Genomic DNA, 57,671 nt, shown 5'->3' on the forward strand with positions numbered 1-57,671 from the left:
GCCCGCCACCGCCCCGCTCCCCGCTCCCGCGAGTGCGCGAAAGTTGTCGCACTCGAGCTCGAGTGCGACAACTCCTGCACACTCGCGGGAGCGCCGAGTGCCGAGTGCCAAGCACTCAAGAGTCGTCGTAGTCGAGCGCGAGCACGATGACTTCTGCGCACTCGAGGGTCGCTCGAGTGGACGAGTGTCGAGTCTCCAAGAGTCGTCGCAGTCGAGGGCGAGTGCGACAACTCCTGCGTGCTTGCGAGTGCGACGACTCCTGCACACTCGCGGGAGCCGGCGAGGACCGCGCGCACCCGCGAGTGGCCGCGCGCCCGCGAAGGCCCGCACACGGGAGCCGCGGCAGAATGTGGACATGCGCAGCCTCGAAGTCCTCCTCGATCCGGAGTCGGAGGCTCGCGTCCGCAGCCAGTGGGAGGCGCTCGAGGCGGCCGACGTCCCGAGCCTCGCGCTGCACACGTCCGCCAGCAACCGCCCGCACCTCACCCTGGTCGCCGGGCCCGAGCTGACCGCCCCGGAGCCGGGCGCGCTCGGTCCGCTTCCGGCGACGGCCGACCTCGGTGCCGTCCTCCTCTTCCCGCACGCCGGGCGCTTCGTCCTCGCCTGGGGAGTGGTCCGCTCGCCCGCCCTCGACGCTCTGCACGACCGGGCCACGCGCCTCGTGCCGGGCGGCGTCGACACCTCGCTCCCGGACGCCTGGACGCCGCACATCAGCGTCTCTCGCCGCCTCCGCGCCGAGCAGCTCGGCGACGCCGTCCCCCTCCTCGGCGAGCCGTTCACCGTCGGCCTCGCGGGCGTCCGCTTCTGGGACGGCGACACCCGCACCCTCACCGACCTCTGATCCGGGCGCCGCAGAAGACCCCCGACCTCCCCGCAGCCGCCTCCCCAGCTCGCTCCCTGCGGCCCTTCTCCACAGTTCCCCGCACCCCCGGGGCGGCGTCGGAGGCGGCGGGTAGAGTTCCCCGGGTGACAGAGCCCACCTCGACAGCCCTCCCCGCCCCGCCGCTCGCCGACCCCCCGGCGGAGTCCCGCGGCGGCGTCCGGAGCGACGCGGCGAGCGGCGCTGCGGGCTCCGGATCCTCCGAGGCGCAGGCGATCCTCGAGAAGGTCTTCGGCTACGGCTCCTTCCGCGGCGAGCAGCAGGCCATCGTCGAGCAGGTCATCGGAGGCGGCGACGCCGTCGTCCTCATGCCCACCGGCGGCGGCAAGTCGCTCTGCTACCAGATCCCCGCCATCGTGCGCCCCGGCACCGGCGTGGTCGTGTCCCCGCTCATCGCGCTGATGCAGGACCAGGTCGACGCCCTCCGCGCGAACGGCGTCCGCGCCGAGTTCCTCAACTCCACCCAGGACGCGGGCGAGCGCAGCCGCGTCGAGCGCGCCTACCTCGACGGCGAGCTCGACCTGCTCTACGTCGCTCCGGAGCGCCTGGGCAACGAGGGCATGAAGCAGTTCCTCGCCCGCGGCCGGATCGCCCTCTTCGCGATCGACGAGGCCCACTGCGTCAGCCAGTGGGGCCACGACTTCCGCCCCGACTACCTCGCACTGGGCGAGCTCGCCGAGCGCTGGCCCGACGTCCCGCGCATCGCCCTCACCGCGACCGCCACCGAGGCGACGCACCGCGAGATCACGTCGCGCCTGCACCTCGGCGCCGCCCGCCACTTCGTCTCGAGCTTCGACCGCCCGAACATCCAGTACCGGATCGTCAACAAGGTCGAGCCGCGCAAGCAGCTGATCGACTTCCTGCGGCGCGAGCACGCGCACGACGCGGGCATCGTCTACGCCCTCTCCCGCAAGAGCGTCGAGGCGACGGCCGAGGCGCTGCGCTCGGCGGGCTTCGACGCCGTCGCGTACCACGCGGGCCTCGACTCGCGGGTGCGCGCCGCCGCCCAGTCGCGGTTCCTCCGCGAGGAGGGCGTCATCGTCTGCGCGACCATCGCCTTCGGCATGGGGATCGACAAGCCGGACGTGCGGTTCGTCGCGCACATCGACCTGCCCAAGTCGGTCGAGGGCTACTACCAGGAGACGGGTCGCGCCGGCCGCGACGGACTGCCGTCCACCGCCTGGCTCGCCTACGGCCTGCAGGACGTGGTGCAGCAGCGCCGGATGATCGACGAGTCGCCGGGAGACCTGGCGCACCGTCGGCGGATGTCCGCGCACCTGGACGCGATGCTCGCGCTCTCCGAGACGGTCCAGTGCCGCCGGGTGAACCTGCTCGCCTACTTCGGCCAGGAGAGCACCGCCTGCGGCAACTGCGACACCTGCCTCGAGCCGCCCGCCTCCTGGGACGGCACGGTCGCGGCGCAGAAGTTCCTGTCGACGGTCGTCCGCCTCAAGCGCGAGCGCAATCAGCAGTTCGGCGCCGGACACATCATCGACGTCCTCCGCGGCAAGACCACGCCGCGCACCACCCAGCACCAGCACGACGGCCTCGCCACCTGGGGCATCGGCGCCGAGCTCAGCGACACCCAGTGGCGCGGAGTCGCCCGCCAGCTCCTCGCGCAGGGCCTTCTCGGCGTGAACGACGACGGCTTCGGCACGCTCGTGCTCACGCCCGCGTCCGGCTCCGTCCTCGGCGGCGAGCGGAAGGTCGAGCTGCGACAGGAGCCGGAGAAGCCGGCCCGCTCCAGCGGATCCTCCCGCTCCGGGCGGTCCACGGTCGCCGAGTTGTCGGGCGAGGCTCAGCCGCTGTTCGAGCGGCTCCGGGAGTGGCGCGCCGCGCAGGCCCGCGCGCAGGCGGTCCCGGCCTACATCGTCTTCAACGACGCGACCCTCCGCGAGATCGCGACCGCCGAGCCGGCGACGATGGACGCGCTCAGCATCATCGGCGGCGTCGGCCAGAAGAAGCTGCTCACCTACGGCGACGCCGTGCTCGCCGTCGTCGCGGGGGAGAGCCCCGAGATCGCCGTCCCGGAACCCGGTGAGGAGGCCCCCGCTCCCCGCCGCGCGCCGGCCGCCCGTGGCGGGTCGTCCCGCTCGCAAGGGGCGAAGCCCTCGTTCGGCCGCGAGTCGTCCGGTCCGCCGGTGTCCGCCGCGCAGCCGCCGGAGGACGACTGGGTGCCGCCGGACGAGCCCGACTGGGAGCCCGGCTGGGACAGCTACTGATCCGTCGCTGAGGCGCGCGGTTCACCGCCCGCGACGGAGGCGGGCGCCGGCGCGGGCGACCGCGTTCCGGGATCCACGTCGACGATCGTGCCCACCTCGTCACCGACGCGAGCGTCCTCGGTCCGAGGCGTCGGCGAGCGCCCTCAGCCGCCCGCGCCCGTCGACGCCATCCACCCGCCGAGCAGCGTGCAGCAGAACGACACCGCGAGGCCCGCCACCGGCACCCAGAACGCGATGCGCCGCCGCACCAGCAGCACGATCGAGACGGCCAGCGCCGCGAGGAACGGCACCCACACTCCTCCTGCGGCGAGGACCACCCCGCCCTCGATCAGGCCGATGTCGCAGGCGTTCGATCCGCCGCACGAGTCGCTGGCCATCGCGAAGAACAGCCCGAAGAACGACAGCAGCAGCGTCACCGCGGAGGCCACGAGGATCAGCACGATCGTCAGCACCAGGTCCCAGACGCGGACCGGGCGCCCATGCGGAACCCCGGATCCCGGCGCGACCGGAGGCGCGGGAGGCGCGGCCGCGACGTCCACGGGCGGCGCACCCGGAGTCCGGGGAGGCGCTGCCGCGACGTCCGCGGGCGGCCCGGCCGCCGGGTGTCGGGCGGGCGGAGGGGGAGGCAGCGGCGGCTCGCTCATGCCGAGAGACTAGCGAGGCGGCCTCCGGTGCGGCGTCCCTCCTCCGCAGAAGCAGCCCGTAGGGACAGCCCGTTCAGCACACGGACGAGCCGCCCCCTCCTCCGCTCCCGTCGGCAGGGACAGCCCCAGCGCACAGACGAGGCGCCCCGCCCCGCCTGGTCGGTTCCGACAACCCGCTTCCTCCTCCGCCCGGCGCCGTTTGTGCCCGGGCGACGGAACGTTTCCGCCGCGCCGCCGCGCGACCTACCGTGCGAGGACCGCCTCCGCTGCCGCGCCCGTCGGCGCACGACGCACCGGGAGCGGCCCGAACCGCAGACGGTCGAAGGGACACGAACACCATGGTCAGCACCGCTCCCCACCCCCGCTCCGCCGCCGACGCCGCCGACCGGGCGGCCACCGGGCGCACGCGGGCCCGGCGCTCCCGCTCGGGCTCCATCGCGCCCACGCCGCCGGTGGACTCCCTCGGCTCCGAGGTCGACGCGCGCCTGGACGAGGACGGCGCCCCCTCCGTCGACGTCGCCGCCCTCGGCGAGACCCTGCTCGGCGCCTGGCGCGAGCAGCGCCTCGCCAGCCGCGCCCTGACCGCCCGCCCCGAGCTGCACCGCACCGACGGCCTCCCGATGAAGGAGCACCGCCTCCGCGTCTCGGAGCAGATGCGCGTGCTCGCGGCCGAGGGCGGCGTGCACCGCGCCTTCCCGGTCGACCTCGGCGGCGAGGCCGACCACGGTGGCAACATCGCCGGCTTCGAGGAGCTGGTCACCGCCGACCCGTCGCTGCAGATCAAGTCCGGCGTGCAGTGGGGGCTCTTCGGCGCCGCGGTCCTGCACCTGGGCACGCGCCCGCACCACGAGAAGTGGCTGCCGGGGATCATGAGCCTCGAGATCCCGGGCGCCTTCGCGATGACCGAGACCGGGCACGGCTCCGACGTCGCGTCGATCGCCACGACCGCCACCTACGAGGACGGCGTGTTCGTGCTGCGGACGCCGTTCCGCGCGGCCTGGAAGGACTACCTCGGCAACGCGGCGGTGGACGGGCGCGCGGCGGTCGTCTTCGCGCAGCTGGTCACCCAAGGGGTGAACCACGGCGTCCACGCCTTCTTCGTCCCGATCCGCGACGAGCAGGGCGCGTTCCTGCCCGGCGTCGGCGGGGAGGACGACGGCCTCAAGGGCGGTCTGAACGGGATCGACAACGGCCGCCTCCACTTCGACGGGGTCCGCGTCCCGCGCGAGAACCTGCTGAACCGCTACGGCGACGTCGCCGCCGACGGCACCTACTCCTCGCCGATCGCGAGCCCGGGCCGCCGCTTCTTCACCATGCTCGGCACGCTCGTGCAGGGCCGTGTCTCGCTCGACGGAGCCTCGGTCGCCGCGGCGAAGATCGCGCTGACGGTCGCCGTCACCTACGGCGATCAGCGCCGCCAGTTCACCGGCGGCGGCGAGCGGGAGGAGGTGCTGCTCGACTACCAGCGGCACCAGCGCCGCCTCCTGCCGCGCCTGGCCACCACCTACGCCGCCGCCTTCGCGCACGAGAAGCTGCTGACGGCGTTCGACGAGGTGTTCTCCGGCGCGAACGACACCGAGCAGTCGCGGCAGGACCTCGAGACCCTCGCCGCGGGACTCAAGGCGCTCTCGACCTGGCACGCTCTCGACACGCTGCAGGAGGCGCGCGAGGCCTGCGGAGGCGCGGGCTTCCTCGCGGAGAACCGGCTCACGCAGCTGCGCGCCGACCTCGACGTGTACGCGACCTTCGAGGGCGACAACACCGTGCTCCTCCAGCTGGTCGCCAAGCGCCTGCTGACCGACGTCGGACGCCGCTTCAAGGGCGCCCAGCCCGCGGAGCTGGCGCGCTACGCCGCCTCGCAGGTCGCGGGGGCGACCGTCGACAACTCCGGTCTGCGCCGTCTGGCCCAGGTCGTCGCCGATCGCGGATCGACGGCCCGCTCGGTCGGCCAGCTGCGGGAGGACCAGCGCGAGCTGCTCACCGGCCGCGTCGAGAGCATGGTCGCGGGGATCGCCTCACGGCTGCGCCCGGCGTCGAAGCTGCCCTCCGACGAGGCGGCACGCCTGTTCAACGCGCACCAGAGCGAGCTCATCGAGGCGGCGCGCGCGCACGCCGAGCTGCTGCAGTGGGAGGCGTTCACGGAGGCGCTCGCCGGCGTCGAGGACGCGGGCACGCGCACCGTCCTCACCTGGCTCCGCGACCTGTTCGGCCTGGGCCTGATCGAGAAGCACCTCGACTGGTACCTCATCCACGGGCGCCTGTCGTCGCAGCGAGCGGTCGCGGTGACGTCCTACATCGACCGCCTGCTCGCGCGCATCCGCCCGCACGCCGCCGACCTGGTCGCGTCGTTCGGCTACGGGCCCGAGCACGTGCGCGCGGCGATCGCGACCGGCGCCGAGGCGGAGCGCCAGGAGGAGGCGCACGCCTGGTACGAGGCCGCCCGCGCCTCCGGCACCCTCCCCACTCCGGAGAAGCGCCGCTGAGCCCCTCCGCGGGATGCCGTTCCGGTACGCGACACGTCGCGCGAGGCGCACCGGAGTGGAATCCCGCGGAGACAGGACGGGGAGGGGCGCGTCAGGACGCGAGGAACGCCAGCGCCTGGTCGCGCTCGGCGCGCAGCTCGAGCACGGACTCGTCGATCCGCGCGCGGGAGTGCGCGTCGATCTCGAGCCCCTCGATGATCCGCCACTCGCCGTCGACGGAGCGGACCGGGAACGAGGAGATCAGCCCCTCCTCCACCCCGTAGGAGCCGTCCGACTCGACGGCGGCCGAGGTCCACGACGTGCCGTCGACCCAGTCGCGCACGTGGTCGATCGCGGCGGAGGCGGCGGACGCGGCCGAGGAGGCTCCGCGGACCTCGATGATCTCGGCGCCGCGCTTGGCGACCCGCGGCTCGAACTCCGTGTGCAGCCACTCGGCGTCGACCAGCTCGGGCACCGGACGTCCGCCGACGGTGGCGTGCGTCGCGTCCGGGTACTGCGAGGCGGAGTGGTTGCCCCAGATCGCGACGCCCTCGATCGCGTCGACGGGGGCGTCGAGCTTCGCGGCGAGCTGCGCGACCGCCCGGTTGTGGTCGAGGCGCGTCATCGCGGTGAAGCGGCCGGCAGGGATGTCCGGGGCGCTGCGCCGCGCGATCCAGGCGTTGGTGTTGGCCGGGTTGCCGACGACCAGCACGCGGATGTCGGAGGCGGCGTGCGCGTTCAGCGCGGCACCCTGAGGTCCGAAGATGCCCGCGTTCGCGGCGAGCAGGTCGGCGCGCTCCATGCCCGCGCTGCGCGGCCGGGCGCCCACGAGGAGGGCGACGCTCGCGCCGTCGAACGCGGCGGCCGGGTCGTCCGTCGCCTCGATCCCGCGGAGGAGGGGGAAGGCGCCGTCCTGCAGCTCGAGCGCCGTGCCCGCGGCCGCGCGGAGGCCGGAGGGGATCTCGAGCAGGTTCAGGCGGACGGGGACGTCCGGCCCGAGGAGCTGACCCGAGGCGATGCGGAAAAGGAGCGCGTAGCCGATGGCGCCTCCGGCTCCCGTGACCGTGACCGTGACCGGAGTGCGCTGCTGGTTCATGCGCCGAGCGTATTCCCGCCGGCTGGGGGAGGGGGAGGAGTCAGCCGGACGGCGGGCCCTCGGCGGGAGGCGCCGTCGACCCGCGGAGCACGAGCTTGTTGCGCAGCCGCACGTGCTGCTCGGCCACGCTCCCGCCGTCGATCAGCGTCAGGAGCGCCCGGGCGGCCGCGCGCCCCACGCGGTGCAGCGGCTGCCTCACCGTCGTGAGCGCGGGGACCACCCGGGAGGCGTCGGGCACGTCGTCGTAGCCCACGACCGAAAGCTGCCCCGGCACCGAGAGGCCCAGCGCCCGGGCCGCCTCGATCACGGCGATGGCGGAGGCGTCGTTCGCGGCGAGGACCGCCGTCGGGCGGTCGGGCAGCAGCAGCAGCTCGTGGGCGGCGGCGAGGGAGGGGTCGTGCCGGTAGTAGCCGACCCGTACGAGCGCGGGGTCGTAGGGGAGGCCGGCGTCCGCGAGCGCCCGCTGGTAGCCGGCGCCGCGCCGGTGCGACGACTCCAGGTCGGGGCGGCCCGCGACGAAGCCGATGCGGCGGTGGCCGAGCCCGATCAGGTGGCTGGTCGCCAGCTGCGCTCCGCCGAAGTCGTCGGTCGCCACCGAGTGCAGCTCGGTCTGCGCGGTCAGCGGATCCACGACGACGAGCGGCAGGTCCGACGGGGGGATCACGCCGGAGGGAGTCACCAGGATCGCTCCCGCTACGTGCGCCTCGGTGAGGCGCCGCAGGGACTCCTGCTCCCATCCCGCCCGGCCCCGGCGGCTCGCCCCGCTGCCGGCGAGGAGGTCGAACCGGGTCCCCCGGAGCGCCGTCGCCACTCCCTGCAGCACCTCCGTGCCGAACGGCTCGAAGTCGCCCAGGAGCACGCCGATGACGCCTGAGCGCTCCGCGCACTCCGTCGTCACGACCTCCTGCTCGGCCTCCGCCGTCGCCGCCCCTGCGGACATCCTCGTCCCCTCCCGCCGTCCCCGCCCGGCCGCGGCGGAACGCGGTGATCGCCTCGCTGCGCTGCTCCGGACGGTTGAGAACACGTCCTTGCAATCGGGAATGTTCCCGGTAACATTGCCCGCAAGACTAGCTGAGGGAAAGCTCAGCAGTCGAGAGAGACGAGTATCGGGCAGCCTTTCTCCCCTCAGTGCTGAGGGGGTCGAGAGCTGGAGCTCGCGTGGCCACGCTGTGGAAGCCGCCGCGCACGAGCCGTCCGCCGCTCTCCGCGCGTCCTGCGCTCCAGGCGCGGCCGAACGCCCCTCGGGCTGCGCCGCGCTCCGTCCTCTCGCGGCCTCGGGCCGCGCCACCACTCCGCGCCGTCCGGCGCTCGACCTGATCGGCGACGATGCCGATCGAGTGAGGAACACCATGTCCACGCGACGCACCCCCCGACCCCTCTGGCTCGTCCGCTCGGGCGCCGCTCTCGCCGGCTGCCTGCTCCTGTCCGGCGTCGCCGCCGCGGCCGCGGCCGCCGACACCGAGTACGGCTCCGACGACGTCGACGTGAACGTCAGCATCGAGGAGCTGGAGCAGCCCGGCGCCCTCTCGATGTCGATCGACGGCACCTCCGCCACGCTCGCCGAGGAGGGCTCCACCCCGACCGTGCGCGCCTTCACGGGGCAGCTGCCCGACGTGACCGTGACGGACACCCGGACCGTCGACGAGATCCCGGCCGGAGCCGGCTGGTACGTCCTCGGCTCGGCGAGCGCCTTCACCGGCGACGCGGACCAGGAGGACATCTCCTCCGACCACCTCGGCTGGACGCCGGTCCTCGTGGACGGCGGCGAGTCGGGCCTCGTGTCCGAGGGCGACCCGGTCGACACGATCCTCGACGAGGGCGCCGACGCCGTGGGCCTGTTCGACCAGGAGCTGCTCGCGCTGTCGCTCGACTCGCAGGAGACCGCGACGGACGGGTCCTGGACCGTGTCCGCGGGCCTCACCCTGAAGACCGAGGCCGACGTCGCCCCCGGCGACTACTCCTCCGTCCTGACGCTGTCGCTGTTCGAATGACCCCGATGCGCGCAGTCGCCTCCACGGCGATCGGCGCCCTCCTCGCGGCGGGCCTGCTCGCCTCCGGCGCGGCTCCGGCGACCGCGGCCGGCGCGTGGTCGCCGAAGGCCTCCTACACGTCGACGGACCGCGGCGACGGCACCTACTCCGTGCCGCTGCTGAACGCCGACGTGCCCGACGTCAGCGTCGAGCGCGTGCCCGCGTCCGAGAACGACGAGGGCCGCGACATCTACTACATGATCAGCACCACGATGCACCTCAGCCCGGGCGCCCCGATCATGAAGTCCTACGACCTCGTCAACTGGGAGATCGTCAACTACGTCTTCGACCGGCTCGAGATCGGCGACCGCTTCTCGCTCCGCAACGGGCAGAACTCCTACGGCAACGGCCAGTGGGCCTCGTCGCTGCGGTACCACGACGGCCGCTACTACGCGGTCTTAAACACCAACAACCTCGGCGGCTCCTACCTCTACTCGACCGACGACATCGAGGACGGAGCCTGGACCCGCACAGCCCTCGGCCGCGCCTTCCACGACCCGTCGCTCTTCTTCGACGACGCGGACGGCGGCACGCCGTACATCTTCTACGGCTCCGGATCCACCAGCGCCGTGAAGCTGAGCGAGGACCTGACGACCGTCGTCGCCGAGTACCCGAACATCCTCCGCACCTCGGACTACCCGGGAGCCGGCTACCTCGGCGGCCTGTTCGAGGGCGCGCAGGTGCAGTACATCGACGGGCAGTACTACATCGTCATCATCACCTGGCCCTCGGGCCAGGGCCGCCAGGTGGCGCTGTTCCGCTCGTCCGAGCTGCTGGGCCGCTACGCGACCGCCGACGGCAGCAACCCCTACGAGGGCAGGGGCGTGCTGAACTCCAGCGGGTTCGCCCAGGGGAGCCTCGTGCCGATCGCGAAGGAGGACGGCTCGACCGCCTGGCACGGCATGTTCTTCCGCGACAGCTTCCCGACCGGCCGCATCCCCGGGCTCATCCCGGCGACGTGGAAGGACGGCTGGCCGACGTTCGGGACGAACGGCTCGGTGCCGGTGGGCGGGAGCTTCCCGAAGCCGATCCGCCTCAGCCCCGAGGAGGAGCTGTTCGAGCGGCAGAAGAGCATCGTCGTCTCGGACGACTTCGACAACGACGCCCCGGCGAAGGCCTACCAGGACGAGTCGTGGACGATCCCGCCCGCGCCCGCCTACGACGCGTCGCTGCTCGGCGTGCAGCTGCTCCAGAACCCGGGAGCGGAGTCGGGGACGGCGCCGTGGGCAGGCCAGTTCGGCGCGACGCTGTCGGCCGACACGACCGACCCGGCGTCCGGCACCGCCGCGCTCCGCGTGGGCACCCGCACGCTCAACGGCTCCGGCCCGAGCCAGGTGCTGGCGAACAAGCTGCAGCGCGGCGTGACCTACACCGTGTCCGCGAAGGTGAAGTACACGACCGGCCCCGCGTCGGTCCGCTTCAACCTCTGCGCCGACTTCGGCGCGGGACCCGTGACGATGGCCTCCGCCGCCGTCACGCAGGGGCAGTGGACGACGATCACGGGGACCTACACGGTGCCCGAGACCGCGAACGTCGGCAGCGTGAAGTTCGCCGTCGAGACGCCGTGGGGCAACCCGCAGCCGGCGTCCTCGAGCACCGAGTACCTGCTCGACGACGTCTCGCTCGTCGGCGCCGCCCCCACCCTCGAGCGCCCGACGGCCGCCGAGATCCAGCCGAACGGCTCGACCCTCGCCCTCCCCTGGCAGTGGAACCACGCCCCCGACAACCGCTACTGGTCGCTGACCGAGCGCGAGGGCTGGCTCCGCCTCACCAACGGGAAGGTGCTCAGCGGAACGGCCGCGCACACGCGTCTCTCGGGCTCGCCCGAGATGACGTACCTGGAGGAGGCGCGCAACACGCTCTCCCAGCGCATCGTGGCTCCGAAGCAGTCGGCGGAGGCGGCGTTCGACGTCTCCGGGATGAAGGACGGCGACGTCGCCGGGCTCGCGGCCTACAACCGCGGCTTCTCCTACGTCGCGGTCAAGCGCGTGGACGGCGTCACCACCGTCGGCGTCGTGAACCGCAGTCAGCCGTTCGCGACCACGTTCGACCAGGCGGCCGTGGAGTCCTTCCTCCCCGGCACCACCGCCGCCCTCGGCGACGCCTCGCAGGTGCGCCTGAAGGCCGATCTCGAGCTCTCGGCTCCGGCCGGACAGCTCTGGACGACCTTCTCGTACAGCCTCGACGGGACGAGCTGGACGAAGCTCGGCAGTCGCGTCGGCCCGCAGACCCTCGACGGTCAGCTCACGCACTTCATGGGCCACCGCCTCGGGCTGTTCAGCTACGCGACGAAGACCGCCGGCGGCCACGTCGACGTCGACGAGTTCCTCCTGAGCGACACCCTCTCCTCGGAGGGGAAGGCGCTCGACCGCTCGCAGCTCGACGCGGCCGTCGCCCACGCGGCGACGCTCCGCTCCGACGACTACCCGGCCGACGCCTGGTCCGACCTCCAGTCGGTCCTCGCGAAGGCGCAGTCGGTCGGCACCGCGGGAACGCAGAACCAGATCGACGCCCCGGAGCGCGCGCTCAGCTACCAGCTGGCGCGCCTCGGGACGCTGAAGGAGGCGTCGCTCGACGTGACCGCCGCCGCCGCGACCCGCTGCATCGCGGGGAAGGTCGTCGTGACCGTGCGGGCGACCAACGCCGACGACGTGCCCGTCGCCCTCCGGATGGAGAGCGCGTCCGGCACGAAGACGGTCGCCGCGCTCGCACCCGGCGCCACGACGAGTCACGCCTTCACCACGCGGGCGGCCTCGGTCCCCGCCGCCGAGGTGGTCGTGACCGCGACCGCCACCGTCGACGGCGAGCCGGTGACGACCACGGTGAGAGCGCCCCATCCGGCCGCGTCCTGCGGCTGAGCACTCCGGGGGCGGCCCGCGCGGCCGCCCCCGCCCCCGAACGCGTCAGCGGCACCCGTCGCCGACGATCTCCTGCACGACACGATCAAGGAGGATCCGTGAGATCACCACAACGAGAAGCCGCTCCGAAGGGGCGGTTGCGGCTGAGGCTGCTGGCCACGGCCGCGCTGACCGCGCTCCTGGTGGCACCCTTCGCCGCCCAGACCTCGTCCGCCGCTGAGGCGGAGCTCATCGTCAACGGCGGCTTCGAGAGCGGCATCGGCAGCTGGTTCGTCAACAACGGCAACGCCGCCGACGCCGGCACCATCGCGACGACCACGGACGCGCGCACCGGCACCGCCGCAGCGCTCGTCACCGGCCGCACGACCACCGGCGCGGGAGCCATGCAGGACCTCAGCGGCAAGGTCGTCGCCGGCCAGACCTACCAGGTCAAGGCGCAGATCAAGTACGAGAACGCCGCGAGCCCCGCGACCAAGCAGTTCTTCGCCACCATGCACTACGGCGGAGGCACCTACACGAACCTCGCGAGCGTCACCGCCACGAAGGGGCAGTGGGCGACGATCAACGGATCGTTCACCATCCCCGCCGGGCAGAGCGTCGCCACCGCGCGCCTCTTCTTCGAGACGCCGTGGACCGCGACTCCGTCGGCCGCGCCCGAGACGCACCTCATGGACTACAAGCTCGACGACGTCTCGCTGGTCGGAGCGGCGCCGCCCGCGCCCGCCTCGCGCACCATCGAGGTCGTGGGCAAGATCCCGGGCGACCACAACCCGCTCATGGGCTGGAAGTTCGGCGCCGACGGCTTCGGCTTCGTCGAGAACGGCCGCGTGTACATGTACATGACGAACGACACCCAGGGCTACGCTCCGAACCCCGCCACGGGCGTCTCGGCGGGCATCGACTACGGCAAGATCAACCAGATCACCGTGATCTCCTCGGACGACCTCGTCAACTGGACCGACCACGGCGAGATCCAGGTCGCCGGCTCCACCGGAGTCGCGCCCTACACCGGCAACTCGTGGGCTCCCGGCATGGCGAAGAAGACCGTGAACGGCGTCGACAAGTACTTCCTCTACTACGCCAACGGCGGCGGCTCCAGCAACGTGATCACCGGCGACTCGCCGGTGGGTCCGTGGACCAGCCAGCGCACCTCCACGCTCATCAACGCGTCCACCCCGGGCGCCGAGGCGGTCGCGTGGAAGTTCGACCCGGCACCGCTCGTCGACGACGACGGCCAGGGCTACCTGTTCTTCGGAGGCGGACCCGCCTCGACCGCGCTCCCCGCGGCCGAGCGCTTCAACAATCCGAAGAACATCCGCGTGATCGAGCTCGGCGACGACATGATCTCGACCCAGGGCACTTCCGCCGTCGTGGACGCGCCCGTCGCGTTCGAGGCGGCCCAGGTGTTCAAGCGCCAGGACAAGTACTACCTCTCGTACTCGTCCCACTTCGGCGGCAACGACTTCGGCGGCAACCAGACCCGCGAGCCCGGCTACCCGGGCGGCGGCGAGATCGGCTACATGATCTCGGACGACCCGATGTCCTGGCCCAAGGAGAACTACGCCGGCGTGATGTTCCCGAACCAGAGCCGCTTCTTCGGAGCCGGCACCGGCGGCAACAACCACCAGTCGGTCTTCGAGCTGGGCGGCAAGTACTACTTCACCTACCACGCGCCGACGCTCAACAAGCGGATCAACGGCGACACCACCCAGGGGTACCGCAGCCCGCACATCCAGGAGCTGCAGTTCAACGCCGACGGCACGGTGCAGCAGGTGGTCGGCGACTACAAGGGCGTCGACCAGGTGAAGGACTTCGATCCGTACCGCACCTTCCCGGCCGAGACCATCGGCTGGAGCAAGGGCATCGCGACGGCGCCGCTCGGCACCCCCGCCGCGGGCGCGACCCAGAACCTCGTGCTGAAGGACCTCGACAACGGCGACTGGACCGCGCTGTCGGCCGTCGACTTCGGGGACACCGGAGCCGCGACGTTCACCGCGAAGGCCAAGGCGCTGCAGGCCGGCGGCACCGTCACCGTCCGCCTCGACTCCGAGACCGGGCCCGTCGCGGGCACCGTCGCGGTGAACGGGACGACCGGCGAGTGGACCGACGTCAGCGCCGCGCTGACCGGAGCGACCGGAGTGCACGACGTGTTCTTCAGCTACTCCGGACCCTCCGGCGACCTGTTCGAGCTCGACACCTTCGCCTTCACCGAGGGCGAGGCTGCTCCGGCGCTCGACATCACGGCGAGCGCGGCGACCCGCTGCATCGCGGGCAAGGCGATCGTCACCGTCCAGGCGAGCAACGGCTCCGACGTCCCCGTCGGCGTGACCTTCACGTCGACGTCCGGCACGAAGTCGTTCACCTCGGTGGCGCCCGGCAAGACCGTGTCGCACGCCTTCACCACCCGTCAGGCGAACCTGCCCGCCGGTGCGGTGACCGTCGAGGCCACGGCCACGATGAACGGCGCCCCCGTCGAGACGGAGGTGAGCGCTCCGTACGCGGCGCGCCCGTGCTCGTAGCGCACGGCTGAACCACCGGGGAGCGCCCCCGGCCCTGCGGGGCCGGGGGCGCTCCTGCGCGTGCGGGGGAGATCTCGATACGCCTCCGGGGCTGCTCGATCAGCATGTTCGCCGTACTGCTGGTCGAGCAGCGGCGCCTCGAGACCCCAACTCGGTCAGCGGGCGTCGGCCAGGCGCATCGTTCCGCCGGCCTGGGCGGCGAAGGCGCGGGCGGTCGCCGCGATGGTGCGCTGCATGACCCGCGCCGCGGCGGTCGGCGCGAGGTCCGCCGGGCGCGCGAGGCTGATCGTCCGGGTCAGCGTGGGCTTCTCGAGCGTCGGCTCCTCGATGCGGATCGAGCGCAGCCCCGGGCGCCCCTGCAGCACCATCGCCGGGACGACCGCGACGCCCAGGCCCCGCTCGGCGAAGCGCAGCACCGCGTCCATCTCGGCGCCCTCCAGCACCACGTCCGGCTCCAGGCCCGCGGCGGCGAACGCGGCGTCGGTCGTGCGGCGCAGGTCGTAGCTGGAGTTGAAGACGATCTGCGGGAGGCGGGCGACCGCGGCCAGGTCGAGCGCGCCGGTCGCGGCGAGGGGAGGCTCTGCGGCGGAGGAGACCACGACGAGCTCCTCGACGAGCAGCGGGGTCACCGTGAAGGCGCCGGGAGCGGCCGCGGTCGAGGTCGTCACCAGCGCCAGGTCGAGCTCGCCCCGGGCCAGCCGGTCGAAGAGGCTCCGCGACCCGTCCTCGGCGAGGTGCAGCTCCACGGCGGGATGCACGGAGTGGAAGGCGTGCAGCACCTCCGCGACGAGGCTGATGCAGAGCGTCGGCGTCGCGCCGAACCGCACCCGGCCGCGCTCGAGCCCGGCCAGCTCGGCCAGCTCGCGGCGCACCGATCCGGCGTCGGCGAGCATGCGCCGGGCGAGCGGCAGCAGCAGCTCGCCGGCCGGTGTGAGGGTGCTGCCGGAGCGCGCCCGGTGGAAGAGCTCGGAGCCGAGGTCCTGCTCCAGCGCGGCGATCCGGCGGCTCAGCGAGGGCTGCGCGAGATGCAGCTCCTCGGCGGCGCGGGTGAAGCTGCCGAGGCGGGCGACCTCGACGAATCCGGTGAGCTGCTCGAGATCCACATGCATACCCTATGCGCATGGCTGTGCCCAGCATTATGCATTGGAGTAATCGAAGCGCCGTGCCTAGCGTTGAGGCATGACCACTTCAGAGACCACCGCACCGGAGCGCCGGATCTCCACCTCCGTCCTCGTCATCGGCACCGGCGGATCGGGCCTGCGCGCCGCGATCGAGCTCGCCGAGGCGGGCGTGGACGTCCTCGCGCTCGGCAAGCGCTCGAAGTCGGACGCGCACACCTCCCTCGCCGCCGGCGGCATCAACGCCGCCCTCGCCACGATGGACCCCGACGACAGCTGGCAGCAGCACGCGGCCGACACCATCACCGAGTCCTACCAGCTCGCCAACCCGCACACGGTCGAGATCGTCACCTCCAACGCCGCCCGCGGCATCCAGGACCTCGAGCGCTACGGCATGCCGTTCGCCCGCGAGGACGACGGCCGCATCTCGCAGCGCTTCTTCGGCGCGCACACCTACCGCCGGACCGCCTTCGCGGGCGACTACACCGGCCTCGAGATCCAGCGCACGCTCGTCAACCGGGCCGCCCAGCTCGAGATCCCGATCCTGGACACCGTGTACGTCACGCGCATCCTCGTCAACGAGGACGGAGCAGTGTTCGGCGCCTACGGCTTCGACCTCGTCGACGGCACCCGCTACCTGATCCACGCGGATGCGGTGATCCTCGCCGCGGGCGGGCACAACCGCATCTGGCGCCGCACCTCCTCCCGCCGTGACGAGAACACGGGCGACTCGTTCCGCCTGGCCGTCGAGGCCGGCGGCCGCCTGCGCGACCCGGAGCTGGTCCAGTTCCACCCGTCGGGCATCATCGAGCCCGAGAACGCGGCGGGCACGCTGATCTCCGAGGCCGCGCGCGGCGAGGGCGGCATCCTCCGCAACGGCCTCGGCGAGCGCTTCATGGGCAAGTACGACGCCGAGCGCCTCGAGCTCTCGACCCGTGACCGCGTCGCTCTCGCCTGCTACACCGAGATCAAGGAGGGTCGCGGCACGCCGAACGGCGGGGTCTGGCTCGACGTCTCGCACCTGCCGCGCGAGACGATCATGACCCGGCTGCCGCGGGTGTACCAGACGATGCTCGAGCTGCAGATGCTCGACATCACGAAGGACCCGATCGAGATCGCGCCCACGGCGCACTACTCGATGGGCGGGGTCTGGGTGCGCTCGGACGACCACAGCACCGACGTCCCCGGGCTCTACGCGATCGGAGAGGCCTCCAGCGGACTGCACGGCGCCAACCGCCTCGGCGGCAACTCGCTGATCGAGCTGCTGGTGTTCGGCCGGATCGTCGGGCAGGCGGCGGCGGAGTACTCCGCCTCGCTGACCGCCCAGACCCGCTCGGCCGCGTCCGTCCAGGTCGCCCGCGACGAGATCGCCGGCCTGCTCGCGGCCGACGGCACCGAGAACGTCCGCGCCCTGCAGCGCGCGATCCGCAACACGATGACCGAGCACGCCGGAGTCGTCCGCGACGAGGAGGGCCTGCTCGCCGGGCTCGCCGAGCTGGACGCGATCGAGGCGCGCATCGCCGACATCGGCGTGCACCCGGACATCGCCGGCTTCCAGGACCTCGCCCACGCCTTCGACCTCAAGTCGGCCGCGATGGCCGCGCGGGCCACTCTCGAGGCAGCGCTCGAGCGCCGGGAGAGCCGCGGCTGCCACAACCGCAGCGACTACCCGGACATCGACCCGGCCCTCCAGGTGAACCTCGTCTGGTCGCCCTCCGCGGGGATCACGCGCGAGGAGATCCCCGCGGTGCCGGAGGAGATCCAGGCGCTGATCAGCGGCGAGGTCGCCACCGCGGGCAAGCTGCTCGAGTAGCCGGAACCGCGACGGCACGACGCCGGTCGCCCTCACCGCCTGCTCGCCGGGCACCACCGGCGCCCAGGCGCCCCCCGGGATCCTCCTGGGGACCGCGGACAAGGTCACCGCCCTGGATCCCGCCGGCTCCTGGGACCTCGGCTCGGCGACGCTGCAGAACCAGGTCTTCTCCTGGCTGCTGACCTCCGCCCCCGGATCGACGGATCCCGTACCGGACCTCGCGGCCTCGGCCGAGTTCACCGACCCCACCCACTACCGCGTCGCCCTGCGCGAGGACGCCGCCTTCGCCAACGGCAATCCGCTCACCGCCTCGGACGTGGTCTTCACCTTCGAGCGCCAGGTGGCGATCGCCGCTCCGAACGGCCCCTCGTCGCTGCTCTCGGACATGGTCTCGGTCCAGGCGGAGGACGACTCCACCGTCGTCTTCACACTGGCCACCCCGGACAACGCCCTCTGGCCCCAGATCCTCACCAGCCCCGCCGCCGCGATCGTCGACGAGGACGTCTTCTCGGCCGACTCCCTCACCACCGACGACGACATCGTCGCCGGCGACGCCTTCAGCGGGCAGTACTCCATCACGAGCTACACGCTGAACTCGCTCGTGCAGCTCACCCGCAACGACTCCTACGACGGCCTCCTCGGCGCCGCCGCTAACGAGTCGGTGATCGTCCGCTACTACGCGGACGAGAGCAACCTCAAGCTCGACATCCAGCGCGGTGAGATCGCGGTCGCCTACCGCACGCTGAACGCGACCGACACCGAGGACCTCCGCGGCGAGGAGGGCCTGACGGTGCACTCCGGTCCCGGCGCCGAGATGCGCTTCCTGGTCTTCAACCCCGAGACCATGCCCTACGGCTCCGCCACCTCCGAGGCCGACGCCGACAAGGCGCTCGCCGTCCGCACCGCCGTCGCCGACCTGATCGACCGCGACGAGCTGTCGGACCAGGTCTACAAGGGCACCTACGCGCCGGTCTACTCGATCGTCCCCAGCGCCCTGACCGGATCGACGCCGGCGTACGAGCAGGCCTTCGGCGACGGGAGCGGCGGTCCCAGCGCGGACGAGGCCGCCGCCGCGCTCCAGGCGGCCGGGATCACCGGTCCCGTCGACCTCAAGCAGCAGTACAACACCGACCACTACGGCTCCAGCACCTCGGACGAGTACGCGCTCATCAAGAACCAGCTCGAGCGCAGCGGCCTGTTCACGGTCGACCTGCAGTCGACGGAGTGGACGCAGTACGTGAAGGAGAAGTCGACCTCCTACCCGCTCTACCAGCAGGGCTGGTTCGCGGACTACCCGGACTCGGACAACTACCTGAACCTGCTCTACGGCACCGACGAGGCCCCCTCCATCCTCGGCGCCGCCGTGAAGGACGACGCGTACAACGAGGTCGTGCTGCGCGAGCGGAGCCTGGCCCCTGGTGACGAGCGCACCGCGGCGATCGAGGAGGCGCAGCGCCTCGCGGCGGAGAAGGCGATCACCGTGCCGCTCCTCGAGGGCACGGAGACCGTCATCGCCTCCTCCACGATCTCGGGCATCGACGACACGCTCGACGGCTCCGGCCGGTTCCGCTTCGGGCTGCTCCGGAGCGAGTGATCGGGACGCGCTGATCGGCCGGACGGGCCGCGGCGCCGCAGGAGGGGGGACCCTCGGCGGCCGCCGCGGCCCGTCCGTGCATCCGGGGGGTCTGTCAGGGCCGTGCTGCCGGGCGGGGCACCCGGATCGATCAGCGCGCCAGCGCCGCCAGCTCCGCCCGGGTGCGGGCCCCGGCCTTGCGCAGCAGGTTCGACACGTGGAACTTCACGGTGTTGCCGCTGATGCCGAGGTCGTCCGCGATCCGCTGGTTCGAGGCGCCGAGCGTGATCAGGTTCAGCACCTCCCGCTCGCGGGCGCTGAGCTCGGCGAGGTCGAGCCCGTCGGGCTGCGCCGGCGGATCGAGGGGGAGGCGGATCGACAGGGTCGACCCCCAGCCCGCGGTCGACGCGACCGAGAGCTCCCCGTCGAGCCCGCGCATGCGCTCGGCGATCGGGCGCAGGGCGTCGTCGCGGGTCGTCAGCTCGCCCCGGCCGTCGTCGCGGATCTCGATGAGCAGGTTGAGCCCGTCGCAGTCCCACTGGATCCGCACCCGGCGCGTCTGCTCCGACTCCACGAACGCCAGCACGGCGCTCCGCACGATCGCGCGGGCCGCGTGCGCCACTTCGCCGGGGAGGGCGCGCCCGGTGGCGGGCGGCTCGACGAACTGCACGTCGAGGTCGCCGAAGCGCACGAGCGGGCGCAGGTCGCTCCGGAGCCGCGCGAACGCGCCCACGACGGGCTCCAGCATCGCGCTGCGCTGCTCGTCCGAGGCGGTGCGCAGCTCGACCAGGGCGTTCGCGGCGATGTCGATCGCGACGGTGCGGGCCGCACGGTCGTCGAGGCGCTCGGCGCGCAGGGCGGCGAGCACCGACTCCAGCGCCACCGCGTGCCGGTCGGCCTGCTCGGCCACCGTGCGGGCGTGCTGCTGCAGCAGGGTGCGGGAGGCGGGGGACTCGGCGGGATCCATCCTCCGAACCTACCCGTCCTACCCGCGAGCGGCATCGCCCACCCGATCGGGTAGGCGGACCTCCTCGATCAGGTGGCGCGCGGATCCGGTCGCCGGGCGCACTGTGGATCCATGCCCGCTGACGACCGCACCACCGACCCCGCAGAGGCGCTCGCCGTGATCGCCGCCGAGGTGTCCGCCGCGACCGCCTCGCTGACGACCGACCGCCTCGAGCCCGTCCTCGAGCTGCTCGCCGGCGCCGATCGCGTCTTCATCCACGGCGCCGGCCGCTCCGGCCTCGCCCTGCGGATGACCGCCATGCGCCTCATGCACCTCGGACTCGTCGTGCACGTGGTCGGCGACGTGACGACCCCGGCGATCCGCAGCGGCGACGTGCTGCTCACCGCGAGCGGCTCCGGCACCACCGGGGGCATCGTCCGCGCCGCGCAGGCCGCCGTCGACGCCGGAGCGCGGGTCGCGGCGATCACGACCGCCGCCGACTCCCCGCTGGCCGGGCTCGCCTCCGCCGTGGTGGTCGTGCCCGCCGCCGACAAGCTCGACCGCTCCGGCGCCGCCTCGGCGCAGTACTCCGGCGGGCTCTTCGAGCAGGTCGTCGTGCTCACCGGCGACGCCCTGTTCCACGCGCTCTGGCAGCGCCGCGGCGACAGCGCCGACGAGCTCTGGCCGCGCCACGCGAACCTCGAATGACCCGACTCCCCACCTCGACAGGAAGAAGAACCCCGTGAAGCTCCAGTTCGCCATGGACACCCTCAGCACCGACGCCGCCCTCGAGCTCGCCGCTGCCGCCGCCCCGCACGTCGACATCCTCGAGCTGGGCACCCCGCTCATCAAGAGCGCCGGCCTCTCCGCCATCACCGCCATCAAGGAGGCGCACCCCGACAAGACGGTCTTCGCCGACCTCAAGACGATGGACGCGGGCGAGCTCGAGGCCGACATGGCCTTCGCGGCCGGCGCCGACCTCGTGACGGTCCTCGGCGTCGCCGGCGACAGCACCATCGCCGGCGCGATCGCCGCCGGGAGGAAGCACGGCAAGGGCGTCGTCGTCGACCTCATCGGCGTGCCCGACAAGGCCGCCCGCGCCCGCGAGGTCGTCGCCCTCGGCGCCGAGTTCGTCGAGATGCACGCCGGTCTGGACGAGCAGGCGGAGGAGGGCTTCACCTTCGAGACCCTGCTGCGCGACGGCGAGTCCTCCGGCGTGCCGTTCTCGGTCGCGGGCGGCGTGAGCACCGCCACCATCGAGTCGGTGCAGCGCGCCGGCGCCCTCGTGGCCGTCGCGGGCGGGGCCATCTACGGCGCCCCGGACGTCGGCGAGGCCGCCGCGGCCCTCCGCGCCGCCATCGTCTGACCCGTCGGCGCCGCCGCCCCCGAGGCCCGCTGATCCGGGTCGCGAGGGCGGCGGCGCCCGCGTCCGCGCGGGAGGCGGCAGCGCATCCCCGCCGGACGCCCGGCCCCTCTCGACTCGCCGACGGCGCGGTCCTACAGTGGCTGCGACGACCCTCGACTCCCGCCGCGGGACCGACGGCGCCGTCGCGAGCGGAGGGAAGCCGTGTCCTCGACCGCCCCCGTGCCCGGAGCTGACGCCGACACCTCGACGAAGCTCCGCGACTTCCACCAGATCCTCCTCAACACCGCCGTCGCGAACGTGACGACGAGCTTCCTCTGGTTCGCGCTCACGTTCTGGGTGTACCTCGAGACGCGCTCCGTCCTGGCGACCGGGATCATCGGCGGCGCCTACATGCTGCTCGTCGCGGTCTTCGCGATGGCCTTCGGCACGATCGTGGACCGGCACCGCAAGTTCCGCGTCATGGTCTTCGCCGGGGCGGTCACGCTCGTGTCGTTCGGCGTCGCGGGCGGTCTCTTCCTCGCGCTGCCCGAGGCGGCGCTCCTGGACTTCCGCGCCCCCTGGTTCTGGGTGTTCTCGGGAACGATCCTCTTCGGCGCCGTCATCGAGAACATGCGCAACATCGCCCTGTCCACGACGGTGACCCTGCTGGTCCCGGTGGAGGGGCACGCCCGCGCGAACGGCCTCGTCGGCACGGTCCAGGGCCTCGCCTTCGTGGTGACGAGCGTCTTCAGCGGGCTCGCCATCGGCCTGCTCGGCATGGGGTGGACGCTGGTGATCGCGATCGGCCTCTCCGCCGCCGCGCTCCTGCACCTCCTCTTCCTGCGCATCCCGGAGGACCGGCCCGCGCCGACGGGGGAGAGGGCGTCGCTGATCGATCTCCGCGGCAGCATCACCGCGGTGCGGGCGGCGACCGGGCTGTTCGCGCTCATCGTCTTCTCGACGTTCAACAACCTGATCGGCGGCGTCTACATGGCGCTGATGGACCCGTACGGCCTCGAGCTGTTCCCGGTCGAGCTGTGGGGCGTGGTGCTCGGAGTGACGGCGACCGGCTTCGTCATCGGCGGTCTGCTCGTCGCGAGGTTCGGTCTCGGGAGGAACCCGATCCGGACGATGCTGCTGCTCGTGATGGCGATGGGCCTGATCGGCGCGGTCTTCACCCTCCGCGACTGGTGGTGGCTCTACGCCGGCGGCATCTGGATCTACATGACCCTGATCCCGGCGGTCGAGGCCGCCGAGCAGACGGTGATCCAGAAGGTCGTCCCCTTCGAGACCCAGGGGCGCGTCTTCGGCTTCGCGGCGGCGTTCGAGTCGGCCGCCGCTCCGATCACGTCGTTCCTCATCGCCCCGATCGCCGAGTTCGCGCTCATCCCGTACATGGAGTCGCCGGCCGGGCGCTCGGCGTTCGGCGGGCTGCTCGGCGACGGCATCGGCCGGGGGATCGCGCTGGTGTTCCTGGTCGGCGGAGTCGTCATGATCATCGCGGCCGGCGCGGCGATGCTCACCCGCTCCTACCGCGTCATGTCGGCGCAGTACCTGCGGGAGGCCGCGGCGAGCGGGGAGGCGGAGCCCGTCGGCACGGAGGCGCCGGAGACGCACCGGACCGCGCCGAGCACCGTCGAGCGGAACCGCTAGCGCCCGCAGACGCCGCCCGTCATGCGCCTCCGGGGGGTCCGGCGGACCGGACGGCGCGGACACGAGGAAGACGTGCCGGACGCCCCCTCCCCAGGGTGCGGCGTCCGGCACGTCGGCTGCGACCACCCGGTCGAGGGGCCCTCCTCGACTCCCGAGCGCTCCGCTGCCCCGCGCCTCCGGAGGGAGACATCGGGGCATGCGGCGCCGGCGGGGTGGAGGGCTCTGGTTCCCCGCCCCGCCGGCGCCGGCCGCCCGCGAGGGGCGGCGAGGATGCTCGTTCGGGCGTGCCTCGAGTGACGGCTACATGCCGTCACTGAGCATGGACTGCACCAGCTTCACGTGGCGCTCGAGGTTCAGCTGGCTGAACTCGCTGTTGTAGTTGAGGCCGTAGTTCAAGATGTGACCCGGGGTGCACTGGATTGTCGCGTCCGGTCCGTCCCAGGTGCGCAGCAGTGCCAGGGCCGAGTCCCAGCTGCTGTTCTCGCAGTTCGTGTTGAAGGTGGTCGACGTGCCCAAGCCCACGGTGTGCGAGATCTCGTGCATGGCGGTGCCCTCCACCATGTAGACGCGCTCCTTGCCGAAGCGGATCTGGCCGTAGATGTTCGCATCGGCCGTCGGGGTTCCGGGGCTGTACGAGACGGTCAGGGAGCGGGAGATGTTGCTGAGGCGGTTGTAGCGGGCCACGGCGCGGTCCATCGCGTCGGTGATGCGGGCGTAGGCGTCGGCCTCGTCAGCGGTCGGGCTCGCGACGCGGTTCAGCGTCCAGGTGATCTTCTGCACGGTCGGATCGGTCAGTGCCCAGCGCTGGGCCTTGGAGCCGGTGCAGGTCCACTGCTGAATGGGGGAGCCGTCGAGCTGGCGGAAGTCCTTGTTGTCGAGGCAGAGGTCGCTGTGCCGATTGGCGATCTCGGCGTAGCCTCCGCCGACGGAGGTGATCCGCCACTGCTGGGCGGTGCTGCCGTTGCAGCTCCACTGCCGCACCTCCGAGCCCGGGGTGGTGCCGAAGTCGAAGTTGTCGAGGCAGAGGTTGCTGAAGGTGTTCTTGATCTCGGCGTAGCCTGTGCCGAGGTCGGTGACCTGCCAGCGCTGGTTGCTCCCCTCGGTGCAGCTCCACTGCCGCACCTCGGCTCCGGGCTGAGTGCCGAAGTCGAAGTCGTCGAGACACATGCTGCTGTGCTGGTTGCGGATCTCCTGCGCCGATCCGAGGCCGACCGGGGCGGTGGCTGCAGAGGCGGGCGAGCTGATGCCGAAGGTCGTGATGCCGACGACGGCCGCGATCAGGGCGCCGATCAGGCGCTTGGAGGGGTGGGACTTCGTTGTCCGGGACATGGGTGCCTTTCACAGACATCCGGCGTCCCCGAAGGGACGCGGGTGAGGGTCGCAGGAAGGAGCCGTGTCCGAAGGGGTCGGAGCACGGCAGAGGATGCGCTGGAGCGACCGGGATGGTGATCCGGTCGTCCCGCCGCGGGACGCGTCAGCGCCGACGCTCCGAGTGGGATGGGAGGCTGATCACGACCTGCATGTTGACGTGGACAACCATCGACCGGTCGCGGAGCCGGTGTCAAGTGCCGGTCTCGAGCGGATCCGGTCCGAGCCCCGCCGGGCGAGGGTGATCCGTCCACGCGGATCCCCGTGCTCGCAGGGAGAGAGCGCTCACACCCGCCGTCACTGCGGCATCGCCCGGGAATCCGCCATTGTTACCGTTAACAAAAGTCGGTACGGTGTCACCTGAAGTGGGCAAGCGCGTCCTCGCGCCTCGAGTCCCACTCCGACCGGTTCGAAGGCGAACCTGAGAGGAACGTCGATGATGACGACAGCACCACCCTCCCGCCGCACCCTCCCGCCGCAGGCCCACGCCCGGCCCCGATGACTGTCGGCCCGGCCGACACCTTCAACGCGGTGACCGCGGTCGGCGCCCGCAGCGCGCGACGTCTCGTCCTCGCACCCACGTCGACCTCCGCCTCCCGATCACGGGTCGCCAGGCCCGCGTCCCGGGCCGCCTTCCGGCGATTCCCTCCCCGACAGACGGACGCCGGACTCACCACTCCGCCGGCCGATCGCGCGGGCTCCGTCCTCCCCCTCCGACCCCTCACCTGAAGGACCCCCCCCATGTCACGAACCCCCCGGCAGGAGCGCACCCGGCGCTCACGCCTCCCCCGAGCGGGCGCCGCGCTGACGCTCGCCATCGCCTGCCTCGGCGGCGTCCTCGGACCGATCGGCGCCGCCGGCGCCGCAGAGACCGTCCCCGCTCCCGCGCTGCAGTACTCGTTCGACGGCATCGGCGCGACGCTCGCCAACGGAGCCGTCGTCGCCGACTCCGCTCCGGGCAACCACCCCGGCACCCTGATCAACTCCGGCGCGACCAGCGTCGCGGGTCCCTCCGGCGCCTCCACCGACCGCGCTCTCTCGCTCCCGGGCGGATCGAGCACGTCGGCCGCGCCGCACGTCCGGATCGCCCCGGGCCTGATCCCCGCCGGCACGCAGGACGTCACGATGTCCGCCTGGCTGCGCTGGAGCGGTGCTCCGGACTGCACCTGGCCCTTCACGCTCGGCTCCAGCGTCGACTCCCACGTCCTCTCCACCACGAAGTGCGGACCGGCCGGCTTCGGCGCGATCAAGAGCGGCTCCGAGGTGCGGGCCGCAGGCACCACTCCGGTCGCCGCGAACCGCTGGGTGCACATGGCGGTCGTCGTCAAGGGCGGCCAGTCGGTCTCGACCTACTTCGACGGAACCCTCGTCGGCCAGGGCAGCACGACCTTCACCGCCGCCTCGGCGATCGGCACCTCCACGTTCTCCGGCTTCCTCGGCAAGTCCTTCTACGGCGCGGACGCCTACTGGGCCGGCGCGATCGACGACATGCAGGTCTGGACCTCCGCGCTCACCGCCGGCCAGGTGCAGCAGAGCGCCGCGTCCGTGCACTCGGTGCTCGCGAACCAGGACGCCGCCGTCTCGCTCGGTGACACCTCGAACGTCACCTCGAACCTCACTCTCCCCACGACCGGCGCCAACGGCTCCACGATCACCTGGACGTCGAGCGCCCCCGGCGTCGTCAGCACCAGCGGCGTCGTCACCCGGCCCGCCGCGGGCAGCCCGGACGCCACCGTCACGCTGACCCCGACCGCCGTCCACGGCGGCATCACCGTCGTCGGCCGAGCGACCACCGTCTCCGTCCCGGCGTACGCCGCCGGTGACAGCGCCGAGGCCGAGCTCGCCCGGGCCGTCGCCGACGGCATCGCCAACGATCCCGCCCTCGCCGGACCGGTGCGCGGCAGCCTGAACCTGCCCTCGACCGGAGCCGACGTCGCCACCACCGCCGCGCGCGCGAACAGCGCCAGCGCCGTGGTGACCTGGACCTCGTCGAACGAGGCCGTCATCACCTCCGCCGACAAGGGCACCGCGCCGAACGTCGTCGCGAAGGGCTCGCTCACGCGTCCGTCCGCCGACACCACCGTCACCCTCACCGCGACGATCACCGTCCCCGGCACCACGCCCCTCGTCCGGACCCTCACGCGCACCGTTCCGGCCGCGGCCCCCGTCGCCGCGAGCGACCTCGACGCGTACCTGTTCGCGTACTTCACCGGCGACAGCATCGAGGGCGAGAAGATCCGCTTCGCGACCTCCGACGGCAACGACTCGCTCAAGTGGAAGACCCTGAACGACGCGCAGCCGATCCTCACCTCGACCCTGGGCACGAAGGGCCTGCGCGACCCGTTCATCTTCCGCTCGAAGGAGGGCGACCGCTTCTTCCTGATGGCCACCGACCTCTCCGTCGGCACCACCGGCTTCGGCGGCTCGACCAACCGCGGCAGCCGCTACCTCGAGATCTGGGAGTCCACGGACCTCGTCAACTGGGGCCAGCAGCGCCACGTCGAGGTCAACCTGCCGAACGCGGGCATGACCTGGGCGCCGGAGGCCACCTACGACCCCACCATCGACGCGTACGTCGTCTACTGGACCTCGGCCCTCTTCACCGACAGCACCCGCAACGTCGAGGACGGCAACGGACCCCAGATCCTCACCTCCACCACCCGCGACTTCCGGGAGTTCACCACCCCCGAGGTCTGGTTCAAGGCCGCCGACGTCCCCTCGCTCAACAGCCGCAACGGGCTGATCGACGCCACGATGCTCAAGGACGGCGACACCTACTACCGCTTCACGAAGGCGACCGAGACCAGCGGCTGCCCCTCGCCCGACATCATCGGACAGAAGTCGACGAACCTGCGGGCCACCACCGCCTCCGGCGCGTGGAGCCTGATCGACACCTGCATCGGCCGCACCGCCGGAACGCCGGAGGTCGAGGGTCCCGAGATCTTCAAGACCAACGAGGGTGACCGGGCGGGCTACAAGTACTTCCTCTGGACCGACAACTACGGCGGACGCGGCTACATCCCGCTCGGCACGAACTCGCTCGAGGGCGACATCCAGTGGACGATCCCCAGCAGCTTCTCGCTGCCGACGTCGCCCCGCCACGGATCCGTCGTCTCCATCACCGCGAAGGAGCGCGACGCGCTGGCCGCGAAGTGGAACCCGTCGCTCCTGGTGACCTCGATCGACGCCGTGGCGCGGACCGTGCAGGCCGGATCGACCACCGTCGACCTGCCCGCCACGGTGGGCGCGACGTTCAAGGACGGCCACCGCGAGACGGTCGCCGTGACGTGGGAGACGGCCGATCTCAGCTCGCTGAAGAAGGCCGGCGACACTGTGCAGGTGCGCGGACAGCTCGCCAACTCGGCAGCGACGCCGGCCATCGCCACCATCACCGCCACGGCTCCTCCCGGACCGTCGCTGACGGCCTCGGCCGCGAGCCGCTGCGTCGCCGGCAAGGTGACGGTCACCGCGACCGGCACCAACACGAGCGGCTCCACGGTCGAGATGACCGTCGGCTCGCAGTGGGGGAGCAGGACCTTCGCCGGGGTCGCTCCCGGCAAGTCCGTATCCGCCGCCTTCACCACCCGGGCGACCTCGGTCACCGCGGGCGAGGTGAGCGTCGCCTCGAAGGACGCGAACGGCACCAGGACGGCCACCGCGCCGTACTCGGCGCTCACCTGCCGCTAGGCCGGTGACAGGGGAGGGGCGGCGTCCAGCCGCCCCTCCCCTGACCTCCTCCGTTCCGGGGCCTCCGGCCACCGGAGCAGGGGAGCATGGACCCTGGGTCCGTGCTCCCCGCATCCACCTCTCCCACGGAAGTAGACGAACAATGCGGTTCCGACGCACGACGGCCCTCCTGGTCGCCGCGAGCCTGACAGCGGGAGGGGCTGCGCTCGGCGCGGCACCCGCACAGGCCGCGGTGCCCAGCCCGGTCCTCTCCTACGACTTCTCCTCGTCCGCCGCCGTCGGCTCCGCCGTGGGCGCGGGCACGACCCTGACCGACTCCGCTGCGGGCCGCTCCGCCACCGTACGCGGGACCGGAGCGACGACCGTCGCCGGTCCGCGCGGCGGCACCGACCGCGCACTCCGCCTCCCCGGCGGCGCCGCAGGCAGCTCCGCCGCCTACGCCGAGATCGCGCCGGGACTGACCACGGCGGCCACCACCGACGTGACCATGTCGGCCTGGCTGCGCTGGGAGGGGAACCAGAACTGCAGCTGGGCGTACGCGCTCGGGCAGTCGACCGAGCGGTACCTCTTCACCACGCCCCAGTGCGGAGGCAACCTGATCGGTGCCGTGAAGAACGGCTCGGAGCAGCGCGCGGCCGACTCCGGTCCCGCCGCCACCGGCCGCTGGAGCCACGTCGCCGTGGTCCTGCGCAGCGGCGTCAGCGTCTCGACCTACGTCGACGGCCGGCTCGCCCAGACCACCCCGACCTCCGCGACCGGAGCGGCGACGGTCGGCACCTCCGCCTTCTCCGGCCTCCTCGGCAAGTCGTTCTACGGCCCCGACCCTCTCTTCGCCGGGGCGATGGACGACGTGCACGTCTACTCCTCCGCACTGACCCAGGACCAGGTGCGCGAGGACGCGGCTCCGGCCGCCGCCGCGATCGCCGCATCGGACGCCGCCGCGGCGACCGTCTCTGTGACCGGACCCGTCACCAGCGACCTCTCCCTGCCGACCCGCGGCGCGGGCGGCTCCGTCCTCACCTGGGCGAGCAGCGACCCCGCGGTGATCGGCACCGACGGCTCCGTGCGCCGCCCGGCACCCGGCTCGGCGAACGCCACCGTGACCCTGACCCCGACCGCGACCTTCGCCGGATCCGCCGCCACCGGCACCGCGCGCAGCGTCACTGTCGCCGCGGACACCGAGGCCGACGCCACGGCGCGCCTGCGCACCGCCCTCGTCGTCCCGCCGACCGTCGCCTCCGGAACCGCTCTTCCCACGCTCGCCGGCTACACCGTGTCGTGGAGCGCGGACGGCGCCGGCCTGTCCGGCGGACGCCTCGTGAACGACACGGCGACCGACCGGGCGCTCGCGCTCACCGCCTCCGTCAAGGTCGGCACCACCACGCTGACGAAGACCTTCCGCACCACCGTCCTCAGCGCCTCCACGGCGAAGACCGTGGTGTCGTACACCCGGACGCCGACCGGCGAGGACAAGGCGAACCAGGACACGATCGCCCGCGGCCTCCACCTGGCACTCGGCTCGTCCGTCGCCGACGCGGCACCGCTCTCGGGCAACTCGGGAGTCCTCTTCGCCGACGGGGTCTTCCTCGGGACCGACAAGGCCGACAACCGCGGCCTCGCGAACCCCTCGCTGTTCACCTTCGCCGACGGGACCGTCGGCGTGATCGCCACCCGCGTCCTGCAGTCGGGCGCGTCCGACGGCACCGGGGCCTCGAGCGCTCTGGTCTTCAAGGCCACGGACGCCACCGCGTCCGACTTCACCGAGCTCGGCCTCATCGACCTCGGCACCACCGGGGGCGTCGTCGCGCCGAAGGCCGTCTACGACACAGACCAGAACCGCTACCTCGTCTCCTGGACGGACTCCTCCGGGGCGGCGAAGTACACGACCGTCACGGACCTCGCCCGCACCGAGCTCCGCGCGCAGGAGTTCTGGCCGAAGGACGGCGGCCGTCGCAGCGTCGTCGTGACCGACGGGAACCGCGGTGCGGTCCTCGGAGGAAGCCCCGCCACCGTCGCCGCTCCCGACCTCTCCGGAGTCCCGGGCCGCGTCGCCGACGCTCTGCCGGGCGGCGCGCTGACGGTCTCCGGCTCCGTCGCCGACTCGCTCGTGAAGAGGTTCGGCCGCACGGTCAACACCGGATCCTCGGTCGCACCGCAGACGATCGATCAGGGCGATACCTCCGCCCTGTCCGGAGTGAAGGCGCAGCTCTCCTACAACGACGGCTCGACCGGCAGCCTCGGCATCGACTGGAACCAGCAGCAGCTCGCCGACCTCGCCGCGAAGGGCCCGGGAACGTACGACCTCTCCGGGACCGTCCGCCAGCGGCAGTACAACGAGCCGTTCGCCTACAACCGCGCGGATCCGACGATCTACCGCTACGAGCGCAACGGGAAGACGCAGTACCTCTTCACCGCCACGGACGACACGAACAACAACAACGTCGCCTCGCAGCACCTGCCGATCCGGGTCGCCGACAGCATCGACCAGCTCAGCGACGACAACGGCGGACGGGCCCGTGAGGTGGACCTCCTCAACCGCACCACGCGGATGGACCGCACCGCCGAGGGCAAGGTGATCGCGGGCTGCTACTGGGCCCCCGAGATCCACGAGATCGGCGGCAAGCTCTCCATCCTGTTCGCCCCGTGCTTCAACCCGGACAACGACCAGTCGAACCAGAACGGTCAGTGGTTCACGGTGCAGGCGCACATCATGCAGCTACGCGACGGCGGAGACCCCGCGAACCCCTCCGACTGGAGCGCGCCGCGCGCCGTCGTGAAGAGCGATGGGAGCGCCCTCGGACGCCCCGGCACGGGACGCAACATCAGCCTCGACATGACCTACTTCGAGTCCGGTGGAACTGCGTACTACGCCTGGTCCCAGCGCTACGTCGACAACGGAGTGAGCGACCCGGCGACCTGGATCGCCAAGGTCGATCCCGCGAACCCCACCCGCGTCATCGGCGAGCCGACCCCGATCATCGTGCCCTCGCTGACGTTCGAGGACCACCTGTCCGAGGGAGCATTCGCGATCCAGCGCGACGGGAGGATCACGCTCGTCTACTCCAGCAGCGGCGTCAGCCCGAAGTACATCGTGGGCGGCGCCTGGGCGAAGGAGGGCAGTGACCTGACCGACATCGCGAGCTGGACCAAGTACGACGCCCCGCTCCTGCAGAGCGTTCCCCTGCCCGACGGCGTCCTCGACTACCGCACCTACGAGCAGGGTCCCGGCCACGGAGCCGTCACCCAGGACGAGGACGGCAACGACGTGTACGTCTACCACACCTGGGGCAACGGAGTCGGGGGTGACGGCCGCGACACCCGTCTCGCCCGCATCCACTACGCCGCCGACGGCCGGCCGGTCTTCGACCTGACGCCGACGGAGGAGGTCGCACCCGCGAACCGGACTGTGACCGCCAAGGTCACCGTCACGTCGCCCCTGACCGTGACCGCCACGGCGTCGACCCGCTGCGTCAGCGGGAAGGTCGTCCTGACCACTGTGGTCAAGAACGACAGCCGCTCGATCATGGACATCACGACCGTCACCGCCTTCGGCTCGAAGACCGTGACCGGAGTCGCTCCGGGATCGTCCGCGTCGAGCGCCGTCACCACCCGAGCGGTCTCGATCCCCGCGGGGTCGGTGGCCGCGACAGGAAAGGCCGTCGTCGACGGGAAGACGGTCAGCACGCAGACGAGCGTCGACTACCCGGCGCGCAGCTGCCGCTGAGACGGTGAGGGAGCGGGCGCCACGATCGCCCGCTCCCTCGTCGTCCCGCCCCCGACCGGCACTGCGCCGCCCTGCAGTGCCGCCACCTCAGAAGGACGACCGACGAGATGCACCACAGCAGGAGGGCCGGGACGGTCCCGACGATCGGGCCCGTGCTGACGAAGGTCGCGCAGTCGCACACCCTCACCGAGGAGAAGGACGACGGAGCGGCCGGCAGCGCAGCTGCGGTCGGAGGACACGACCTTCTGCTGATCAACGGCAACGCCCTCCCTCTCTCCTGAGCCCCCCCTGCGCCGTTGGGACGGGTCCTCGACCCTGATCGCCCGACGATTCCGCCGCGGCGGCATCACCACCGGCTGCGGACCGGGGCGGCGATCGGGCCGTATCCTGCTGTCCGGACCGATCGCTGATGTGCGAACCTCTCCTGAGCGGACTCCCGGATGCGGGCCGACCGTGACCGGTCCGGCCCGTTCCTCTCGTTGCAGCAGGAGACCGCCGTTCCCCAGGAGACACCCGTGATGCGCCTCGATCGATTCCTCGTGTCCCTGGCACGCTCTGCGCGGTGCACGAACCGCTGCGGAGCCTGCGGGCTCGACTGCAGCACCGACGTCTTCATCCTGATCGCGCTCGCGACCGGCGAGAACCGCGGCGAGTCCCGCCTCCGAGAGGTTCTCGACCACCGCTCCGGTGACCGTGTCGATGTCGTCGAGGTGCGCAAGCGCCTCCTGCGGCTCTCCCGCCGGGGTCTGGTGCTCCTCGAGAGAGGCAGGAGGACCCCGCTGCAGCGCATCGAGCGCTTCTCGATCACGCGCGACGGCCGGGCCTTCCTGGCGTCCCACGCCAGAGCACTGGACCTCCTCGCCGAGGAGATCCACGTCGCGCTGCTGTCCCGCTGACGAGCCGAGTGCCTGTGCGGGCGCACGCGGGACGTCTCCTGGTCGGCCGTCGTCGGATCGGTCGTGTCGGTGACGCTCCACGTGGCGCGACTTCGACATGGACGTCGCCTCCGACTGCGTCCTGGGCGCTCCGGGGCAGCACGAGGCGTCGCCGACCATCCTGGGCGCCGCGTTCGCGACCGTGCTGCCGTGGCGCGACGCGATGGCGGCGCTCCTCGAGGAGGCCGTCCCTGCTGCATCCTCAGCAGTGCGAGGCCGGCCTGGGGCTCGCCTCGACCCAGGAGCCGGGTCCGGGGACAGGCCTGTCCTGATCCTCGACTGCAGAAGGAAGAGTCTCGGTCCCGGTCGAGCTCCTCCGACCGGGATCCGCCTCACGCCGGAACGCGCCCTTCGTGCATCACCCCGTGCTGGAGAGCTGGACGATCTCGGAGATCACCGCGGCTCGAGTGTCGTCCGGTATCCGATCGCCTCCGAGGGAGTGGTGCGACCACAGGCCGTCAGCCGCAAGGCAGGCGATGAACTGGCGGAGAGCGATCGGATCGGTCGCGGTCTCCTCTGCGGAGGGCGTCCACCTTCGGCGCACCTCCGCTACCGGCGCTCGGAGAGCGGTGTCGCTGCCCGTGGCCTGGAGGAGTCCGATCTGCATATGCGTCGACGGCGTCAGGGCGACGGTGACGTAGGCACTCACGCGCTCCGTCAAGGTGGCCTCGTCCGCGGTCTTCCCCGCGACGTCGATCAGCTGGGCTTCCCAGCCGGCCGCGACGTGCTCCTGGAGAGCATGGGCGAGATCGGCTCGATCGCGGAAGTGGTACATCATTCCACCGCGTGTCAGCCCAGCCTCTTCGGCAGTCGCTTCGAGCGTGACGCGAACAGAACCTTCCCTCGCCGCGACACGGACCGCTGCGTCGAGGATCCGAGTCCGGTTGTTGGGTCGCGTCGCGCGAGGAGACGTCCGAGGAGAAGCCAGGACCCCCTCACCGCTGGGCGGGTTCGGTTCCATGTCGTGATCGATTCCGCCGCTCCCTCGGTCCGAGTGAGCGGCTAGGGACGGCGGGTGCTGAGGCGCCCGGAGGGTGTCGACGCGTCACCGCACGAGCGGGTGCGACAGCGTCGGCCGCCAGTCTGCCATCCTCTCCTGCCGACGTCGGAAGGTGAGGCTCGACCCCCTCGGTGTCGAGCCGTCCTGACGACGGACTGCAGCCGGAGGGACGGCTGTCAAGGTCGACGAATCAGAAAGCAACTGTACATTCATGATTGTACAGTTGTGGTACGGTAACGGCCTGCCCAGCTTCGGAGCTGCGGGCGGTCAGATGCACTGCCGGTGCGGGATCCGAGGCTGAAAACCTCCAGCGACTTCATTCCTCAGAAGCCTGGAGGTTTCTTCATGTCCAGAATCGCGGACAAGCCGAACGCCCGCTGGTGGGCGCTCGCCGTTCTCGCCATGACCCAGCTCGTCGTCGTCCTCGACACGATGATCGTCACCATCGCCCTGCCTCAGGCCCAAGTGGATCTCGGGATGAGTGACAGCCTGCGCCAGTGGGTCGTCACCGCCTACGCCCTCGCCTTCGGAGCACTTCTCCTTCTGGGCGGTCGGATCGCCGATTACTGGGGCCGCAAGCGCACCTTCATGGTCGGAATGATCGGCTTCGGAGCGGCCTCGCTCTGGGCCGGACTGGCTCAGAGCGGTATGGAGCTCGTCATCGCCCGCGGTGTCCAGGGCGCCTTCGCGGCACTGCTCGCCCCCGCCGCACTCGCCATGCTCACCGTGACGTTCGCCCACGGCAAGGAGCGCAATCTCGCCTTCGCCGTCTTCGGCACGGTCGCCGGATCCGGAGCCGCAATCGGCCTGATCCTGGGCGGCGTGCTCACCGAATTCACCGACTGGCGCTGGTGCCTCTTCGTCAACCTCATCTTCGTCGCCTTCGGCCTCGTCGGCGGGGCTCTCGTGCTCCGCGAGAGCAAGGCGGAAGGAGACAACCGCTACGACGTCTGGGGAACCGTCGCCGTGACCCTGGGACTGGGCGCGATCGTCTACGGGTTCACCCGAGCCGAGCACGGATGGGGCGCGATCGACACCGTCGCCTTCCTCGCACTCGGCATCGTCCTGCTGACCGTCTTCGTGCTCATCGAACGCACGGTCGACCAGCCGTTGCTGCCCCTGCGCGTCATCCTGCGTCGTGTGCGAGGCGGCGCGATCCTCATCCAGGCCGCCAATGGCGCCGTGATGATCGGGGCCATCCTCTATCTCGCGTTCTACTTCCAGATCGTGCTCGGAATGGGACCGCTGATGGCAGGACTCGCGAACCTCGCCATGACCGTCGCGATCATGGCGTTCTCGCCCGTCACCACGAAGATCCTCAACACGTTCGGCCCCCGACCCCTGATGATCGTCGGGCCGCTCGTCTCGGCAGCAGGGCTCTTCCTGCTCCTCGGCATCACCCCGGACGGGAACTACTTCCTCCAGGTCCTGCCCGCCCTGGTCGTGCTCGGAATCGGACTCTCCATGCTCTTCGTGCCCGTCCAGAACCTCGCCCTTCTCGGGGTCGAGAACGAGGACGCCGGAGTGGCCTCCGCCGTCGTCAACTCCGTCTTCCACATCGGCGGGTCCATCGGTCTCGCGGTGTTCACCGTGTTCTACGCGAGCACCGCGGACTCCGCCATCGCGTCCGGAACGGCCGAGCTCACCGCATTCACCGACGGCTACAAGGCCGTGTTCCTGGCCGCAGCAGTGACCATGGTCGCCGCCTCTCTCACCGGATTCCTCCTCATCCGAGGGAAGAAGGAAGACCTGAACCCCGCCTGGGACGAGGCGGAGGCCGCCCTCGTCCACTGAGACGATGCCGAAGGGGCGGGCCGGTTCGTGCAGCAGCGGCAGACCGGCTCGCCTCTTCCCGTCCGACTCACGACACCCCGTACGTCGCCGACCGACGACCTCCCCTCGATGGGGAGTCGTTCGTGGATCGCAACGGTCCGGTCGTCCGACGCGGCCGCGTCATCCGGTGGGTCTTCTCCCGCGATGCCGGCTGCACCGCCGAGATCATCGAGGGTCGCGACCCGGTCGCCCGGCACATCACCGCAGACCGGAACGACGACGCCCGGCCGCCCTCAGGTGAGAGGCGGCCGGGCGTCGTCGGTCGGAGGACCCGGTCAGGTCAGCCGCAGCGGAGCGCCGGGTAGGCGGCGCTCACGGGAGCGGAGGCGCTGCCGACGGTGGCGACCCCCTGGACGGTGCCGGCGGCGACCGAGGCGGCCCGCGTGGTCACGGCCAGCGAGGCGGTCCGGCCCGCATCGATCTGCTGCGTCTTCGCGCCCCACAGGGTGTTCCAGCGGAGGTCGGCGGTCGACGCGGCCTTGTTGACAGTGGTCAGCGTGACCACCACCTTGCCCGCGACGCAGCGAGCCGCTGCAGTGGCGGTGACGGCCACAGCCGGCGCCTTCACGGTGATCGTCGCCGTGACGGTGCGGTTGGCCGAGGCCACCTCCTGCTCCTTCGAGAGCGAGAGGTCGAGCCGGCCGCTCGCGCGGATGTTCACGCCCTTGAACCAGGTGTTGCGGTCCGAATCGAACAGGCCGCCCGCGTTCTGCGGATCGGTCGCCGTGTGCGGGTCCGGGTAGGGGCGGGCGTGGTAGGCGAGGAGCAGGTTGCCCGACTCGTCCTCGACGAACGAGTTGTGCCCGGTGCCGGCCTGCTGGCGCGAGAAGTACTGCGTCTCGTCCGCGCCGAGGCGGCCCAGGTAGGTGTCCTCGGTGTCCAGCACCGGGAACGCGGTCTGCGTCCACGTCGCGGGGTTGAGGAGGTCGGCACTCGCGTCGGCCGTGAGCAGGCCGAGCGAGTAGTACTTGTCGACCGTTCCGCCCGAGTAGGTGAGGTACATGCGTCCTCCCTTGGACACGATGAACGGCGCCTCGACGACGCCCTGGTCGTTGCCCTCGGTGGTGTCGGACGGGGTCGGCGAGCGCTTGCCCGACTCCCACGGCTGGCTCTCGCCGTAGATGCGGGTGACCGCACCGGTCACCAGCGGGACGGTGCCCTTGGGCCCCATCGTCGCCTTGGCGAGGGAGAGCGTGTTGCCGTTGGGCAGGACCCAGTAGCCCTGGGTGGCGCCGTTCTCCTGGCGGTCGATGTAGCTGACGTCGAAGGCCGCGCCCTCGAGGACGACCGGCTCGCCCCACTTCGTCTGGTCGAGGAATCCGCCCTCGGCGATCGAGGCGTCGGTCCCGGTGTAGGGGATCAGGACGGTGTTGTCGCACCAGCCGCCCACAGGCGCGTAGCCCTTGTTCATGCCGGCGACGATCCACCAGGTGCCGTTGATCTTGTGGAACTCCTGCGCCCAGATGTATCCGCCCCAGCCGTAGAAGGTGTTCGGGTACTGGCTCTGGCGACCGGGCGTGCCGGCGTCGGGGTCGATCACGATCTGCTCGGGAGCGGAGTCGAGACCGGCGATGGTCTTCGAGCGCTTGAGGCCGATCTTGCGGTAGCTGGAGCTCTCCTCGATCGGGCCGAGCGAGTCCTGACCGTAGTGCGAGCCCGTGAGGTAGTAGTAGCCGTCGTCCTCGTTGAAGAAGACGTGCGGATCCGCGCGGGCCTCGTTGACCATCGCCTCGGGGTCCTGCTGGACGGAGCCGGTGACCCGGTAGGTCCCGGGACGCGAGGTGTCGACGGCGGTGGTCAGATCGTCCTGCCAGTCGACGTTGAGCGACTTGGTCGAGCCGTCGTTGTACTCCATCACGGCCTGCCCCGGGAGCGCTGCGGCGATCGCAGCGGATCCGGCGCCGGAGTCGACGGAGCCGCTGAGCGACTTCACACCGGTGTTCTTCAGGTCGACGTACTCGCGGTAGAACGTGCTGAACTCGGTCGAGGTCAGCGCCGTCTCGCCGGCCTGGCCCTGGGTGAACCCGGCGGGGAGACCCGAGCCCTGGACACCGGGGACGCGGGCGTCGGCGCGGGTGGTCGCTCCGGGAGCGGTGCCGGAGGCGAGGTCCGTGAACAGCGTCACGCGGCCCTCGGTGGTGAGCAGATCGGTCCAGAACAGCTTGTAGACGCCGAGGGCGGAGTCGAAGACGATCCGCGGGTCGGTCACGACCGAGCCCGGCGCGACCCGGAGGACGCGCTGGTCGCGGAACGTGCGGCCGTCGGCGGAGCTCCAGAGGTAGACGGAGTCCGTGGCGTTGTTCTGCGACGAGACCGCGCCGAGCGAGCCGTCCTTCGAGCGGAACAGCAGCGGCGAGCCCATCTGGGCGTTCGGGCGCTGCGCCTGATCGCCGTCCTTGAGGACGGAGAGGATCGACTGCGAGCGGTTCAGCGGCTCCCAGGTGGTCGCGCCGGCGGGCAGTGCGGCCGTGAAGAGCGAGTCCGCGCGGCGGTCGTCGTTGTACGCCAGCGGGTCGTCCTTCACTCCGTTCGTCGTGGTGACGGTCTTGACGGAGGTGGCGATGCGCCCGCCGGGCACGGCGAGGGTGCTGTCCCACGCGTAGGTCTGCCCGGCGACGGCTGCCTGGAGGCGGACGGCGACGGGAGCGGTGAGGCCCGAGAGGTTCACGGCGCCGGTGGAGGAGACGCGCGCGGCGCCGGCGCCGGAGGCGGTCCACGTCACGGTGTTCCCGAGGACCTGCGCGGGCAGGTCGCCGAGCACGGTCGTGGGGACGTCGAGGGCGGCGCGCAAGTCGGTCGCCACGGTGCTGCTCGTCGCGCCCAGCTCGGCCCCGGTCAGGGCGCGGTCGTAGACGCGCAGATTGTCGAGGAGTCCGGTGAAGTACTCCCCGCCGCCCCAGTTGGCCTTGCCGATCTGCAGGACTCCGCCGGTCGATCCGAGGACCGTCGCGAGCGAGGGGCCGGCCGTCGTGACGGCGACGGGCTTCGCATCGACGTAGAGGCGGGCGGTGCCGGCGCTCAGCACGAGATCGACGTGCTTCCACTCCGTGCTGCTCGGGCCGGTGAGGTTGCCCGAGGAGTCGCGGGCGCCGCTGTTGGCGTACCGCTCGACGGTGATGCCGTTCGTCCTGTCGAGGACGCCGACGTACTTCTCCTGGGCGTAGTCCTGGGTCGCGGCCGAGCGAGCGGCGAAGACCGACCAGCCGACGTTGTCCGCGGCGGCGGGCTTCGAGTCGTACGACAGAGTGACGGAGTCGCGACCCTTCAGCAGCGGCTGCCCGTCGGTCGCAGTGAGGTCGAGCCAGAACGAGGACGACAGCGAGACGGCGCTGCCCTGCCCGGTGCGGCCGGCGACGAGGGTCGGCGTGCCCTTCACGGCGGCGCGGGTCGACCGGTCGGTGAAGGCGCCTCCGCTCGGGGCGGTGTCGAAGGTGAAGTCCGCGAGCAGGCTCTGCGCGGGAGTGGTCGCCGCTGTCGCGGCGACGGCGACCGGCACGGCGGCGCCGGCGGCGAGGGCGATCGTCGCGGATGCGGCGAGGGTGGCGGCGAGCAGGCGCGAGGGCCTGCCTCCGCCCGGGGGTCGTGACGTCATCGTCGACGTGTCCTCTCGGGTTCTGCAGCGAACCGGTGGGCGGACGGGGGATCCCGCCTGCGGTGTGGTCATCGCACGGTACCGGCGATTGTTCACGGTAACAAGGGAGCACGACCATCGGTTGCGAAACTCCCACACCCGTCGGACATCCGGGCGAGCAGAACGCCGAAGCGGGAGGGCCGGCAGCCTCTGCGCCGGCCCCGCCCGGTCAGTGCCCGCGCGCGATCCACTCCTCGCGGTGCGGCGCCTCCGCCCCGATCGTCGTCGAGTCGCCGTGGCCGGTCCGGACCACCGTCTCGGCGGGCAGCGTCAGCAGGCGCTCCGTGATCGAGTCGATGATCGTCGGGAAGTCGCTGTACGAGCGGCCGGTGGCCCCCGGCCCGCCCTGGAAGAGGGTGTCGCCGGTGAACACCGTGCCGAGCGCCTCGGCGACGAAGCAGACGGCGCCGGGGGTGTGGCCCGGGGTGTGCCGCACCTCGAGCTCGACGCCGGCGACGGGCACGATCCGCCCGTCGACCAGACCGCCGCTCGGGGCCGTGCCGGGGTGCACGGCGTCCCACAGCATCCGGTCGGCCTCGTGGAGCAGCATCGGAGCGCCGGTCGCAGCGCGGACTCCCTCGACCGCGTCGAGGTGGTCGTCGTGCCCGTGGGTCAGCAGTACGGCGAGGAGCCGGCGCTCGCCGACGGCCGCGAGGATCGCGTCCGCGTCGTGGGCCGCGTCGATGACGACGCACTCGGAGTCGTCGCCGACGATCCAGACGTTGTTGTCGACGTCCCAGGTGCCGCCGTCGAGGCTGAAGGTGCCGCTCGTGACGAGCTGCTCGATCCGCGCGCCCATCAGAGCACCACCACCGAGCGGAGCACGTCGCCGCCGGCCATCGTGGCGAAGGCCTCCTCGATGTCCTCGATCCCGATCCGCTCGCTCACGAACTCGTCCAGGGGAAGTCGGCCCTGGAGGTAGAGGCCGGTCAGCATCGGGAAGTCCCTCTCCGGCAGGCAGTCGCCGTACCAGCTCGACTTCAGCGAGCCGCCGCGGCCGAAGACGTCGAGCAGGGGGATCTCGAGCGTCATCTCGGGAGTCGGCACCCCGACCAGCACCACGGTCCCGGCGAGGTCGCGGGCGTAGAACGCCTGGCGCCAGGTCTCGGGGCGGCCCACGGCGTCGATGACGACGTCCGCTCCGAAGCCGTTCGTCAGAGCCTGCACCGCCGCGACGACGCCCGCCTCGTCGAGGCCGCTGGAGTCGATGACGTGCGTGGCGCCGAGCATCTCGGCCGCGACCAGCTTCTTGGGGTCCCGGTCGATCGCGATGACCGTGCCGGCGCCCGCGAGAGCGGCGCCGACCACGGCGGCCGTGCCGACTCCTCCGCAGCCGATGACCGCGACGGAGTCGCCGCGCGTCACGTTCCCGGTGTTCATCGCCGCGCCGAGGCCGGCCATGATCCCGCAGCCGAGCAGGCCCACCGCGGCGGGGTCCGCCTCCGGATCGACCTTCGTGCACTGCTTCGCGTGCACGAGGGTCTTCTCGGCGAAGGCGCCGATCCCGAGGGCGGGGCTGAGCTCGGTGCCGTCCTCCAGGGTCATCCGCTGCGTCGCGTTGAAGGTGTCGAAGCAGTACCAGGGCTCGGCCCGGGTGCAGGCCCGGCACTCGCCGCAGACCGCGCGCCAGTTGAGGACCACGAAGTCGCCGACCGCGACATGGGTGACTCCCTCTCCGATCGCGCTGACCCGTCCGGCCGCCTCGTGACCGAGGAGGAAGGGGAAGTCGTCGCTGATCCCGCCCTCGCGGTAGTGGAAGTCGGTGTGGCAGACACCGCAGGTCTCGATGTCGACCACGGCCTCGCCCGGGCCCGGGTCGGGGACGACGATGTCGACGAGCTCCACGGGAGCGCCCTTCGACCGGGCGATGACGCCGCGCACAGTGGTGGGCATGGGGGCTCCTTCGACGGGGGCGTGCAGGTCCGATCCACAGTAACGACCGCGGGAGGCGGGTGCGCCGGGTGGACGCGGGCGCTCCCGCCCACTCCGGGGCCGGGCCGCCCGCCTCGCGGACCGCGACCCTGACAGTCGGTAGGGTGCGGGCCATGCGCACTCTGTACCCCGAGATCGAGCCCCACGACTCCGGCATGCTCGACGTCGGCGACGGCCACTCGCTCTACTGGGAGGTCTCGGGCAACCCCGAGGGCAAGCCCGTCGTGTTCCTGCACGGCGGCCCCGGGGCCGGCACCTCGCCCGCCCACCGGCGGCTGTTCGACCCCGAGAAGTACCGCATCGTGCTGTTCGACCAGCGCATGTGCGGCCGCTCGACCCCGCACGCCGGCGAGCCGGAGGCCGACCTCTCGACCAACACCACCTGGTACCTCGTCGCCGACATCGAGCGCCTCCGCGAGCACCTCGGCGTCGAGCGCTGGCTCGTGCTCGGCGGCTCCTGGGGCTCGACCCTCGCCCTCGCCTACGCCGAGACCCACCCCGAGCGGGTCAGCGAGATCGTCCTCCGCGGGATCTTCACCCTCCGCCGCGCCGAGCTCGAGTGGTTCTACGAGGGCGGCGCCGCCGCGGTCTACCCGGACCTCTGGGAGGGCTACACCTCCGTCGTCCCGGCCGGCGAGCGGGGCAGCCTCATCGAGGCGTACTACCGCCTGCTCCACGACGCGGACCCCGCCGTGCACGGCCCCGCCGGTGTCGCCTGGACCACCTGGGAGGCGTCGACCATCACCCTCCTGCAGAAGCCGGAGCTGATCGCGGACTGGTCCGATCCCGTCTTCGCGCTCGCCTTCGCCCGCATCGAGAACCACTTCTTCGTGCACAGGGGCTGGCTGGAGGAGGGGCAGCTGATCCGCGACGCCGGCGTCCTCCGCGACATCCCGGCCGTCATCGTGCAGGGCCGCTACGACATGTGCACCCCGGCCTTCACCGCCTGGGACCTGCACCGGGCCTGGCCCGAGGCCGACTTCCGGATGATCGCCGACGCGGGCCACGCCTTCGACGAGCCGGGGATCCTCGACGCGCTGATCGAGGCGACGGACCGCTTCGCGTCCTGACGCGCGGGGCGGTCCGCGCCTCGCGGCCGGGATGCCCGGGCGCCCGTGCCTGAGCGTCCCGCGCCCGGTGCCGTCGTGCCCCGGGAGCGGGTCTACCCTGATCAGATGCGCGCGGACGACGCCTCCGGTATGGAGGACTGGCCCACCGGCCGGCTGCTCTCCACCGCCTCCCGGATGGTCGAGCACGCCTGGCACGGCGCTCTCGCCGAGATCGGCCTCACCCACGCCGGCCTGATCGTGCTGCACCTCCTGCAGGCGGGTCCCGTCGCGCAGAAGGAGCTGGCCGCCGCGGCCCACGTCGAGGTGCAGACCATGTCGCGCACCATCGAGCGCCTCGAGCGCGAGGGCCACGTCTCGCGCACCACGGATCCGTCGGACCGCCGCCGGCAGCTCGTCGCGCTCACCGACGCGGGCGGCGAGGCCTGGCGCCGGGCGCACCGCCTCGAGGTCGACATGTTCCCGGGCTCGCTCGAGCACGGCCCCCTGCGCGAGGCGCTGCTCGAGATCATCCGCTCGGCCAGCGAGTCGCGCTGGGGCTGACCGCAAGCCCGAGCGGAGCCCGTCCGCGGAGCGCTAGCTTCGTCGGCATGACCTTCAACGACGACTCCCAGCTCAGCGGCGGCAAGGTCCGCCGTCGCGGCCGCACCACCGGCATCGCCGTCGGCGGGGGCGCGGTGGGCGTGGTCGTGCTCGCGCTGCTCTCGCAGCTGCTCGGCGTGAACCTCTCGGGCCTCGGCGAGGTGTTCGGCGGAGGCGGGTCCTCGCCGGAGGGCGTCACCTCCACCGCGGTGGCCTGCGACAGCGGCGCCGACGCGAACACGCAGGTCGACTGCCGCCTCGAGGGTGCGGCCGAGTCGCTCGACCGCTACTGGGGCGAGCAGACGCCGACCCTCGGAGTCGCCTACACGACCCCGACCGGCGTCGACCTGTTCGAGGACAGCACCACCACCGGCTGCGGGAGCGCGACCGCCGCGGTCGGCCCGTTCTACTGCCCGCCGGACCGGACGATCTACCTCGACACCGACTTCTTCGACGAGCTGCGCACCCGGTTCGACACCTCGGGCGGATCGCTCGCGCAGATGTACATCCTCGCCCACGAGTGGGGCCACCACATCCAGAACCTGACCGGCGCGATGGAGTCGGCGGACCGCTCCGGCACCGGTCCCGAGTCGGACTCGGTGCCCCTCGAGCTGCAGGCCGACTGCTTCGCCGGAGCCTGGGTGGGCGACGCCTCGACGGTGCCCGACGAGACCGGCACGCCCTACCTCAAGCCGGTGACGGCGCAGGAGTACCAGGACGCGCTCGGCGCCGCGGCAGCCGTCGGCGACGACCGCATCCAGGAGCAGGCCACCGGCACCGTCGATCCGGAGGGGTGGACGCACGGCTCGGCCGAGCAGCGCCAGCGCTGGTTCCAGGCCGGCTTCGAGGGCGACGCCACCAGCTGCGACACCTTCGCGGCCGCGCAGCTCTGACCGGGCGCCGCTGAGGGCTCCTCGCCGCTGCCTGCGGACTCCCGCGGGTCAGGACACGGAGTCGGCCGGCTCCTCCATGTACCACTCGGTGAACGAGCGCGCCCGCCCGTCGGGGGCGAAGCGGATGACCCAGAGGTTCAGGTAGGTGCGGTCGCCCGGGTAGACGGTGCGCGCCTCCACCACGGCGGTCTCCTCCGTCAGCGCGACCAGGCCCCACGCGAACGTCGGGTCGGCGGGCTCCTCCTCCGCCCGCCACCACTCGACGATCGCGTCGCGCGGAGTGATCGCGTCGCGGTGCGGCGCCGTGAAGTACTCGGCGTCCTCGGTGAACAGTGCGGCCACGTCTGCCGCGTCGTCCGTGGCCCAGGCCTTCTCGTAGCCGGCGATCCAGCTCTCGATGTCGATCATCCGCCCATCCTCGTCCTGCCCGACGCGCGCGGGAAGGAGGAGGAGGGAACAAAGCGGCGGCCCGCGATGTTGAGCCCCGAGCCGGTCGAAAGCAGAGCCGAGCGATACGATCCCGCCGACGACGGCCCGCCCGCCGCCGCGGTCCGGGTGCGCGTCCGCCGCCGACACGAAGGACAGCCGTGCCCGACTCCGACAGACGCTCCCTGACCCGCTCGCCGGACCCGCGCCTCATCACCGCCGTCCTCGCCTTCGCGGGGATGAGCGCCTCCTTCATGCAGACGCTGGTCGTCCCGATCCAGTCCGAGCTGCCGACGCTGCTCGGCGCCGACCGCACCGAGACCGCGTGGGTGATCACCGCGACGCTGCTGAGCGCCTGCATCCTCACCCCGGTCTCCGGCCGCCTCGGCGACCTCTACGGCAAGCGGCGGATGGCCGTGGCCGCGCTGGTCGTGCTCGTGATCGGCTCGATCGTCTGCGCCTTCGCGGGCGACGTGTGGACGCTGGTCGTGGGCCGGGCCCTCCAGGGCGCGGTGATGGGCGTCATCCCGCTCGGCATCTCGATCCTCCGCGACACCCTCCACCGCGACCGGCTCCCCGGCGCGATCGCCCTGGTCAGCGCGACCCTCGGCATCGGCGGCGCGCTCGGCCTGCCGCTCAGCGCCCTCATCGCGCAGAACACCGACTGGCACGTCCTGTTCTGGATGTCCGCAGGCCTCGGCGTCCTCGACATCGTCCTCGTCCTCCTGGTCGTGCCGGTGTCGACGCTGCGCTCGGCCGGCACCTTCGACGTGGTCGGCACGATCGGCCTCGCCCTCGGACTGAGCGGCGTGCTGATCGCCGTCTCGCGCGGCAACGACTCCGGCTGGACGAGCCCCGCGATCCTCGGCTCCGGCCTCGGCGGCATCGCCGTCCTGCTCCTCTGGGGCTGGTACGAGCTGCGGCAGGAGAGCCCGCTCGTCGACCTCCGGGTGGCCGCCCGCCCCGCCGTCCTCTTCACCAACCTCGCCTCGGTGGCGGTCGGCTTCGCGTTCTTCGGCGCCCAGATCACGCTGCCGCAGCGCCTCGAGCTGCCGACCGCGTCCGGCGTCGGCTTCGGCCTGAGCCTGATCGTGGCGAGCCTCGTGCTCGCGCCCTCGGGCCTGGCGATGATGGCGACGTCCCCGCTCGCCGCCCGCCTCTCGGCGCAGTCCGGGCCGCGGCTCGTGCTGATCGCCGGCTCCGGGCTGATCGCGGTCTCGTACCTGCTGATCCTCCCGTTCGGCGGCGAGGTGTGGCAGATCCTGGTGATCAACGCCCTCATCGGCGTCGGGCTGGGCCTCGCCTACGCCGCGATGCCGACGCTCATCATGCACGCCGTCCCCGCCTCGGAGACCGCCGCCGCGAACGGGCTGAACTCGCTGATGCGCACCCTCGGCACGACGCTCTCCTCCGCCGTGACCGCGGGCGTGCTCGCGCAGCTGACCGTGTCCGTCGGCGACGTGCAGCTGCCGAGCTCGCAGGGCTTCGAGACCACGTTCGTGATCGGCGCGATCGGAGCGCTGGTCGCCGTCGCCCTCGGCCTGCTCATCCCGCGGGCGCCCCGCCCGGAGGCGCGACCCGCTCTGCCCTGACCGGACCGCGCGTCGTCGGCCGCGACTGCTCCTCGCCGAGGACCTGATCGCGGCCGGCGTCGCGCGTCCGCTACTCGTCCTCGAGCAGCATCCGCTCGATCTGCAGCTCGCGCAGCCTCGTCGAGGTCTGCAGGTTCTCGCGCGCGGCGAGCACCAGGCGGCACAGCAGCACCAGCAGGACGATCGCGAGCACCGCGACCGCCGTCACGACGACTCCGTACAGCGCGGTCAGGACTCCCCAGGTCTGGATCATCCCTCGACGCTACGGAGCCGCGCCCGCCCTCGCGTCCCCAGCTCGGCGGAGAGCGCGGGGCGGGGCGGGCAGCCGGTGCAGGGGCAGTGGACGCGCAGAGCCCGGCCCGCGAGGGCTCAGCCCGCGAACGCCCCACGGTACGCCCGCGCCGGGTGCGTCGCCGGCAGCTCGTCCGTCCCGAACAGCTTGCGGCGCAGCGTCCCCTCGGCGTACTCGGTCTGCGCGAGGCCCCGCTCCTGGAGCACCGGCATCACCCGGTCGACGAACTCCTCGTAGCTGCCGGGCAGGATCCAGTTGACGACATTGATCCCGTCGATCCCCGCGTCGCGCCAGCCCGCTAGGTGGTCGGCGATCTGCTCGGGAGTGCCGACGACCCGTCCGCGCAGCTTCGCCGAGAGCCGGGCCAGGTCGCGGACGGTCGGCTCGCGGTCGGGGGAGGCGTCCCGGATCCACTGCAGGTGGCTCTGGCCGGCGTAGGTCTCGATCGCCGAGAGCGGCAGGTCGGGGTCGAGCTTCTCGCCCGTCGCCGGGTCGAAGCCGAGGTTCGAGTGCACGAGGAAGGCGTCGGAGGAGAGGTACTCGTCGATCTCGCGCTCAGCGCGGCGCGCCTCCTCCTCCGTGTCGCCGGTGATGAAGGAGAGCCCCAGGTAGAAGGAGGGCGCACCCGCTCCGCGACCGGCCGCCGCGGCGAGGGCCCGCGTGTCCTCGATCAGCTCGCGGGTCTTCTCCGGCGACCCCGAGAACACGAACTGCGCCTCCGCGTTCCGCGCGGCGAAGCGCCGACCCGCGGGGGAGGAGCCGGCCTGGAAGAGCACGGGCGTGCGCTGGGGCGACGGAGCCGAGAGGTGCGGCCCCTGCACGCGGTAGCGCTTCCCGACGTGGTCGATGCGGTGGATGCGCGCCGGGTCGGCGAAGGAGCCGCTCTTGTCGCGCAGGAGCGCACCGTCGTCCCACGAGCCCTCCCACAGCTTGTAGACCACGTCGAGGTACTCCTGCGCCCAGGCGTAGCGCTCGTCGTGCTCCTCGAGCCGGTCGTAGCCGAAGTTGCGGGCCGCGCCGTCGAGGGCGCTGGTGACGATGTTCCAGGCGATCCGCCCCTTCGAGAGGTGGTCGAGGGTCGAGACCTTCCGGGCGAAGTCGAACGGATGCGACTGCAGCACCGAGCTCGTGAACGCGAAGCCGAGGTGCTCGGTGCTCACCGCCAGGGCCGAGAGCAGCACGGACGGGTCGTTGCTGGGCAGCTGCAGCCCCTCGCGGGCGTTGACGTCCCAGTCGCCGTCCGCCGGACCGTAGAGCCCCGCCACGTCGGCGAAGAACATCGCGTCGAAGCGGCCGCGCTCCAGCGTCCGGGCGAGGTCGATCCAGAGCTGCACGTCGTCGAACTCGTGCTGCCGGGCGTCGGGGTGGCGCCAGAGGCCGTGCTGGATGTGGGAGGCGGTGTTCATGACGAACGCGCAGAAGCGCAGCGGGCGGGGCTCGGTGATCACGCTCCCAGGCTAGGCCGGGCGCCTCCCACCGGTCTCGAACGACTCCGCGCGTAGGGTGTCCGACTGTGGAATCCCGCATCCCCGAACCCGCGCACGCCGTCCCTCCGCTGACGGATGCCGTCGCCGAAGCGCTCGACGCCACCACCGTCGCCGAGATCCGCGCCCTGCGCGACGACTTCGCGCGCTTCATGCTCCAGTACAAGTTCGGGATGGACGAGATCGTCACGAAGGTGTCGATCCTGCAGGAGGAGTTCCGCGAGCTGCAGGAGTACAACCCGATCGAGCACGTCACGAGCCGGCTCAAGTCGGCCGACAGCCTGATCGAGAAGATCGAGCGCAAGGGCTGCGAGACGACCTTCGAGGGCATCGCCGACGCGATCACCGACATCGCCGGCGTGCGGATCACCTGCAGCTTCGTCTCGGACGTCTACCGCGTCTTCGACCTGCTCACCTCGCAGTCCGACGTGACGGTGCTCGAGGTGAAGGACTACATCGCCGAGCCGAAGGAGAACGGCTACAAGAGCCTGCACGCGATCGTCGAGGTGCCCGTGTTCCTCTCCGGCGGATCGGTCGACGTCTGCGTCGAGGTGCAGTTCCGGACCATCGCGATGGACTTCTGGGCGAGCCTGGAGCACAAGATCTACTACAAGTACGACCGCCAGGTCCCGCAGGAGCTCCTCGACGGCCTCGCCGACGCGGCCCGCACCGCCGCCACCCTCGACGCCGACATGGAGCGCCTCCACCGCCAGGTCCGCGGCCCGCTGCCCGGCGCGCGCACCTACGACGTCTGACGCGCCGCCCCACGCCCGCGATCGGGCCGCCCCGACTCCTGCCGATCGAGCACCCCGCGCAGCGGGCCTCTCGAGATCCCCCTACGGAGTCAGCAGCGGCAGCAGCGCCAGCAGCAGCACCGCGGAGCCGTTCAGCGTCGCGTGCGAGACGATCGCCGCTCCGAGCCGCCCGGTGATCGTCGCGATCCAGCCGTGCGCGAGTCCCGCGGTGACCGTCGTCACGCCGAGCGTCACGATCGTCGCCGGGTTCACCATCTGGTGCCCGTGCAGCAGGGCGAAGACCGCCGTGGACGCCAGGATGCTGAACACCATCGCCCAGACGCGGCGGCCGCGGGTGGGCGGCGCCGACTCCGCCGAGCCCCGGAGCATCCGGTTCCGCACCGCGCGCATCACGACGCCGCGGCAGAGGACCTCCTCGACCAGCGGCGCGACGACGACGGGGATGAGGACCGAGCTCAGCACGAACCACAGCGGATCGGGGTCGATGTCGAGGTTCCCCTGCGCGTCCTGGAGGAGCGGAGCGAACGCGGCGAGCACGAACAGGATCACGACGCGCACTGCGATGCCGAGCCCGATCCCGATGGGCACGTCGATCCAGCGGAACCGCAGCCCGAAGTCGGCCGCCATCGTGCCCAGCCCGCGCAGCCGAGACGCCGCGAACGGGACGATCAGCGCGACGAGATAGCTCGCGAGCGCCCCCGCGAAGGCGAGTCCGGCGGAGTAGGGGAGCACGCCGAACCCGAACAGCAGGATGAGCACGGCCAGCGGCAGGACGATCCCGACGATCGTGAGCACGGCGGTCGGCAGGCCCCAGCGGACCCGAGGATCGGGCAGGTAGAGGAGGGAGGAGTAGGGCGCGTGGACCGAGGGGAGGGGCTCGGCCGGCCACGACGTCGCCGCAGCGGAGTCGGGCGCGAGCGTCGCGGGATCGGGCGGCGGGAAGGCGTCGGGTTGCATGGCCGGGCCAGCCTACGCAGACCGCCTGGACGGGATCCGGGCCGCAGTCACTGCTCGGCGCGGGCCGGAACGGGAGGGATGTGCGGCGGATCGCGGCGGCGGGGACCTCCGGGTACGAAGAAACCCCCGCCATGTAGAAGCTAGGCGAGGGTTCCAGTGGCTCCGACGGGCGTCGATCCCGTGACCTCACGATTTTCAGTCGTGCGCTCTACCAACTGAGCTACAGAGCCGTTGCGACGTGATGTCGCTGGAGAGGTGATCTCCTGAAAAAGGCCCTTCCTCTCGGAAGGGCCTCTTTGCGACCCTGACGGGACTTGAACCCGCGACCTCCGCCGTGACAGGGCGGCACGCTAACCAACTGCGCTACAGGGCCTCGTTGCGAAGACAAGCATACTGCCTTCGAGGCTGTTCTATTTTCACGCCCCGACCCTCTCGAGCCGGCGCACTTTCCGGTGGTGCTGGTACTTCTGGTGGTGCTGGTAGTACCGACCCATCCGTGACCCCAACGGGATTCGAACCCGTGCTGCCGCCGTGAAAGGGCGGTGTCCTAGGCCACTAAACGATGGGGCCGGAGACTCGCGGGGCGACCCTGCGGCCGACCCCCCATGACTACCGACACGCAAGCATAGGGGGCCGCGGCGCAGGATGCAAAATCGACGGTTCCGCAGGCGGCGTGCACCCCGTCCGGGGTTGACCCGGGTCTAGGAGATCGGGCAGAGCCGCGGTTAGGGTGGGGCGGAATCGCTCTTCCCCCCACCCGCGCGCCGGAGCCGCACCGCCGCGGAGGGAGGGCCCCCTATCCCCGAGGTCCCATGCCCCACTCCCTGCGCCGTCCGCGTCCCGCCCGCCTCCCCGGCGCGCCGCGACTCGGGCGACTCCGAGGTGCTGCCCTGGCCTCCGCCGTCGTCGCGCTCGTCGCCGGCCTGCTCGTCGCCACTCCCGCCCAGGCGGTCGAGTACCCGTCGTGGGCCGACGTCGAGGCGGCGAAGGGCGACACCGCCGCCGCCGCCGCTCAGGTCGACCGGATCACGTCCCTGATCGGCGACCTCCAGAGCGAGGTCGCCTCCGCTCAGCAGCTCGCGCAGCAGCGCGGCGACGAGCACTTCGCCGCTCAGCAGGCGTTCGACGAGGCCTCGGACCAGTCGAAGAAGCTCGAGGACCGGGCCGCCGCCAGCGCCGAGGAGGCCGACAAGGCCTCGCAGCAGGCGGGCCTGCTCGCCGCGCAGCTCTACCGCAGCACCGGCACCGACCTGTCCGTCAACATCTTCCTCGACCAGAAGGCCGGCCAGGCCGACCAGCTGCTGTCGAAGATCGGGAGCATGACCAAGCTGGTCGAGCGCTCCTCCGCGATCTACGAGCAGGCCAGCACCGCCCGGAACACCGCGTTGTCCCTCGCCGACCAGGCCGAGGTCGCGCAGACGGAGCGCGAGCGCCTCCGCGTCGCCGCCGAGCAGAAGCTGGCCGAGGCGACCGCCGCTCAGGAGGCGTCCGAGGCCGCGCTCGCCGAGCAGCAGGAGCAGAGCGTCGTGCTCGAGCAGCAGCTCGCCGCGCTCCGCGACACCGAGTCGAAGACCGTGGCCGAGTACGAGGCCGGCGTCGCCGCCCGCGAGGCCGAGCGCCTCCGGAAGCTCGCCGAGGAGGAGGCCGCCCGCCAGGCCGCCGCCCAGGCCGAGGCCGCGCGCCGCGAGGCCGCCCGGGCCGCGGCCGCGTCCAGCGGCGGCAGCGGTGGCGGCGGCGGGTACGTCGCCCCCTCGGGCGGCGGCGGCTCCAGCGCCGTCAGCGACTCCGGCTGGGTCCGCCCTGCCGGAGGCCGCATCACCGGCACCTTCGGCCCGCGCGACAGCATCTCGACCGGCGGAGGATCCTCCGGCTCGTACCACCGCGGCACCGACCTCGCGGGCGGCTGCGGCATCCCGATCTTCGCGGCGCACAGCGGCACCGTCTCCTACGCGGGCCCCAACGGCACCTACGGCAACTGGGTTCTGATCGACCACGGCAGCGGCATCAGCACCGGCTACGCCCACATCATGTCCGGCGGGATCTACGTCCGCGTCGGCCAGCAGGTCCAGGCGGGCGAGCAGATCGCCGCCGTCGGCTCGACCGGCGCCTCCACCGGCTGCCACCTGCACTTCGAGACCCGCGTCAACGGCTCCGCCGTCGACGCCCAACCTTTCATGGCCCAACGAGGAGTCACCCTTGGCTGACGCACAGACGACCGCACGCACCTTCACCCCGGCACCCCGGGAGCGCGCCTGGAAGGGCCGCCTCCCGCTCGTCATCTCCGCCGCCTTCGCGGTCACGGCGGTCACCGCGTCCCTCGGCATCACCCCGGCCCTCGCCGACGACGCGAAGTACCCCTCGTGGGACGACGTGCAGAACGCCAAGAAGGACGAGGCGAGCAAGCAGGCAGAGATCGACTCGATCACCGGCCTCATCGCGAGCCTGCAGACCGCGGTCGACGAGAAGTCGATCACCGCGATGAAGAAGGCCGAGGCCTGGCGCCAGGCCAAGGAGGCGCTCGACGCCGCTGCGAAGGCCGTCGACGACCTCGAGGAGAAGGCGACCACCGCCTCCGCCAAGGCCCAGACCTCGAAGATGCGCGCCGGCCTGCTGGCCGCGCACCTCTCTCGCGCCGCCGGTGGCGACCTCTCCGCCAGCCTCGTGGCCAAGGGCAAGGACGCGGGCGACCTGCTCTACCAGCTCGGCGCGATGTCGCAGCTCTCGGAGCAGTCGCAGAAGGTCTACGCCGACGCCCTCGCCGACAAGCAGAACGCGGAGTCGCTCGGCGACCAGGCCGACCTCGCCGTCACCGAGCACCAGGCGCTCTCGGACGAGGCGGACGCAGCCCGCAAGGACGCCGACGCCGCCGCCGAGTCGGCCCGCGCGTCGCTCTCGGCGCAGGAGGAGAAGTCGCAGGAGCTGGTCGCCCAGCTCGCGCTGCTGAAGGACTCCTCGGTCGAGGCCGAGACCCAGTACCTCGCGGGCGAGCAGAAGCGCCAGGCCGACGAGGCCGCCGCCCAGGCGCAGGCCGAGGCGGAGGCCGCCGCTCAGGCGCAGTCCACCGCCCGCTCCGCCCAGCAGCAGTCCTCGGCGCAGGCCGACGCCGCCGCCCCGTCGCGTCAGACCGCGTCCCTCCCGCAGCCCGCCGCTCCGCAGCCCGCGCAGCAGCAGCCGGCTCCGGCTCCGGCTCCTGCTCCGGCCCAGCCCGCTGCTCAGCCGGTCGCCCAGCCGGCGGCTCAGCCGCTCCCGCAGCCGGTGACCGCTCCGGTCCTGGTGCCGACCAGCGGCGCCGTCGAGAACGCGATCTCGTACGCGATGGCTCAGCTCGGCGAGGAGTACGTCCTCGGCGGCATGGGCCCGGACCAGTGGGACTGCTCGGGCCTCACCAAGGCCTCGTACGCGTCCTCGGGCATCTACATCGGCACCCACTCGGCGACGAACCAGTACAACACCATGGCCGGCGCCGGCAAGCTCGTCCCCTACAGCCAGCGCCAGCGCGGCGACCTGATCTTCTGGGGTGGCGGCGGGGACTACTACCACGTGGCCATCTACCTCGGGAACAACCAGATCATCGAGGCCGCCGACTACGGCAAGCCCGTGCGCATCTGGAACACCTGGGGCACGCCCGCCGGCATGGTCGGCCGCCCGGCCGCCTGAGCCGCGGCCGCACCGCGCAACGAGAGAACCCCCTCCTGTCGAGACGACGGGAGGGGGTTCCTTCGTTGGTGCGAGGGGTCAGTGACCCTCTTCGGCCAGCTTCTTGATGCCGTCCTGGACGATCTGCTCCGCCTCGGCGGCGTCGCCCCACGCGTCGACCTTGACCCACTTGCCGGGCTCGAGGTCCTTGTAGCGCTCGAAGAAGTGCTTGATCTCGTTCTTCGTCTGCTCCGGGACGTCGCCGATGTCCTGGATGTGCTGCCAGCGCGGGTCCTTCGCGGGGACCACGATCACCTTCGCGTCGGAGCCGGCCTCGTCGCTCATGTTGAGCACGCCGACCGGGCGGACGGAGACGCCCACGCCCGGGAAGACGGGGTACTCGAGCAGTACCAGCGCGTCGACGGGGTCGCCGTCGAGGCCGAGGGTGTTCTCGAAGTACCCGTAGTCCGTCGGGTAGACGAAGGAGGTGAAGAGCACGCGGTCGAGGTAGACGCGACCGGTCTCGTGGTCGACCTCGTACTTGTTGCGGCTCCCCTTGGGGATCTCGACGACGACGTCGTATGCGGCCATGCTCTCTCCTTGAGTCGGTGGCGCCGTGAGCGGCGCATCGGCGGACGGATCGGCCTCCGGAACGCTCGCGCGGGTGCGCGCGCGGGAGGGGCGGATCGCTGGCATTACGTTACTTGATGTGCCCGATCGCCCCCGCCTGACCCCCGCCGTCGCCGATCTGCGGCGGGCGGTGCGCGAGAGCCTCGACGGGCTCGACCCCGGAGCGCTCGTGCTGGTCGCGCTGAGCGGGGGAGCGGACTCGCTCGCGCTCGCGGCGGCGGTCGGCTTCGAGGCCCCGCGGGGCGGGAGGCGGGCCGGCGCGGTGATCGTCGACCACGGGCTGCAGGCGGCGTCGGCGGAGGTCGCGCGGCGGGCCGCGGAGCAGGCGCACGCGCTGGGGCTCGCGCCGGTGCTGCGCCAGGTGGTGACGGTGTCCGCCGAGGGCGGTCCGGAGGCGGCCGCCCGCAGCGCGCGCTACCGCGCCTTCGACGACGCGCTGACCGCGACGGGCGCCGCCGCGATCCTCCTGGGCCACACCCTCGACGACCAGGCCGAGACGGTGCTGCTGGGGCTCGCCCGCGGAGCCGGTGCGGCCTCGCTGCACGGGATGGCGCCGGTCAGTGGGCCGCTGCGTCGGCCGATTCTGGGCCTGCGGCGCGAGACGACCCGCCTCGCCTGCTCCGACCAGGGGCTCGTGCCGTGGGACGACCCGCACAACGACGACCCCCGCTACTCGCGGGTCCGGGTGCGGAACCGCGTGCTGCCCGTGCTGGAGGACGAGCTGGGGCCGGGAGTGGCCCAGGCTCTGGCGCGCACGGCCGAGCAGCTGCGGGAGGACGGGGACGCGCTCGACGCGCTCGCCCTCGACTGGGCGCTCGAGCTGGTGGGCCAGGACGAGGCGGGGCACGTCACGGTCGACGCGCGCGGGCTCGCGGCGGACCCGCCGGCGCTGCGGCAGCGGATCATCCGCCTGGTCGTGGCGAACGAGTTCGGAGTCGCGCTCTCGCGCTCGCAGACGCTGGCGGTCGCCGCGCTCGTCACCGACTGGCACGGCCAGAAGGGCGTCGACCTCCCCGGCGTCCTCGCCACCCGCCGCGGCACCACCCTCGTCTTCGCACCCGCGGCCCCCTGACCCCGTTTCCGCGACGCCGGTCCCCGCGCGGCGCCCGACCCCTCCCCGCGAGATGCCGCTCCGGCACGCGACTCGCCGGCGGAGGTGTACCGGAGCGGAAACTCGCGGAGGGGAGACGGGGGCCGGTCACCCGTAGAGTGGCCGGGTGGAAGCAGCCGACATCGCCGACGACATCACCGAGGTCCTCTACACCGAGGCCGAGATCCACGAGCGGATCCGCGACCTGGCCCGCGCCATCGAGCGCGACTACGCGGGCGAGAACCTGCTCATCGTCGGGGTGCTGCGCGGCGCCGTGATGGTGATGGCCGATCTGGCCCGCGAGCTCAAGCTCGACATCGTCATGGACTGGATGGCCGTCTCGTCCTACGGGAGCGGCACCAAGTCCTCCGGCGTCGTGCGGATCCTGAAGGACCTCGACTCCGACATCACGAACCGCAAGGTGCTGATCGTCGAGGACATCATCGACTCCGGCCTCACGCTCTCGTGGCTGCAGGGCAACCTCCGCAGCCGCGGCGCCGAGTCCGTCGAGATCTGCGCGCTGTTCCGCAAGCCCGCGGCCGCCAAGGTCGAGGTCGACGTGGCCTACGTCGGCTTCGACATCCCGAACGAGTTCGTGATCGGCTACGGGCTCGACTACGCCGAGCGCTACCGCAACCTGCGCGATGTCGCCGTCCTCGCCCCGCACGTCTACGAGTAGCGCCGCGGACACCGCGCAGGAGAGCCTCGAGCGGCTCTTCGCGGTGCCCCTGCTGGGCTACCACATGAGCTACCCGACCTCGCTGCGGGCCGACCTCGAGTTCAACTACTGGTGGCTCGCGCACGCGATCGACGCGGCCGTCGACGCCTTCGAGCGCACGGGCGACGAGGCGCACCTGGAGCGGGCCCGGCGGATCCATCGCGCGATCCGCCTCCGCAACGGCGGGCGCCTGGTCAACGGCTACTTCGACGACATGATGTGGCTCGGTGGCGCGCTCGCCCGCCTCGGGGAGGCCTCGGGCGACCCGCGCTTCCTCGACCGGGCCGACCGCCTGTGGCGCTTCGCCGTCGCGAAGGGCTGGAACCTCCGCCACGGGGCGAGCCTCGCCTGGCGCCGCCGGCAGCTGGACTACAAGAACGCGCCCGCGAACGGCCCGTTCGCGATCCTCGGCGTGCGCCTGGAGCGGCTGCGGCCCGACGGCCGGGAGGAGCTCTCGCGCGCCGCCCTCGACTGGATGCACGTGCGCCTCCGCGACGACGACACCGGCTTCGTCGCAGACGGCATCGGCCGCGAGGGAGGCTCCGCGCGCGACGACTGGGCCTTCAGCTACAACCACGCCGTCTACATCGGCGCGGCGCTCGCCCTGCACCGCCTGCGGCCCGACCCCCGCCTGGTCGCCCACGCCTCCCGCACGGCCGAGGACCTGCTGGACCGGCTCGCCCCCGACGGCGTCTTCGTCGACCAGGGATCGGGGGACGGTGCCCTGTTCGGCGGCATCGCCTACCGGCACCTCGTCGACCTCGCCACGACGAGCGGAGTCGCGCCCGCGGTGGCCGCCCGCCTCCGCGGCTTCGTCGCCGGCAGCGTCGCCGCGCTGCAGAGCTCGAGCGTCCGCCGCGGCGTGCTGCTGGCCGGGCCCCGCTGGGACGCGCCTCCGTCGCTGCCCGCCACGCTCTCGGCCGAGATCGGCGCCGTGCTCGCCCTGGAGGCGTCAGCGCGACTGGACCGGTCGCCGGTGCCGTCAGACTGACGGGGTGAAGGCACCCGAGAAGCGCACCGTCGCCGTCGTGATCAACCCGAGCAAGTTCGACGACGTCGGCGCCGCGGAGGACCTGGTCGCGACGATCGCGCGCCGCCACGGCTGGAACGAGCCGCTCTGGTTCGAGACCAGCCCGGGCGACTCCGGTGCCGCCGCGGCCCGCGCCGCACTCGAGGCGGGCCCGGACCTGGTCTGCTCGATGGGAGGCGACGGCACCGTCCGCGCCGTCGCCACGGTGCTGCGGGGGACCGGCGTCCCCTACGGCCTGCTGCCCAGCGGCACGGGCAACCTCCTCGCGCGGAACCTCGGGATCCCGCTCGGCTCGCTGCCCGAGGCGGTCGAGATCGCCCTGCTCGGGCAGGACCGCGCCATCGACGTGGGCACGGCCGCGTTCGACGACGGCGAGGAGCGGGTGTTCATGGTGATGGGCGGGGTGGGCCTGGACGCCGAGATCATGGACAAGACGGACGAGGAGCTGAAGAAGCGGGTGGGCTGGGGCGCCTACTTCGCGGCGGGGGCGCCGGCGATGTTCAAGGCCGGATTCGAGGTGACCCTCACGATCGACGGCGCGGAGGAGCCTCCGCAGCGCTGCTTCATGGTGCTGGCCTGCAACTGCAGCTCCGTGGTCGCGAACATCGAGCTGGCCGCCGGAGCCGTGCTCGACGACGGCGACCTGGAGCTGGTGCTGCTGCGTCGGCGCTTCGGCCTCGCGCTGGACGTGGCGACCGGCAACCGCAACGGGCTCGCCTCGCTCCGGCAGTGGCCCGGCCGCGAGTTCTCGTTCGAGCTGGACCAGCCGGTGCTCGCCGAGCTGGACGGCGATCCGGTCGGCCGCACCCGCTCCGGGCGCTTCGGCGTGGATCCGGGCGCCCTGCTCGTGCGCCTGCCGGTGCCGACGCCGCGGAGCCCGGGACTGACTCCGCACGACTCGGTGATCGTCGATACGTCCGCCATCGCGACGCTGCTCCCGGAGCCGCCCTCCTCCTGATGCTTGCGCACTCTTCTTTACGGTTGTAAGTTATCTGACGGACGTAAAGCAGGCGCTCCTCGCGCCGGGAAGAAGGACCCCGTGACCGATCCGCGGCTCACCCGCTCGCGCGAGCTCCTGCTCACCGCGATCACGAGTGCCCTCGACCGCCCGGGCGACGACCAGCCCTCCATCACGGAGCTCTGCGGCGCCGCGGGCGTCAGCCGCCCCACGTTCTACCAGCACTTCGGGGATGTGTCGTCACTGATCGAGGCCGCCGCGGTGGAGCGGATGCACGCGCTGTTCGGCGACG

43 protein-coding genes and 3 tRNA genes (1 of these 46 running past the window's edge) are annotated in these 57,671 nt (G+C 72.1%); 28 read left to right on the forward strand and 18 right to left on the reverse strand.

The features are described 5' to 3' along the window. The first annotated feature begins 355 nt into the window (after positions 1–355). Together C5C69_RS09145 and recQ are read left to right on the forward strand one after the other, a co-directional pair. Complete coding sequence (locus tag C5C69_RS09145; RefSeq protein WP_104257805.1) at positions 356–841, forward strand: 2'-5' RNA ligase family protein; 486 nt, start codon at positions 356–358, stop codon at positions 839–841. Between the two features lie 125 nt (positions 842–966). Beyond that, complete coding sequence (recQ, locus tag C5C69_RS09150; RefSeq protein ID WP_104257806.1) at positions 967–3,102, forward strand: DNA helicase RecQ; 2,136 nt, start codon at positions 967–969, stop codon at positions 3,100–3,102. Positions 3,103–3,245: 143 nt separating this feature from the next. Here recQ and C5C69_RS17125 read toward each other — a convergent pair whose 3' ends face one another. Then, positions 3,246–3,746, reverse strand: coding sequence for a DUF6264 family protein (locus C5C69_RS17125; RefSeq protein WP_219812360.1), 501 nt, complete (start codon positions 3,744–3,746; stop codon positions 3,246–3,248). A gap of 338 nt (positions 3,747–4,084) precedes the next feature. Here C5C69_RS17125 and C5C69_RS09160 point away from each other — a divergent pair, with 338 nt between their 5' ends. Then, positions 4,085–6,229: an acyl-CoA dehydrogenase gene (locus tag C5C69_RS09160; RefSeq protein WP_104257808.1), complete on the forward strand. Its 2,145-nt coding sequence runs from the start codon at positions 4,085–4,087 to the stop codon at positions 6,227–6,229. A gap of 91 nt (positions 6,230–6,320) precedes the next feature. On the opposite strand, the gene C5C69_RS09165 is transcribed toward C5C69_RS09160, so the two are convergent. Together C5C69_RS09165 and C5C69_RS09170 are read right to left on the reverse strand one after the other, a co-directional pair. Next, positions 6,321–7,304, reverse strand: coding sequence for a malate dehydrogenase (locus tag C5C69_RS09165; protein ID WP_104224379.1), 984 nt, complete (start codon positions 7,302–7,304; stop codon positions 6,321–6,323). A 40-nt stretch (positions 7,305–7,344) separates the two neighbouring features. Next, complete coding sequence (locus tag C5C69_RS09170) at positions 7,345–8,244, reverse strand: LacI family DNA-binding transcriptional regulator (protein ID WP_104224380.1); 900 nt, start codon at positions 8,242–8,244, stop codon at positions 7,345–7,347. Between the two features lie 409 nt (positions 8,245–8,653). Here C5C69_RS09170 and C5C69_RS09175 point away from each other — a divergent pair, with 409 nt between their 5' ends. The 3 genes from C5C69_RS09175 to C5C69_RS09185 all read left to right on the forward strand — a co-directional run bounded on the left by C5C69_RS09175 (position 8,654) and on the right by C5C69_RS09185 (position 14,711). Then, complete coding sequence (locus C5C69_RS09175) at positions 8,654–9,295, forward strand: hypothetical protein (RefSeq protein WP_104233676.1); 642 nt, start codon at positions 8,654–8,656, stop codon at positions 9,293–9,295. Positions 9,296–9,300: 5 nt separating this feature from the next. After that, complete coding sequence (locus tag C5C69_RS09180; protein ID WP_258067512.1) at positions 9,301–12,192, forward strand: family 43 glycosylhydrolase; 2,892 nt, start codon at positions 9,301–9,303, stop codon at positions 12,190–12,192. Between the two features lie 98 nt (positions 12,193–12,290). Then, the gene (locus tag C5C69_RS09185; protein ID WP_219812361.1) at positions 12,291–14,711 is read left to right on the forward strand and encodes a family 43 glycosylhydrolase; all 2,421 of its coding nucleotides are present in this window, start codon (positions 12,291–12,293) and stop codon (positions 14,709–14,711) included. A gap of 155 nt (positions 14,712–14,866) precedes the next feature. Here C5C69_RS09185 and C5C69_RS09190 read toward each other — a convergent pair whose 3' ends face one another. After that, positions 14,867–15,820 carry a LysR family transcriptional regulator gene (locus tag C5C69_RS09190; protein WP_104233660.1) on the reverse strand — a complete coding sequence of 318 codons (954 nt, stop codon included), beginning with the start codon at positions 15,818–15,820 and terminating at the stop codon, positions 14,867–14,869. A 70-nt stretch (positions 15,821–15,890) separates the two neighbouring features. On the opposite strand from C5C69_RS09190, the gene C5C69_RS09195 reads away from it, so the two are divergent. Together C5C69_RS09195 and C5C69_RS09200 are read left to right on the forward strand one after the other, a co-directional pair. Further along, entirely contained in the window at positions 15,891–17,642 is a 1,752-nt protein-coding gene (locus C5C69_RS09195) for an L-aspartate oxidase (RefSeq protein ID WP_104233661.1), read from the forward strand. 178 nt (positions 17,643–17,820) lie between these two features. Further along, positions 17,821–19,236: an ABC transporter substrate-binding protein gene (locus tag C5C69_RS09200; protein ID WP_258067513.1), complete on the forward strand. Its 1,416-nt coding sequence runs from the start codon at positions 17,821–17,823 to the stop codon at positions 19,234–19,236. Positions 19,237–19,366: 130 nt separating this feature from the next. Here the strand turns inward: C5C69_RS09200 and C5C69_RS09205 are convergent, their stop codons facing one another. Continuing rightward, positions 19,367–20,182, reverse strand: coding sequence for a response regulator transcription factor family protein (locus tag C5C69_RS09205; RefSeq protein ID WP_104233663.1), 816 nt, complete (start codon positions 20,180–20,182; stop codon positions 19,367–19,369). Positions 20,183–20,293: 111 nt separating this feature from the next. Here C5C69_RS09205 and hxlB point away from each other — a divergent pair, with 111 nt between their 5' ends. The 3 genes from hxlB to C5C69_RS09220 all read left to right on the forward strand — a co-directional run bounded on the left by hxlB (position 20,294) and on the right by C5C69_RS09220 (position 23,159). Beyond that, entirely contained in the window at positions 20,294–20,869 is a 576-nt protein-coding gene (gene hxlB / locus C5C69_RS09210; RefSeq protein ID WP_104233664.1) for a 6-phospho-3-hexuloisomerase, read from the forward strand. A gap of 34 nt (positions 20,870–20,903) precedes the next feature. Beyond that, positions 20,904–21,527, forward strand: coding sequence for a 3-hexulose-6-phosphate synthase (gene hxlA / locus C5C69_RS09215; RefSeq protein ID WP_104224387.1), 624 nt, complete (start codon positions 20,904–20,906; stop codon positions 21,525–21,527). Positions 21,528–21,746: 219 nt separating this feature from the next. After that, positions 21,747–23,159 carry an MFS transporter gene (locus C5C69_RS09220; RefSeq protein WP_181067823.1) on the forward strand — a complete coding sequence of 471 codons (1,413 nt, stop codon included), beginning with the start codon at positions 21,747–21,749 and terminating at the stop codon, positions 23,157–23,159. A 300-nt stretch (positions 23,160–23,459) separates the two neighbouring features. Here C5C69_RS09220 and C5C69_RS09225 read toward each other — a convergent pair whose 3' ends face one another. After that, a complete protein-coding gene (locus C5C69_RS09225) occupies positions 23,460–24,488 on the reverse strand; it encodes an RICIN domain-containing protein (protein WP_104233666.1) in 1,029 nt (342 codons plus the stop codon). Between the two features lie 780 nt (positions 24,489–25,268). On the opposite strand from C5C69_RS09225, the gene C5C69_RS09230 reads away from it, so the two are divergent. The 4 genes from C5C69_RS09230 (at position 25,269) to C5C69_RS09240 (ending at position 32,834) form a co-directional block, all read left to right on the forward strand. Then, on the forward strand, positions 25,269–28,214 hold the full coding sequence (locus C5C69_RS09230) for an immunoglobulin-like domain-containing protein (protein WP_104234323.1): 2,946 nt from the start codon (positions 25,269–25,271) through the stop codon (positions 28,212–28,214). Between the two features lie 142 nt (positions 28,215–28,356). After that, positions 28,357–31,938: a family 43 glycosylhydrolase gene (locus tag C5C69_RS09235; RefSeq protein ID WP_104234322.1), complete on the forward strand. Its 3,582-nt coding sequence runs from the start codon at positions 28,357–28,359 to the stop codon at positions 31,936–31,938. A gap of 107 nt (positions 31,939–32,045) precedes the next feature. After that, positions 32,046–32,219, forward strand: a complete 174-nt coding sequence (locus C5C69_RS16980) for a hypothetical protein (RefSeq protein ID WP_181068307.1) — start codon at positions 32,046–32,048, stop codon at positions 32,217–32,219. A gap of 234 nt (positions 32,220–32,453) precedes the next feature. Further along, positions 32,454–32,834: a hypothetical protein gene (locus C5C69_RS09240; protein WP_146076480.1), complete on the forward strand. Its 381-nt coding sequence runs from the start codon at positions 32,454–32,456 to the stop codon at positions 32,832–32,834. Between the two features lie 397 nt (positions 32,835–33,231). Here the strand turns inward: C5C69_RS09240 and C5C69_RS09245 are convergent, their stop codons facing one another. After that, positions 33,232–33,834, reverse strand: coding sequence for a TetR/AcrR family transcriptional regulator (locus C5C69_RS09245; RefSeq protein ID WP_104234320.1), 603 nt, complete (start codon positions 33,832–33,834; stop codon positions 33,232–33,234). 384 nt (positions 33,835–34,218) lie between these two features. On the opposite strand from C5C69_RS09245, the gene C5C69_RS09250 reads away from it, so the two are divergent. Beyond that, positions 34,219–35,667: an MFS transporter gene (locus tag C5C69_RS09250; protein ID WP_104234319.1), complete on the forward strand. Its 1,449-nt coding sequence runs from the start codon at positions 34,219–34,221 to the stop codon at positions 35,665–35,667. 319 nt (positions 35,668–35,986) lie between these two features. On the opposite strand, the gene C5C69_RS09255 is transcribed toward C5C69_RS09250, so the two are convergent. The 3 genes from C5C69_RS09255 to C5C69_RS09265 form a co-directional block, all read right to left on the reverse strand. Then, a complete protein-coding gene (locus tag C5C69_RS09255; protein ID WP_181067862.1) occupies positions 35,987–39,298 on the reverse strand; it encodes a family 43 glycosylhydrolase in 3,312 nt (1,103 codons plus the stop codon). 208 nt (positions 39,299–39,506) lie between these two features. Next, the gene (locus tag C5C69_RS09260; RefSeq protein ID WP_104234316.1) at positions 39,507–40,136 is read right to left on the reverse strand and encodes an MBL fold metallo-hydrolase; all 630 of its coding nucleotides are present in this window, start codon (positions 40,134–40,136) and stop codon (positions 39,507–39,509) included. Beyond that, positions 40,136–41,230 (reverse strand): S-(hydroxymethyl)mycothiol dehydrogenase, encoded by a 1,095-nt coding sequence (locus tag C5C69_RS09265; RefSeq protein WP_104234315.1) that lies wholly within the window; start codon positions 41,228–41,230, stop codon positions 40,136–40,138. The genes C5C69_RS09260 and C5C69_RS09265 overlap by 1 nt, the downstream gene beginning before the upstream one ends. A 152-nt stretch (positions 41,231–41,382) precedes the next feature. On the opposite strand from C5C69_RS09265, the gene pip reads away from it, so the two are divergent. From pip to C5C69_RS09280, 3 genes are all read left to right on the forward strand, one after another. Beyond that, positions 41,383–42,339, forward strand: a complete 957-nt coding sequence (gene pip / locus C5C69_RS09270; protein ID WP_104226020.1) for a prolyl aminopeptidase — start codon at positions 41,383–41,385, stop codon at positions 42,337–42,339. 105 nt (positions 42,340–42,444) lie between these two features. Further along, positions 42,445–42,879, forward strand: coding sequence for a MarR family winged helix-turn-helix transcriptional regulator (locus C5C69_RS09275; protein ID WP_104224399.1), 435 nt, complete (start codon positions 42,445–42,447; stop codon positions 42,877–42,879). Between the two features lie 47 nt (positions 42,880–42,926). Beyond that, the gene (locus tag C5C69_RS09280) at positions 42,927–43,811 is read left to right on the forward strand and encodes a neutral zinc metallopeptidase (RefSeq protein ID WP_104257810.1); all 885 of its coding nucleotides are present in this window, start codon (positions 42,927–42,929) and stop codon (positions 43,809–43,811) included. Between the two features lie 48 nt (positions 43,812–43,859). Here the strand turns inward: C5C69_RS09280 and C5C69_RS09285 are convergent, their stop codons facing one another. Then, entirely contained in the window at positions 43,860–44,219 is a 360-nt protein-coding gene (locus C5C69_RS09285) for a nuclear transport factor 2 family protein (protein WP_104234314.1), read from the reverse strand. Positions 44,220–44,398: 179 nt separating this feature from the next. On the opposite strand from C5C69_RS09285, the gene C5C69_RS09290 reads away from it, so the two are divergent. Next, positions 44,399–45,829, forward strand: a complete 1,431-nt coding sequence (locus tag C5C69_RS09290) for an MFS transporter (protein ID WP_258059764.1) — start codon at positions 44,399–44,401, stop codon at positions 45,827–45,829. A 70-nt stretch (positions 45,830–45,899) separates the two neighbouring features. On the opposite strand, the gene C5C69_RS09295 is transcribed toward C5C69_RS09290, so the two are convergent. Beyond that, complete coding sequence (locus tag C5C69_RS09295) at positions 45,900–46,082, reverse strand: hypothetical protein (RefSeq protein WP_104234313.1); 183 nt, start codon at positions 46,080–46,082, stop codon at positions 45,900–45,902. A 116-nt stretch (positions 46,083–46,198) separates the two neighbouring features. Continuing rightward, a complete protein-coding gene (locus tag C5C69_RS09300) occupies positions 46,199–47,527 on the reverse strand; it encodes an NtaA/DmoA family FMN-dependent monooxygenase (protein ID WP_374953130.1) in 1,329 nt (442 codons plus the stop codon). Between the two features lie 230 nt (positions 47,528–47,757). Here C5C69_RS09300 and C5C69_RS09305 point away from each other — a divergent pair, with 230 nt between their 5' ends. After that, positions 47,758–48,360 (forward strand): GTP pyrophosphokinase family protein, encoded by a 603-nt coding sequence (locus C5C69_RS09305; RefSeq protein ID WP_104234325.1) that lies wholly within the window; start codon positions 47,758–47,760, stop codon positions 48,358–48,360. Between the two features lie 81 nt (positions 48,361–48,441). On the opposite strand, the gene C5C69_RS09310 is transcribed toward C5C69_RS09305, so the two are convergent. From C5C69_RS09310 to C5C69_RS09325, 4 genes are all read right to left on the reverse strand, one after another. Beyond that, positions 48,442–49,317 carry a CPBP family intramembrane glutamic endopeptidase gene (locus C5C69_RS09310; protein ID WP_104234312.1) on the reverse strand — a complete coding sequence of 292 codons (876 nt, stop codon included), beginning with the start codon at positions 49,315–49,317 and terminating at the stop codon, positions 48,442–48,444. A gap of 157 nt (positions 49,318–49,474) precedes the next feature. Next, a tRNA-Phe gene (locus C5C69_RS09315) sits at positions 49,475–49,547 on the reverse strand. A gap of 69 nt (positions 49,548–49,616) precedes the next feature. Beyond that, positions 49,617–49,690: transfer RNA gene (locus tag C5C69_RS09320), tRNA-Asp, on the reverse strand. Between the two features lie 124 nt (positions 49,691–49,814). After that, a tRNA-Glu gene (locus C5C69_RS09325) sits at positions 49,815–49,887 on the reverse strand. A gap of 242 nt (positions 49,888–50,129) precedes the next feature. Here C5C69_RS09325 and C5C69_RS09330 point away from each other — a divergent pair. Then, positions 50,130–51,521, forward strand: a complete 1,392-nt coding sequence (locus C5C69_RS09330) for a peptidoglycan DD-metalloendopeptidase family protein (RefSeq protein ID WP_104234311.1) — start codon at positions 50,130–50,132, stop codon at positions 51,519–51,521. Beyond that, positions 51,514–52,974 carry an NlpC/P60 family protein gene (locus tag C5C69_RS09335; protein WP_104234310.1) on the forward strand — a complete coding sequence of 487 codons (1,461 nt, stop codon included), beginning with the start codon at positions 51,514–51,516 and terminating at the stop codon, positions 52,972–52,974. The genes C5C69_RS09330 and C5C69_RS09335 overlap by 8 nt, the downstream gene beginning before the upstream one ends. A gap of 78 nt (positions 52,975–53,052) precedes the next feature. On the opposite strand, the gene ppa is transcribed toward C5C69_RS09335, so the two are convergent. Beyond that, positions 53,053–53,544, reverse strand: a complete 492-nt coding sequence (gene ppa, locus C5C69_RS09340; RefSeq protein ID WP_068255683.1) for an inorganic diphosphatase — start codon at positions 53,542–53,544, stop codon at positions 53,053–53,055. Between the two features lie 118 nt (positions 53,545–53,662). Between ppa and tilS the strand changes: the two genes are divergently transcribed. From tilS to C5C69_RS09365, 5 genes are all read left to right on the forward strand, one after another. After that, positions 53,663–54,655, forward strand: a complete 993-nt coding sequence (gene tilS / locus C5C69_RS09345; RefSeq protein ID WP_104234309.1) for a tRNA lysidine(34) synthetase TilS — start codon at positions 53,663–53,665, stop codon at positions 54,653–54,655. A 145-nt stretch (positions 54,656–54,800) separates the two neighbouring features. Continuing rightward, the gene (hpt, locus tag C5C69_RS09350) at positions 54,801–55,352 is read left to right on the forward strand and encodes a hypoxanthine phosphoribosyltransferase (RefSeq protein WP_104224109.1); all 552 of its coding nucleotides are present in this window, start codon (positions 54,801–54,803) and stop codon (positions 55,350–55,352) included. Next, positions 55,318–56,382 carry a glycoside hydrolase family 76 protein gene (locus C5C69_RS09355; protein WP_104234308.1) on the forward strand — a complete coding sequence of 355 codons (1,065 nt, stop codon included), beginning with the start codon at positions 55,318–55,320 and terminating at the stop codon, positions 56,380–56,382. The genes hpt and C5C69_RS09355 overlap by 35 nt, the downstream gene beginning before the upstream one ends. Before the next feature lie 4 nt (positions 56,383–56,386). Beyond that, complete coding sequence (locus C5C69_RS09360; protein WP_104234307.1) at positions 56,387–57,379, forward strand: diacylglycerol kinase family protein; 993 nt, start codon at positions 56,387–56,389, stop codon at positions 57,377–57,379. A gap of 81 nt (positions 57,380–57,460) precedes the next feature. Continuing rightward, a protein-coding gene (locus C5C69_RS09365; protein WP_104234306.1) for a TetR/AcrR family transcriptional regulator crosses the window boundary here: on the forward strand, positions 57,461–57,671 show its beginning. Its footprint extends 392 nt past the window's final position; 211 of the gene's 603 nt are visible here — the first part of the coding sequence; its start codon is at positions 57,461–57,463; its stop codon lies off the right edge, out of view.

The sequence above is a fragment of the Rathayibacter sp. AY1C7 genome (assembly GCF_002931865.1).
In the GTDB taxonomy this organism is placed as follows: Bacteria; Actinomycetota; Actinomycetes; order Actinomycetales; family Microbacteriaceae; genus Rathayibacter.

Excerpts from the sequence above, each read along its gene's own strand:
- C5C69_RS09145 (WP_104257805.1), top strand. The coding sequence starts at position 356 with ATGCGCAGCCTCGAAGTCCTCCTCGATCCGGAGTCGGAGGCTCGCGTC.
- C5C69_RS17125 (WP_219812360.1), bottom strand. The coding sequence starts at position 3,746 with ATGAGCGAGCCGCCGCTGCCTCCCCCTCCGCCCGCCCGACACCCGGCG.
- C5C69_RS09160 (WP_104257808.1), top strand. The coding sequence starts at position 4,085 with ATGGTCAGCACCGCTCCCCACCCCCGCTCCGCCGCCGACGCCGCCGAC.
- C5C69_RS09165 (WP_104224379.1), bottom strand. The coding sequence starts at position 7,304 with ATGAACCAGCAGCGCACTCCGGTCACGGTCACGGTCACGGGAGCCGGA.
- C5C69_RS09170 (WP_104224380.1), bottom strand. The coding sequence starts at position 8,244 with ATGTCCGCAGGGGCGGCGACGGCGGAGGCCGAGCAGGAGGTCGTGACG.
- C5C69_RS09175 (WP_104233676.1), top strand. The coding sequence starts at position 8,654 with ATGTCCACGCGACGCACCCCCCGACCCCTCTGGCTCGTCCGCTCGGGC.
- C5C69_RS09180 (WP_258067512.1), top strand. The coding sequence starts at position 9,301 with ATGCGCGCAGTCGCCTCCACGGCGATCGGCGCCCTCCTCGCGGCGGGC.
- C5C69_RS09190 (WP_104233660.1), bottom strand. The coding sequence starts at position 15,820 with ATGCATGTGGATCTCGAGCAGCTCACCGGATTCGTCGAGGTCGCCCGC.
- C5C69_RS09195 (WP_104233661.1), top strand. The coding sequence starts at position 15,891 with ATGACCACTTCAGAGACCACCGCACCGGAGCGCCGGATCTCCACCTCC.
- C5C69_RS09205 (WP_104233663.1), bottom strand. The coding sequence starts at position 20,182 with ATGGATCCCGCCGAGTCCCCCGCCTCCCGCACCCTGCTGCAGCAGCAC.
- hxlB (WP_104233664.1), top strand. The coding sequence starts at position 20,294 with ATGCCCGCTGACGACCGCACCACCGACCCCGCAGAGGCGCTCGCCGTG.
- C5C69_RS09225 (WP_104233666.1), bottom strand. The coding sequence starts at position 24,488 with ATGTCCCGGACAACGAAGTCCCACCCCTCCAAGCGCCTGATCGGCGCC.
- C5C69_RS09230 (WP_104234323.1), top strand. The coding sequence starts at position 25,269 with ATGTCACGAACCCCCCGGCAGGAGCGCACCCGGCGCTCACGCCTCCCC.
- C5C69_RS09235 (WP_104234322.1), top strand. The coding sequence starts at position 28,357 with ATGCGGTTCCGACGCACGACGGCCCTCCTGGTCGCCGCGAGCCTGACA.
- C5C69_RS16980 (WP_181068307.1), top strand. The coding sequence starts at position 32,046 with ATGCACCACAGCAGGAGGGCCGGGACGGTCCCGACGATCGGGCCCGTG.
- C5C69_RS09245 (WP_104234320.1), bottom strand. The coding sequence starts at position 33,834 with ATGGAACCGAACCCGCCCAGCGGTGAGGGGGTCCTGGCTTCTCCTCGG.
- C5C69_RS09250 (WP_104234319.1), top strand. The coding sequence starts at position 34,219 with ATGTCCAGAATCGCGGACAAGCCGAACGCCCGCTGGTGGGCGCTCGCC.
- C5C69_RS09255 (WP_181067862.1), bottom strand. The coding sequence starts at position 39,298 with ATGACGTCACGACCCCCGGGCGGAGGCAGGCCCTCGCGCCTGCTCGCC.
- C5C69_RS09260 (WP_104234316.1), bottom strand. The coding sequence starts at position 40,136 with ATGGGCGCGCGGATCGAGCAGCTCGTCACGAGCGGCACCTTCAGCCTC.
- C5C69_RS09265 (WP_104234315.1), bottom strand. The coding sequence starts at position 41,230 with ATGCCCACCACTGTGCGCGGCGTCATCGCCCGGTCGAAGGGCGCTCCC.
- pip (WP_104226020.1), top strand. The coding sequence starts at position 41,383 with ATGCGCACTCTGTACCCCGAGATCGAGCCCCACGACTCCGGCATGCTC.
- C5C69_RS09275 (WP_104224399.1), top strand. The coding sequence starts at position 42,445 with ATGCGCGCGGACGACGCCTCCGGTATGGAGGACTGGCCCACCGGCCGG.
- C5C69_RS09280 (WP_104257810.1), top strand. The coding sequence starts at position 42,927 with ATGACCTTCAACGACGACTCCCAGCTCAGCGGCGGCAAGGTCCGCCGT.
- C5C69_RS09285 (WP_104234314.1), bottom strand. The coding sequence starts at position 44,219 with ATGATCGACATCGAGAGCTGGATCGCCGGCTACGAGAAGGCCTGGGCC.
- C5C69_RS09295 (WP_104234313.1), bottom strand. The coding sequence starts at position 46,082 with ATGATCCAGACCTGGGGAGTCCTGACCGCGCTGTACGGAGTCGTCGTG.
- C5C69_RS09300 (WP_374953130.1), bottom strand. The coding sequence starts at position 47,527 with ATGAACACCGCCTCCCACATCCAGCACGGCCTCTGGCGCCACCCCGAC.
- C5C69_RS09305 (WP_104234325.1), top strand. The coding sequence starts at position 47,758 with ATGCTCCAGTACAAGTTCGGGATGGACGAGATCGTCACGAAGGTGTCG.
- C5C69_RS09310 (WP_104234312.1), bottom strand. The coding sequence starts at position 49,317 with ATGCAACCCGACGCCTTCCCGCCGCCCGATCCCGCGACGCTCGCGCCC.
- C5C69_RS09330 (WP_104234311.1), top strand. The coding sequence starts at position 50,130 with ATGCCCCACTCCCTGCGCCGTCCGCGTCCCGCCCGCCTCCCCGGCGCG.
- ppa (WP_068255683.1), bottom strand. The coding sequence starts at position 53,544 with ATGGCCGCATACGACGTCGTCGTCGAGATCCCCAAGGGGAGCCGCAAC.
- C5C69_RS09355 (WP_104234308.1), top strand. The coding sequence starts at position 55,318 with ATGTCGCCGTCCTCGCCCCGCACGTCTACGAGTAGCGCCGCGGACACC.